This is a genomic window from Bartonella sp. AA16NXGY, assembly GCF_042197325.1.
Lineage (GTDB): Bacteria > Pseudomonadota > Alphaproteobacteria > Rhizobiales > Rhizobiaceae > Bartonella.
The window spans coordinates 1-57,671 of sequence record NZ_JBHIRR010000007.1 but is presented as its reverse complement, the minus strand read 5'-3'; the positions used below and the strand labels follow the sequence as shown (position 1 = coordinate 57,671).

Sequence of the window (57,671 nt, the reverse complement as noted above, 5' to 3'; positions counted from 1 at the left end):
CTTCTAACTCTGCAACCAAATCAGCATTTTTAGAAAGCTCTATATTTTCTAAGATTTTTACCAAAATATTTAAAGATTCACGTTGAGGATCACGCAACGATAAGCGAGCAGAAATCCTTTTTTCAACAGTGTTCATGAAAAACTCCGCTTTTTATATATTATTCAAATAGATCTAATTCTGCTTGCGCAATATCTTTATTTTTGCTGTTTTCTTTTACCACAATCACTGGTTCAAGATTGGCTACATTTAAACTGTAATCGTCCCTTCCCCATTCGCATTTTTCTAATATTGCACGGGGGATTTTAGTGAGTGTCAGATTTTCAAAGGATGCTGATTTTGTATCAAAGGCTGTACCACAAATCAGCAACGTGCGATGAGAGCCTACCTCTTCACTCATTATACAGAGTTGTTCATGGGTCATGGCGCTCGTTGTGACATAAATATAATCTGTTTCGGTTGAATACCCTTGCATCCAATAATGATTTTCATCAGGTGCGTAGGTAAATCCCATATGTTTGCACATGGCTTCTGATAGCATGGCAGCATTATATTCGCGACTAATAATCCATTGTCCCCATGGATCTTTTTGCAACAGGGAAGGTGCAAGGCGATAATAACGGAATCCACCGCCACCTTGCCAATTGACACTTTTGGAAATTCCCCCTTGATCAGTTCCATCAATGACTTGTTTTAAACGAGGGATAATGTGGGTGTGACAATGCTCACCAAGTTCAATCATAATCCACTTCCTTCCCATTTTATGGGCAACAGCACCGGTTGTGCCAGAACCAGCAAAAGAATCCAGTACAAGATCACCGGGATTAGTGGCAAGTTGAATAATGCGTTCCATTAAACGTTCCGGTTTAGGAGTTGTAAAGACACTATCAGAATTGAAGACTTTGGCTTCTTTTTTTGCATCTTGATTATGGCCAACTTCCTGATAAGGCCAAATGGTCATTGAAACCATACCATTTTTTACCTCTGATAAAAAACGTTTCATAGAAGGAACATTACTTCCTGTTGGACCAAACCAAACACGATTATCTTCTAATAGCTTAGCAAATTTTTGTTTACTAACGCGCCAACTCGTTCCAGCAGGAGGCATCACACTGCGCCCAGAAGGCGTAACAATTTCATAAACATCTTTTAAATTCATAGTCTTAACTGAAAGATTATCTGATTTCCAAGGACCGCGAGGATCATTATCAGGATTTTTATAGCGCGCATCCATATCGCTTGAACGAGGAAGCAATTGAGGGCGCCAAATCGTTTTATCTTTAGCATAAACCATTATAAAATCATGATTATCAGAAAGCCATTTTGTATCATTTTGTGGAGCATATTTCTTTTGCCAAATAATATTGTTGATGAAATTTTGGCGACCAAAAATTTCATCCATCATCACTTTAAGATAGGCTTGTTCATCATCATCAATTGATATCCAGATACTTCCATCATCCGCCAGTAAATGATGTAACAATTCTAGCCTATCTCTCATAAGACTTAGCCATATGGAATGCTCTAAACCATCTTCATAATGTTCAAAAGCATTACCTGTATTATAAGGCGGATCGATATAGATACATTTTACCTTCCCCATATATTCTTGTTCAAGCGCTTTGAGTGCGAGCAAATTGTCACCAAAAATAAGTTTATTATCAAAAATATCTTGGGATGATATTTGATGCGAAGCGTGATAAGATTTTTCAAGATCTTCTAATAAGATACGAGGCTCTAGTTTTGGGCGTTTTTCTTTTCCAATCCAAATGAGTTCTAGTTTTTGTTTATTATAACTCATGCGATCGTCCTTAAATTCAAATGCTTGTGAAAAGTAAACAGCTTATTCATGAATGGCTAAATTAGAGTCTCTTAACAATACTTTTAGTACCATCCGACAGCAATTTGAGCTTCTTCTGACATACAATCAGGTGTCCATGGTGGATCAAAAGTCATAGTGACTTCAACATACGAAACCCCTTCAACTGCACTGACTGCATTTTCTACCCACCCCGGCATTTCACCTGCAACAGGACATCCCGGTGCTGTAAGAGTCATTTCAATTTTTACTGAACGATCATCTTCAATATCAATACGATAAATCAGTCCTAGCTCATAAATATCAGCAGGAATCTCTGGGTCATAAACTGTTTTGAGAGCAGCAATAATATCATTTGTCATACGATCAATTTCGTCTGCTGGAATTGCTGATATGTAAGATTTTTTATTTTCGCTTACAGTTTCAACGGATTCTGTAGAATGACGCTCTTCAATTGATTCAGCCATTAAAAAATGTCCTTGTTTCTTGCAATGCTTCTACTAATTGATCTATATCCTCTTGAGTGTTATACATGGCTAACGATGCGCGGCAAATAGATGTTAGACCAAAGCGCTGTAATAAAGGCTGTGCACAATGAGTTCCCGCACGTATTGCAACCCCTTTTCTATCAATAAACATAGCGATATCATGGGCGTGAATCCCTTCAATTATAAATGATATAATAGCTCCTTTATTGGGAGAATGACCATAAATACGCAATGACTCAACCATTTTAAGTTTTTCCTGCGCATAAGCTAAAAGGGACCTCTCATGGGCATGAATCGTGTTACGACCTTTCTCTTGTATATAATCAATAGCCGCAGTTAATCCAATAGCTTCAACGATAGGAGGAGTGCCTGCTTCAAAACGGTAAGGAGGAGCATTATAAAAAACCTTATCGGTTGTTACCTCCTCGATCATTTCCCCTCCCCCTTGAAAAGGACGCATTTCTTCTAACCTATCTTCTTTACCATACAAAACACCAATACCAGTGGGTCCATAAAGCTTATGACCTGTAAAGACATACCAATCACAATTGAGATCTTGCACATCAACGGTTAAATGTACTGCTCCTTGAGAACCATCAACAAGAACCGGAATAGAATTTTGATGTGCTAGTTTAATAATCTCTTTAACAGGAGGCACAGTTCCTAATATATTGGACATATGCGTTATAGCAACAAGCCGCGTTTTTTCGCTTAAAGCCTTTTGGAAATCTTCAATGTGCAGAACACCATTTTCATCGACAGGAACAAAAATAAGTTTAACACCTTTTTGTTCACGGAGAAAATGCCAAGGAATAATATTTGAATGATGTTCCATGATCGTTAGAACAATCTCATCACCTTCCTTGAGTTTTGGCATCGCCCAACCATAAGCAACAGTATTAATAGCTTCTGTTGCATTTTTCGTAAAAACAATTTCTTCAGCTTTTTGAGCATTTAGAAAAACACGAACGGTTTCACGAGAATTTTCATAGGATTGTGTTGCTATATTGGCTAAAAAATACATTCCCCTATGCACATTAGCATAACTATAGTGATAATAATTATTCATTGCATTGAGTACTGACATTGGTTTTTGGGCAGAAGCACTACTATCAAGATATGCTAATCGCTTTCCATAAACTTGATGGTGCAAAATAGGAAAATCACGCCGAATTTCTTCGACATTATAAGTAAATGTTTGTACGTTATTTTCCATTTTTTCTACCTTAAACATTTTTTTCAAGCCATTTACTAATGATATTCTCCAAAACGATTTGAATATTATCTTGCTTGATGTCATCAATGAGCTCAGAGATAAATCCTTTAATCAAAAGTGCTCGCGCCGTTTTAAATGGGATACCACGTGTCATAAGATAAAAAAGATAATCATGATTAATATTAGCAACTGTTGCACCATGACCACATGCAACATCATCAGCAAAAATCTCCAGTTCAGGCTTTGCATTAAATTCTGCATCATCTGAAAGAATAAGGCTATTACAAGCCATGCGTGCATCTGTTTTTTGCGCTTTTTGAGAAACACGTATTATTCCTTGGAAAACACCAACAGCCTTATCTGTAACCACATTGCGTATAATTTCGGTTGATGTTGATTTTTCTTCCACGTGACGAACAGTCATTGTAAGATCACTATGTGTTTGTCCTGATAATAAATTTATGACGCGTAATTGAAAATCAGATTCTTCTCCCTGTAATTCAATATCGATTTCTTGGCGATTTAATTGACTCCCTATATTAATGACATAAAGTGATAACTTCGCTCTTTGATCAAGAACAGCACAAAATCGACCAAATTGTGTAGAATTAAAATCACGATTGCGAATGAGAATCCACGTAACATCACTATCAGCAGCAACATTTAATGAAAATATTGAACTGACAAAGGTATCTTTATCATTGCCAACCTGATGTTCAATAAACATAACTTGACTATTTTTATCAACTTTTATATCCGAAAAAATATGAGATTGTCCCCCCATTTGTATATTTTGTAATTCAATGGGGATATTTAACTTTGTATTTTCAGGGATGTGAAAAAGCCAACCATCTGTAACAAAAGCTGTATTTAACTGTCCAATAAAATCTTCATCAGAAATGTTTTGATTTATCTGTACAGAATTATCTTCTAATGCGTCTGAAAGGCGTTTTACTGCAATGTTGTCTACCTTTGACTCTATCGATGTTTTTCCATTGTTTATGGAGAAAACAGCACTTTCTGAAAGCAATGCATCAACCAATTGATTGTCTTGAACTTTTGAAAAATTGCTAATAGACTTCAGTAAGGTACGCAGATTGGTATAATGCCAACTTTCGATTTTACGGGAAGGAAGCCGTGTCGTTTGAAACTGCTCAATAGTTTTCTTGCGGATTTCCTGTACAGCTTTATCACCAGGTAAGTGGTTTACATACTGATTAAAATTACTGAGTATATTTTCTTCAACCGCTAACAAGTTTTGCTGTGCATTCATATTTAATAACCTCAAACCGCTTCCCTAATAAGATCAGCATACCCATTTTCCTCTAAATAAAGCGCTAAGGATTTATCACCGCTTTTGATAATTTGTCCTTTATAAAGAACATGTACCGTATCAGGAATAATATAATTAAGCAGCCGTTGATAATGGGTAATCACCAAAAATGAACGTTTTGAATCCCGAAGTTTATTAACACCATCTGCAACAATTTTTAGTGCATCAATATCTAAGCCAGAATCCGTTTCATCTAAAATGCAAAGTGTAGGTTCAAGAAGTGCCATTTGTAAAATTTCAGCGCGTTTTTTTTCTCCACCTGAAAAACCTACATTTAATGGACGCTTTAGCATATCCATATCTATTTCAAGTTTGGCTGAAACTTCTTTAACACATTTTATAAATTCAGGAATTTTAAGTTCTTCGTCACCTCGCGCTTTGCGTTGAGAATTCATCGCAACTTTTAAAAATTCCATTGTTGCTACCCCTGGTATTTCCATTGGATATTGAAATGCAAGAAAAACACCATATGCAGCACGTTCTGCTGGATCCATTTCTAAAAGTGATTGTCCATTATAGAGAATATCTCCTTCTGTTATTTCATAATCATCACGACCAGCAAGCAAATAAGATAAAGTTGATTTTCCGGCTCCATTTTGTCCCATGATAGCGGCAACTTCTCCATCTTGAACTGTCAAGTTTAAACCACGAATAATTTCTGTATCGGTTTCAGCAATACGGGCGTGCAAATTTTTGATCTCTAACATAATTTAATCCTGTTTTGGCTGTTTTTCAGATATCAATGCGTATTATTTTACCTTAGCATCCATCTACTTTTGTAATTACCATAGAGGTCATTTTTAGCATTATGTGCTACCGTTACAGCCTTTTTACATAAAGTCTTCTATTTATCTAATTAAATAAAATTATCCAACACTACCTTCAAGGCTAATACTAATAAGCTTTTGTGCTTCGACAGCAAATTCCATGGGAAGTTTTTGAATGACCTCTTTTACAAAACCATTTACAATTAATGCGATAGCTTCTTCTTCGGGAATTCCTCTTTGCATAACATAAAAAAGTTGGTCATCAGAAATTTTTGATGTTGTGGCTTCATGTTCAAACTGAGCTGTTGCATTTTTTGCTTCAATATAAGGAACTGTATGCGCACCACAATCATTCCCGATTAACAAACTATCACATTGCGTAAAGTTACGCGCATTTTGTGCTTTTCGATGCGCTGTGACTTGTCCTCGATACGTGTTATTTGAAAAACCTGCAGAAATACCTTTGGAAATAATGCGACTGGAAGTATTTTTTCCCAAATGAATCATTTTTGTACCGGAATCAATTTGTTGATAACCGTTTGCAACGGCAATAGAATAAAATTCTCCACGCGCATTATTACCACGGAGTAAGCAGGATGGATATTTCCAAGTAATCGCAGAACCAGTCTCAACTTGTGTCCATGAAATTTTAGAGCTATCACCTCGACAATCTCCACGCTTCGTCACAAAATTATAAATACCGCCCTTTCCATCTTTATCGCCAGGATACCAGTTTTGTACTGTAGAATATTTAATCTCTGCATTTTCAAGGGCAATAAGCTCAACAACAGCAGCATGAAGTTGGTTTTCATCACGTTGGGGTGCTGTACACCCTTCAAGATAAGAAACATAGGAATCTTCAGCGGCGATAATCAATGTTCGTTCAAATTGGCCAGTGTTGCGTTCATTAATCCTAAAATAAGTTGAAAGCTCCATAGGACAACGAACCCCTTTAGGAATATAAACAAATGAACCATCTGTAAAGACAGCTGCATTTAAGGCCGCATAATAATTATCACTTATAGGTACAACTGTTCCTAAATATTCTTTAATAAGCTCAGAATGTTCAATAATCGCCTCTGAAATAGAACAAAAAATCACACCAGCACGTGCCAGCTCTTTTTTGAATGTTGTTACAACAGAAACAGAATCAAAGACTGCATCAACAGCCACCTGCCCCGATACAGACATACTGTCATCAAAAGTGGAGGGATCAGACTGTTTTCTTACTCCTGCCAAAATCTCTTGTTCTTTAAGGGGAATGCCAAGTTTTTCGTACGTTGCTAATAACTCAGGATCCACTTCATCCAAAGATTTTGGTCCTGTATGATTTTTTGGAGCAGCATAATAATAAAGCTCCTGAAAATCAATTTTAGGATATTCAAGACGCGCCCAATGAGGCTCTTGCATTGTCAGCCAACGGCGGTAAGCTTTTAAGCGCCATGTTAGCATCCATTCAGGCTCATTTTTTTTAGCGGAAATAAATTTGATAATATCCTCATTTAAGCCTTTTGGAGCTTTATCGGTTTCAATATTGGTTTCAAAACCATATTTATATTGGTCAACATCTATTTCACGTACTTGGCGTATCGTTTCTTGTACTGCCGGCATAAATTTTCTCCATTTTTTGGCGTCAAAAACCGGTAACTAAAGTCTTGTTTTTTACAAGATTAAAGTAAGCAAGTTATCTCCTAGGCTATAGGTAAAGCGCAAAAATTTCAATCAAACTTATTTTATTTTTAAAATAATTCTAATTTTTATAACTTTCTGATGATAAATCTTCCCCTTTTTTCCTGCTTATAATTTGAGAAAAAAACGACAGAAAATCATCAATATCTTCAGAAGTTGTGCCACGCCCTAGCGAAATGCGAATGGCACCATTTGGAACATGATACCCCATTGCCTCCAACACTTTGCTTTGTTTTACTTTTCCCGAAGAACAGGCAGAGCCGGATGATAAAGAAAACCCTTCTAAATCAAAAGCAATTTGCATCGTTTCAGCTTTTATATTTTTCACGGTAAAGTAAGTTGTATTTGGCAAACGTTGAACTCTTTTGCCAAAAATCTCAACATTTTTACTTATTTTTTGTAGTCCAGCTTCTAATTTATTGCGTAAATATATTAACTGTTTTATTTCCTCCTGTGTGAAGCAATCAGTCATTGCTGCCCCAAAAGCAGCAATAAGGGGCAATGCTTCTGTTCCTCCACGGAGACCTTTTTCTTGTCCTCCTCCAATAATAAGAGGGTGTGGCATGAGAAGATTACCACATGAAACAAAAGCACCAATTCCTTTAGGACCGCCAATTTTATGGGCAGACAGTATAAAAAAGTCTCCTCCTAACTGATGAATATCCACAAAATTTTTATCTACATATTGTGTCAAATCAACTATAAGAGTGCCTCCTAAATCCCGAACAATAGCGGCGATTTCTGTTAACGGTTGAATAACACCCGTTTCACTATTTGCAGCTTGAATAGCAACAAGAGGTAAACCTTTTGTTTTATCGTGAACCGTTAAGAGTGATGTTAATTTATCTTGTTGTATGAGCCCATCTTGATCAACATCAATGACGCTTATCAATTCTTTAGAAAAACGTCCTCCCTCTGCAACAGAGGGATGTTCAGTCGCTCCAAGGTAAAGATGAGAAAATTTAACTTTTGCTTTCCCCATATTGTAAAAAGGTGTTAACAAAGTCATTGCGGCTTCACTCGCACCAGAGGTAAATACCACGTGATCTGGATCTGTTTTAAGATTTTCAGCGATTTGCCGACGGGACTTTTGCAACAAAGTTTTAGCGGCACGCCCTTCCTTATGAACCGATGATGGATTACCAAATATCTCTAAAGATTCCAGTAACGCTATCCGTGCCACTTTTTTGAGCGGTGTTGTTGCGTTATGATCAAAATATCGGCGTTTTATAACCATTTTACATCGCAATCATTAATCTTATGAATTGATTGAAAAAATAGCGCATTTTTCTTGAAAAGTGCACTAAAAAAAGAATATCTAATAATTATTTAAGAGATTCTATGGTAAAAGTCGACCAGGGTCAAAGAGAGCCTTTTATTGCATTAAGGAGCATTTTATGCCAGAAATTATTTTTAACGGTCCCGCGGGTCGGCTCGAAGGGCGTTATCAACCTTCACAACAAAAAAATGCACCCATTGCGATCATTTTGCATCCTCATCCCCAATTTGGTGGAACTATGAATCATAAAATTGTCTATGACCTCTTTTATATGTTCCAACAACGTGGCTTTACAACTTTACGTTTTAACTTTCGTGGTATTGGTCGTAGTCAGGGTGAATTTGATTATGGAATAGGAGAACTTTCAGATGCTGCTGCTGCTCTCGATTGGGTGCAGACACAACATCCAGACTCTAAAAATTGTTGGGTAGCAGGATACTCATTTGGAGCATGGATTGGTATGCAGCTTTTAATGCGCCGACCGGAAATTGAGGGATTTATCTCAGTTGCCCCTCAGCCTAATGTTTATGACTTTTCATTTCTTGCACCTTGTCCCTCTTCTGGACTTATCATTCATGGCGGTATCGATAAAGTTGCCCCTCCAAAAGATGTTCAAATACTTGTCGATAAATTAAAAACACAAAAAGGTATCATCATTACACAAGAAATATTGGAAGAGGCTAATCACTTTTTCAGTGGATGTCATGAAAAACTTATTGAACGATGTGCCCACTATTTGGATAACCATATCTCCAATGAACTTCTCGCTCCTCCTCCTGAAATACTTTCACTAACTTAGGAAAATACGATAGATTTATAAAAAATTAGCAAAAATCGTCTCTGATCATAACAAAGTAATTTTTTTAGTCTGCATTTAAAATTTTTCTAAATTTTATTTCAGGATAGAAATGAGAATAACAGAACACCTTTTTTCTATTACTAAGAAGTTTCTTTTTTAGCGTAAAAAGGAAATAATACCTGTATTATTATCTTTATACTACCAATATGTCTCTTTCTCTTGTGAGGTGTGCGTCAGTTATGATAGATAACGCATTAATAATTCGTTATATAATCGCCTATTATATACAATAAATGCACTCTTAAATTAGGAAATTAAATCTGTGTTTGCCTTTAAATCTGATTTTTTACACATTATGAGCGAACGTGGTTTTATCCACCAAATTTCAGATGAAAAAGGCTTAGATGATCTTTTTTCAAAAGAAACTGTAAGCGCTTATACTGGATTTGACCCAACAGCATCGAGTTTACATGCTGGAAGTCTTCTTCAGATTATGATGCTTTATTGGTTACAAAAAACGGGTCATCGCCCCATTGCTTTAATGGGTGGAGGAACCGGATTGATTGGTGATCCTTCTTTCAAAGACGAAGCGCGACGCCTTCTGACACAAGATGATATTGCTGCAAATATTGATGGTATTAAAAAGGTATTTGCTAACTATTTGACATTCGGTGACCGAGAAACCGATGCTTGTATTGTGAATAATGCTGAATGGTTATGCAATTTAAACTACTTAGAATTTTTGCGTGATGTAGGAAAGCATTTTTCTGTCAACCGTATGTTGTCATTTGATTCTGTCAGACTCAGACTTGAGCGTGAGCACTCTTTGTCATTCTTAGAGTTTAATTATATGATTCTGCAAGCTTATGACTTTGTTGAACTTTATAAACGTTATGGGTTGCGTATGCAAATGGGGGGCTCTGATCAGTGGGGCAACATTATTAACGGAATCGAATTAGGACATCGTTTAGGAACACCGCAATTATATGCGTTAACATCACCATTGCTGACAACCTCTTCCGGTGCCAAAATGGGTAAATCATTGAATGGGGCTGTATGGCTAAATGCGGATAAACTTTCACCTTATCAATTTTGGCAATACTGGCGCAATACAGAAGATGCTGATGTAACACGATTTCTAAAGCTCTATACTCCATTGCCGATGGATGAGATTCTTAAACTTTCTCTATTACAAGGAACTGAAATTAACGAAGCAAAAAAAATTCTTGCAACAGAAATTACAGCAATGTTGCATGGACGTGTTCTTGCTGATGCAGCAGCAGAAACGGCTCGCAAGACGTTTGAAGAAAAAACTCTGGGAGAAAATCTTCCAACTGTTGAAATTAATGCCTCAGAATTAAAAAAAGGTGTTGGATTGCTCACTCTTTTAGTACAAGCAGGACTCGCTAGATCGAATAGTGAGGCACGCCGACACGTTCAAGGTGGAGGTGTCCGTGTAAATGATCAAATTATTGAGGATGAAACACATCTTATTATTGAAAGGGATGTCAGTGCAGAAGGAACCATTAAACTTTCTTTTGGTAAGAAAAAACATGTTGTGATGAAACCAGTATAATCTTTTGCTGTTTTGTTTATGTTGTTCACGTCGAGCTTGTTCTTTCAATTCAATCGTTGTGATAGGGCGAATTTTGTTAGGGAAATAAAAGTCTCTTCAAAACGATAAAATTCTAGAGAGTTGAATAGTTCTTTTCTTCTGTGTACTCTGATATTTTATACCTGTTACACAAAAAAGAAAGATGAAAACAATGACAAGACCAATGAAAGGTGCTCTTGCTCCTGATTTTACTTTGCCGCGCGATGGAGGAGAGACAGTGTGTCTTTCTGACTTTAAAGGAAAGCCTGTTGTTTTATATTTTTATCCAAAAGATGACACCAGTGGTTGCACAAGTGAAGCACTTGATTTCACAAAATTAAAGATGAAATTTGATGAAATCGGTGTTGCTGTTATTGGAATCTCTCCAGATAATGTAAAAAAACATGATAAATTTAAAATAAAACATGAACTTGATGTCATCTTGGTTTCTGATGAAGAAAAAACGACCCTCGAAGCTTATGGTGTTTGGGTTGAGAAAAGCATGTATGGACGCAAATATATGGGAGTTGAACGGAGCACTTTTTTAATTGATGCAAATGGAATAATAGTAGAAGAATGGCGCAAAGTAAGCGTATCTGGGCATGCTGAAAATGTTTTAGCTACTGCAACACTTTTATATCATAATGGTAACTTGTAAATTGAGTGTTTGATTTACCTTCAAAAGCAAAAGTTATTCTCCCTAATTGATTTTAGTTTTTCAACGGATTCAATTTTTACAATATATTGATTTATAAGGATAATGAATTGTTTTACATTTATATTAGTCCCCCGAATATCGCAAAATTTTCTGATTTCAGATTCTTCCTATCACTTGCAATATCATAAGCAGAATTAGCGTGTGAGAAAAAGTTGAAGAAAGGAACAAGAAAATCCCCCTTTAAACCTTTAAAGTATCAAAGGCTATATAACATCACAGCATCCATAAAACGAACAGCTTAAGAAAAAATCTACATGGCTTGAAGGAAGGATATGTAATTAACGAATATCCTCAGTTTTTTTGTCTTGTCCATAAATGCGCCGTGCGAGTGCTGCCTCTATAAATGCATCTAAATTACCATTAAGTACGGATTGTGGATCCGTATTTTCAATTCCTGTACGCAAATCTTTGACAAGCTGATAGGGTTGAAGAACATAAGATCTAATTTGATGTCCCCATCCGATTTCTGTTTTAGAAGATTCAGCAGCATTGGTTTCTTCTTCTCTTTTTTTAAGCTCTTCTTCATAAAGCCGTGCACGCAACATCGACCAAGCCGTAGCGCGATTTTTATGTTGAGAACGCTCTGTTTGACATTGAACAACAATACCCGTTTTTATATGTGTGATGCGAACAGCAGAATCTGTTGTGTTAACATGTTGTCCTCCTGCTCCAGATGCACGATATGTATCAATACGCACATCTGCCTCTGAAACATCAACTTCAATATTGTCATCAATAACTGGATAGACCCAAATGCTCGCAAAAGAAGTATGGCGCTTTGCATTCGAATCAAATGGAGAAATCCGTACTAAGCGATGAACGCCTGATTCTGTTTTTAACATTCCATAAGCATTATGCCCTTTTACAAGAATAGTCGCTGACTTTATTCCTGCTTCTTCTCCATCATGAATTTCTAAAATTTCAACCTTCATTTCATGCTGTTCAGCCCATCGCATATACATACGTAAGAGCATAGAAGCCCAATCTTGGCTTTCTGTTCCCCCTGCTCCAGCATGAACTTCTAAATAGGTATCATTCGGATCTGCCTCTCCTGAAAGAAGTACGTCAATTTGCCTTTTATCTATCTCATTTTTAAGATTACGTATTGATCTTTCTGCATCAGCGATAATTTCCACATCACTTTCTTCTTCGCCCATCGCAATAAGCTCAATGCATTCTTCAAGTGTTTTTGTAAATGATAAAAGACCATTGATTGAATCATCAAGACGTTGACGCTCACGCATCATATCCTGTGCTCGTTGTGCATCATCCCATAATGATGGATCTTCCGCTTTTTGATTAAGATATTCAAGACGCTTTAGTGATTGATCCCAGTCAAAGATGCCCCCTTAGCAATTGTATTGCTTTCTGGATTTCATCAACTAATGTTTCTATTTCTGCTCGCATAATTTAACACCGTATTTTTAAAAACTCTTTTTGGTTGTGTCTCTTAGCATTTTATACAAATTTAATAGCTGCTATCAGAAAATGGTACAGTTCTATCACTCTATTTATAGAACCGACATTGTAAAAAAGAGATAAAAACCATGACTCATGGCAAAAGGAGATTTTGTCGATTAATACAGCCCACCTGTCCCACTTTCAAGTGCTTTGTTGACTTGTGGAGAAGTCGTTACTGCAGGAACACCTTCTTGAAAAGAATTTGTACTCCCAATAACTTGATATATATCAGCAGGCCCAGTCCCTGGTTTAAATGCTTCTATAATGACATCTTGATCTCCTCTTTCGGCAAGCATTCCTGTTTTCCGATTAATTGGCATTAAAATCATACCTTTTGGCATCTTAAAGGGAACATCTGGCTTCCCTTTAAGAGCATCTGCCATAAAATCACCAAAAATAGGTGCAGCTAATGAACTTCCTGTTCCATTATATCCTAACGGAGCTGGTTGATCATAACCGACAAAAATACCAACGACAATGTCAGGAGTAAATCCCATAAACCAGACATCCTTAGAGTCATTGGTTGTTCCTGTTTTAGCGGCAATATGTCGATTAAGATAACGTAAACGTGCCGCAGTACCACGCTGAACAACCCCTTCCATCATCGATGTAATTTGATAAGCCGTCATAGGGTCAAGAACTTGATCTCGCTCATCAATCAATGTGGGTTCACTTTGATTATTCCATGAATTCGTATTACAATTTTCGCAAATACGATCATCATGACGATAAATTGTCTTCCCATAACGATCTTGAATTCTGTCTATCAGAGAAGGTTTAATAGAGCGTCCGCCATTGGCAATAACGGAATAAGCTGTAACCATTCGTAATACTGTTGTTTCGCCAGCCCCTAAAGCCATGGGAAGATAAGGCTGCAATTTATCTACGATCCCAAAGCGTTCTGCATATTCAGCGACAAGAGGCATTCCCATATCATTGGCAAGCCGTATTGTCATAAGATTACGAGAACGCTCAATACCATAACGCAACGTTGAAGGTCCTGCAAAGGTACCCCCATAATTTTTGGGTTGCCAAACTTCACCATTATATTGACGAACTTCAATGGGGCCATCTAAAACAACGGATGCTGGTGTATATCCGTTATCAAGAGCTGCTGCATAAACAAAAGGCTTAAAAGCAGACCCCGGTTGGCGATAAGCTTGGGTTGCACGATTGAATTCAGATGCGGCAAAAGAAAATCCTCCCACCATAGCAAGAACGCGCCCTGTATGAGGTTCCATAGCAACAATTGCACCTTCAACCTTTGGAATTTGTTGTAAACGATAAGTGTTGTTTGTATTAGATAGTTTTTCAACAAAAATGACATCCCCAACTTGCAGAACATGAGATAAGCTCTGAACAGTTTTTCGATAACCATTTTCTTTTACAACATGGAGTGCCCATTTTGAATCAGCTTCAGATAAAACAGCAATTTCCCGTTTTTTTGATAATATACCTGAAGCTTCGCGCTGTGGCTGTAAACCAATCTCTACTTTATTGAGATTAGTAGAAAGAACAACAGCTAAACGCCATTCAGGAACATCACTTAGCCCTGTGATATCTGCAAGTTCTGTCCCCCAATCACCTTTCTCATCAATATGCGCATAAGCTCCACGCCATCCTTGCGCATGATCAAATCTAATTAATCCATCGTGCAAAGCACGTCGCGCAATAAGTTGTAAATGCGGATCAAGCGTTGTACGAATGGAAAGCCCACCTTCATAAAGTGTTTTAGCCCCATAGCGATGTATTAAACGACGCCGTACTTCTTCAGTAAAATAATCAGCCGCAAAAACATAGCTATCACTCCCACGTATTGTCGCTCCTAAAGGTTTAGCTTTCGCTTTTTCACCTTGTTCACGCGTTACATATCCATTTGCAATCATCCGGTCTATAACCCAATTACGCCGATCAATAGCACGTTGTGTATTCTTAAATGGATCATAATTTGCTGGTCCTTTTGGAAGAGCAGCCAAATAAGCACATTGTTCTAGCGTCAGGTCATTGACGGATTTATTGAAATAGGTCAATGAAGCAGCAGCTATGCCATAAGTGCCACGACCCAGATAAATTTCATTGAGATAAAGTTCGAGAATATGATCTTTTGAATAAGTTTTCTCAATACGCATTGCTAAAATAGCTTCCTTAAATTTACGTTCTAACGTTGTTTCTGAACTTAAAAGGAAGTTTTTAGCGACTTGTTGCGTTATAGTTGATGCACCCTCTGGACGTCTTCCAGAACCAATATTACGAATATTATTGATCAAAGCTCGAGAAAGTCCTTCAGGATCTAAACCAAAATGATGATAAAAGTTTTTGTCTTCAGCCGAAATGAAAGCATTTATAACAAGCTTTGGTATTGATTGAATCGGTAAATAGAGGCGATGTTTTGTTGCAAACTCTGCCATAAGACGGCCATCAGAAGCATGGACACGGGTCATTACCGGCGGCTCATAAAGTGAAAGAACTTCATAATCAGGGAGTGCATTTGCTTGACCACTGGTCATAACACCCCACGTTATTGCACCATAAAGTCCAATAGCAATAAAAAAACGAAGAAGATATCTTAAAAAAATCATCATAAAAACGGCTATCGCTTTCTTAAGAATTAATTAAAGAAAAAATACGTTACTTCAAACACACCAAGTGGATATCACCACAAGATTGAGATCAAGAGAAATTGTTTTCTATCTTTTATTTATACTAGGGTACACTAGAAGCCCATATTGATACTCTATTTTCTCATAAATTTAAAGAGGCTGTATCATTTTCTGCCTATAATCAGCAAATTGACGAATAGAATGAGCAATAGAGGCTGCCATTTGTTTTCTCCAATGAGGATCATTTAATAACTTTTCATCCTCTTTATTGGATAAATAACCTATCTCTATCAAGACTGAGGGTATATCTGAAGCTCTTAAAACTTGAAAATTAGCATACCGATGTGGGTTATTAATCAAGTTAATATGATTCTTTGATAAACTTGAAATAACACTATTTGCAAAATTAACCGAAAATGTATGTGTTTCACGTCGTGTAAGATCCATCAAAATATCTGTAACTTCGAGCGTTTCATCTGCAGGCAAACCATCAAGCAAATCAACTTTATTTTCATTTTCAGCTAAAGATTTTGCAATGGCATCAGAGGCTTTATCTGATATGGTATACACTGTGGCACCGCGAAGAGAATGTAGATCAATCGTATCTGCGTGAATAGATATAAAAAGATCAGCATCAAACTCTTGCGCTTTTTTAACTCTTTCACTTAGTCTTAAAAAAATATTGGAATCTCGTGTTAAAGCAACGGTAATATGAGAATCCTTTTGTAATTCGTCTTGCAATGCACGCGCAAAGTCTAAAGTCACATCTTTTTCTAAAATTCCAGTAACACCCCGTGCACCGCCATCAATACCACCATGACCAGGATCAAGAACAACACGGAAATTATATGCTGGCATTAACTGTGTTTTTGTATCAAAATTGCTTCTTTGCTGTTTTTTTAATATCTCATCAAATTTTTCTTGTGTACTTTTACGAATATCAATCAGCAACTGCCATAAACCATTATTTAATTTTTTTACGACATTTTTTTCAACCACAAAAGCCGTTTTACTTGTCAAAATAATGCGTGAAGTCTGTATGTCAGAGAAAGCATAACGCACATCTGAAAGCATAACGGATAATGTATTCCGTTTCTTTAAAGGCGTATTTTGCATCGAAAAGTCAATTGTAGGTAAATTGATAACCAAACGTGCGGGCCTGTCAAAAATCTGTAAACGAACATTTGGTTTTGAATTAAAAACCGCAATAATACGCGTATGAATACTATCACCAATGGTTCGAAAATTAATAAGTCTCAGAGGATCTGCGGCTTGAACACTAGTTTGGAGTAGCAAAAAAGATAATAAAAAGTATGTGACGAGCACAATAACATCCCCATAAGCTGTTTTCAGCTTTTTGGTAAAAAAAACTCTTATCATAAGCAAAATACTCTACATTACCTTTGTAATAATTTATCTTGGTTACATAAAACGATACACCAATTTATTATCTATTTTTCAATAAAAGCTAAATAAACACCTCAAAACGAAATTAAGGTCATAAAGATATTATAATTATACATGATTTACATTGTTACTTGCCAAACGCATGATATCAACATAAAAGAATATTTATGCTTCCTAGCTGATAATAGTCATCTAAATTATCTGTAACTCATATTAAGTTGTCTTTAGAAGTTTTTTGTCTATTATGCGTTGAGACTTTTTTATGGATGAAAAATTTCTATGTTGTAACATTAGGATTGCATTACTTAAGATTCGTTGGTTCGGATATCCGAACTGTTTTAAAGATTATTTTACCGGAGACTTTTAAGAAAATATGAGTCATAAAAAACAGATGGAAATAATGATGAGAAATGGTGTAAATGCAGTCATGCCTTTGCACGTGGTGTTTCGTCCTGTTTTTCTGGTACCTCCCTTTTATGGCAGACAGCCTTTTATGTTTACGAATAGTTATGGCATTCGTTTGAATAAAATTGTGCATGTCGCCTTCAGGATATTAACTTATGTCAAACAAAATGCTTATAGATGCCTCCCATCCGGAGGAAACACGTGTTGTTGTTGTTCACGGCAACAAAATTGAAGAACTTGATTTTGAATCAGAACATAGAAAACAGCTCAAGGGGAATATTTATCTCGCACGTATTACGCGTGTAGAACCGTCTCTCCAAGCGGCTTTTGTTGAATATGGTGGAAACCGACATGGTTTTTTAACATTTTCTGAAATTCATCCTGATTATTATCAAATTCCTATTGCTGATCGCCTTGCTCTTCTTGAAGAAGAAGAAAAAGAAGCTGTAGGAGAAAATTCTGTAGATACCTTTACGGAAGAAGCAACTAAAAATAAAAAACGCTCCAGAAGAACAAAAAAAAGTGAAAAAAACAATGTTATAGCAGCCGATATTGAAAATGATATCACATCTGAAGCGATAATAATTGATAATACAGAAGAAGCATTAAATGCCAATATCTCTTATGATGAGATTGAAATGGTCGGTGCTGAGGACATCCGTGAAGAGCTCCCGATTTATCAAAGAAAACAAGGGCGCCAGTATAAAATTCAAGAAGTCATTAAACGACGTCAAATTTTGTTGGTACAAGTTATCAAAGAAGAGCGTGGTAATAAAGGTGCTGCCCTTACAACATATCTATCTCTAGCTGGTCGTTACTCTGTTCTAATGCCCAACACAGCACGTGGTGGTGGTATTTCACGAAAAATTACGAACGTACAAGACCGTAAGCGTCTTAAAGAAATCGTAAAAGAATTAGCCGTTCCAAAAGGTATGGGCGTTATCTTACGAACCGCTGGTGCCAATAGAACAAAAGCTGAAATTAAACGTGATTATGAATATCTTATGCGGTTATGGGATACTATTCGCACTTTGACACTCGAGTCAACGGCGCCATGCCTTGTCCATGAAGAAAGCAATCTCATCAAGCGTTCTATACGAGATCTTTATAATAAGAACATTAGTGAAATTCTTGTCTCTGGAGACCAAGGATATCGTGAAGCGAAAGACTTTATGCGTATGCTCATGCCAAGTCATGCAAAAGTTGTGCAACCTTACCGTGATCCTACGCCCATTTTTGCAAGAAATAATATTGAAATTCAACTTGATAAAATGTTGCAACCACAGGTTTCTTTAAAATCTGGTGGTTATCTTGTTATTAATCAAACAGAAGCACTTGTTGCTATTGACGTAAATTCTGGCCGCTCTACGAAAGAATTCTCTGTCGAAAAGACAGCCTTACAAACTAACCTTGAAGCTGCTGAAGAAGTAGCGCGGCAATTACGCTTGCGTGACCTTGCTGGTTTAATTGTGATTGATTTTATTGATATGCTTGAAGAACGCAATGTGAAGCTGGTCGAAAAAAAATTAAAAGATTGTTTAAAAAACGATCGTGCTCGTATTCAAGTAGGTCATATTTCACACTTCGGCCTTTTAGAAATGAGTCGTCAACGTATTCGCATATCGGTTTTAGAAAGTACGACACAGCCCTGCCCACATTGCGCAGGAACAGGAAATATACGTTCTGAATCATCAATTGCGTTACATGTCATGCGCTCAATTGAAGAATATCTTCTTCATAATTCGCAACATAATATTATCGTGCGCACCCCCGTAGCAACAGCGCTTTATGTATTAAATCATAAACGCAATATTCTTGTTAATTTAGAAGCTCGCTTTAAACTTAATATTAGTATTGAAGCAGATGATAGTATTGGAACACAACATCTTGTTATTTCTAAAGGCTCAATAGCAGAGAGAATTTCTCAATCTTCATTGGAAGATGACAATAAGCAAGAAATTGAAGATTCTGTTTTCATAAAAAGTGAATCTATTGAAAATCCTTCTCCCATTGAAACAAACCAAAAGCGTCGGCGCAAAAATCGTCACGGTGAAATTACTGATCATTCTCTCTCCAACGTTCATAAAAAAGAAGATACCTTAAATGATGATTCTTATCGTCGAGGACGTCGTCGAGGACGTCGTGGTGGTCGACGCAATCAAGATAATAATTTTCATCAGATTCGCGTTCCTTATGCAGAACCAGTAGGAGATTTTGCTAAGCAAGCTTTAGCAGAAATTAAAGCAGCGCATCGCAAACGTCGTGTTTCACCTGTTAAATCTTTTGAACTTGAAGAAACAAAAAATAATACACAAGCTCTAGATATACAACAACAGAGTGAATCTGAAAAAAATGATACAAGTATTAAACCTAAAAAACGTAAAACACGTTCTTCAAAAGTAGTAGAAAATCAACTTTCTTTAGAGAATGATCAAAATATTGCAGAACAAAAATCTCTTGAAAAAAAACCTACAACCAGTCCGGTGCGTAAAACTAAAACAAAAAAAGCAGACAAAGCTATTCATGAGGTAGAAGATAAAGCTCTTGAAAAGAGTAAAAAATCAACACGTGGAACACGTAAAAAATCATCTTCTAAAGAGACAACGCAAATACAAAAAATATTAGAGCAAGAAACTGTAATCGAGATGGAGAAAGTTATCGAAACCTCTCCTTCCCAAATTGAAGAAACAATTAATCAACCCGTTGTTATTTCATCAACGCCTAATGATTCTTCCAAAACTGAACGTATTGGTTGGTGGAAACGCAGAATTCTTTCGAAAAATTAAGGATTAAAAAAAACCGCCACAGAAAACTGTGGCGGTTCAAATAAACAATTATAGAAAACGTTTTGACCAACTTTTATGGTGTGGTTTTATTACTTTTGTTTCGCTTTTTCTTGCTCAGCCCGCATACGCTCTTCAATTTCTTTTTGCTTTGATTGAATAGCTTGCTGCAGCTTTATTTGTTCTTGTTGGAAATCTTTTTCCTCCATACCAGGACCGGTATAGGCTGCTGTAAACCCATTAAGAGAAAATTCAATAGGATTAGCTGAACCACGGAAATTAACTGTGGTTACAACCATTTTTGTACCACTTTTCATAGCTGCTATAAGCTTATCATCTAAGACATCATTAGCAATACAACTTGGTCCATTACAAATAATATAAGGAATTTTTTTAGAGAACTCGTCACCAATTTTAATGTGAACACCTTCTGGCAAAAAACGACCTGTCGGCACTTGAATACCTATACGTTTCTCATTTTGCTTCCCTTTTATTTCAACAAGATTAAAAGCCGTTAAAGGTTGTCCCGTATTCGATAATACAGTATTCATTGTATTACAAATATCAACATCATGCTGCTTACTGCAAACTTTGTACCAACCTTGTGATAAAGTTTGCGCATTTGCAGAAATACCAGCTATAAGAAAAAGGGCAGCGGCTCCAACTAATACTGAAACAGCAGAATAAACATTTTTATGCGACATGATTAAGTTAATCCTTTCAACGCGCTCTTAAGTAACTTCAAAAAAATATTAAATATAATTCCAACTTAATTTATTAAATTATAATGAAATAACAATTAATTTTACTATTTTTACTTCAATATAAAAAAAAAAGTCAAATTTAGAGAAAAAATACGACGAGCCATTCTAATTTTTATACACTCATATCATTTCCCCTCTTCATCACATTGGTATTTGATGCAATCTATCCATAAAACACCTCTGTGCATTTAAACTAAGATTACACAAACGAATCAATATTGCAATATTAATTAAAATAAACTCTGATACTACTCTAAAAAACTTACTAATTAAAATTTTTACATTTATTACTCTTCATGTTAAGCTTATAGAACCTTTGCAACAGGTGTTGCAATGCATGAAGCTCTAAAATATCAGATAAATTTTACTGTTTTCCTTGTGTGATACACAAAAACAAAATCATCTACGATATTATTGAAACATTTAATGAATTAAAACCACTGATTGTCTAAAATTTCTGCATAATTGTTAAGAGAGCTTTTTGCTAATGAACAATTTTCTGCCCTTGTTTACAAAATAATAGTGATACGCTTTTGTAATAAAAATTTTATATTCCATAGCGTTTAACTAAACAGTTTAGTTTAAAAATACGCTACTAAAGAAGTGCTTTTTTCTTAATTAAACAACACATTTTCTTAGAGAGAAAATCTATAACTGCTGAAAATATTTTATTTATAAAAAACTTTCTTAAAATATAATAACATATTAATTTATAATAATAATTTATCTTTTTTCTATTTCTATATTGTATGAAAGATCCTAATAGCGCAAACCTCTCTTATGTTGAATCAATAAAATTTATCCACTTGTACATCACAAGCGGAGTTAGTTTTATAGATAAACTACTGAACAAAGGAAACCCTCCCTATGAATCATCTCACGTGCCTAAAGCCATAATAAATTTATGCTCATATATTAAACATCTATTATTGCACTTCTGTACAAATATCATCTCTCAGTTTTATAACGTGAATAAAAAATATAGCTTTTATCAATTTCTTTTAAGTTATTTCTTAAATAAAAGAATCTACTAAAATGATAAATTCTTTTCATCTTTCACAATATCAAAGATATAAATCGTTAATGATTTAAGTTTTAAGAAAAAAATGAATTAAAATATCATTTTGTTTCTCTATATAACACAACTTAGAGCTATAAAATATCTCTCTTATCATATTAATGAAACAAGATTTATGATATGAGATGTATCGTCATTAAAATAATTAAACAGATAAAAATAAAAAACTACAAGCACAAAAAATTATGCATAAAAAGAAAACATAAAAAAGATATATGATTTTATTATTTAATATATATATTAAATCTTATATGATAAGAACAATAGATAATATCTTATGTGCATAAAATTACTTTATTATAAATAATAATTAAAAACAAAAAATTAAAATATATTTTAACTATTATTTAGTATATAATCTTAATTTCTCTGTATTTATATGAGTAAATTTTTAATTGAATAATTCTTCAACATGAAAACGTATACGATCTATAATATTCTTTTTCTTGTTTGGAAGCATTATATTATGTACTTCTTTAATGGTATTACAAAGCTTAGGTGCACTTTTTACAAACCAATTATCTTCTGTAAGACTATTTTTTATATCGTCAAATATTTGTTTTTCATAACTATAAGAGCCATCTGTTAATAATTCTTTAATATCCCTGACTAAACTAGGACTTATTGAATTATTTGCGCCTTTAGCCCAACTAAAATCTTTATCTTTCCAATCAAAATCTTTGCGCAAAATAGCACCTATATCACTTTGCAATATATCCGCTAACGTATTGCAAGCAATAATAAATATGAGATAATTTTTCATTATCTCATCATCACCTCCACTTTTCTCATTCATTCCCCATTCATTAAACGTTTGAGTTTTTTTTAAATAATCTTTTGCTTTAATCAACTTTTCTTCATACTCCCCTACTTCATACTCTCTCGCTATATGTATTCTAGAGATAATTTTTTGTTTTTTTTCAGCTAGATCCTGTAATTTCGAACCAAGATTATAATATTCATCCTTCAGAGTTTTCAGTTTTTTATATAACTTATTCCGTTCCTGTAAACGCTCATAGTATTCTGCTTTAGAAATATTTTTTTCCCAAATATCCAAATGAGATATACTTTCTTCAATAAATTGTATGCTCTCTTTAATATTCTTTCTTTTGTTTTTTAAATGTTGGTATTGTTCATCAGAAGATAACTCAGCATAAGCGTTTTTTACGCCATATATTAAAGTGAGTAACAAAAAAACGATAGTTAGACACTTTTGTAATGAAGAAAGCATGCTATCTTTACCTAAATTTTTTTTCTAAAAAATTTACAGGAGCTTATTAGCTTATTATATTGAAAGTGCTATTTATTGCAGTTAAACCGTCTAATCTATTTCCTTCATTATATCAATACGTATATAATAAAAACCAAATAAATATATAAGGGCTCTTTATTATAAACTTAAATTTTATTCTTATACAAAATCAATAACTGTTTGTTTTTATAGAATGATTTTATAAAAATGAGTAATAATTCTAAAATAATAAAGATATTTTTTAAACAGAATGTTGTTCTGCCATTTCGACAAGCTGTGTTATAATATTCGCTGCTCCAACAAGCCTTTCATCCGCTGTGGACCAATCACGAATAAGAGCAATACTTTGATCTGGTCGGATTTTTGCCATTGAACCTTGTTTTCCCACCCACTGAACAAGAGCAACACTATTTGCGAAATAGTTATTACGAAACTGTATGACAATCCCCTTTGGTCCTGTATCTAATTTTTCTACATGCGCTTTTCGACACAATGTTTTGATATAAAAGACTTTAAGAAGGTGTTGAACCTCAAGGGGTAAAGGACCAAAGCGATCAATTAACTCCGCTGCAAATTCATCAATTTGTTCTAAATCATCAAGTTCTGTTAAACGACGATAAAGTCCCATACGTAACGATAAGTCAGGCACGAAACTTTCTGGTATCATCACTGTTGTACCAAGGGAAATTTGAGGTGACCATTGCTTATCTTCATTTAGCTCTCCATCTTTTAATTCAGCAACAGCTTCTTCAAGCATTTTTTGATAGAGTTCAAATCCAACTTCTTTGATATGCCCCGATTGCTCTTCACCTAAAAAATTGCCTGAACCGCGGATATCCATGTCATGGCTTGCCAATTGAAAACCGGCCCCTAAGGTGTCAAGAGATTGTAACACTTTAAGACGGCGATCAGCAGCAATTGTTAAAACTTTACCAGCAGGAAATGTAAAGAGAGCATACGCACGTTGTTTTGAACGTCCTACCCTACCACGTAACTGATAAAGGGCAGAAAGACCAAACATCTCAGCACGATGCACAATTAGGGTATTGGCTGTTGGAATATCAAGACCTGATTCAATAATGGTTGTTGAGAGCAGCACATCATATTGTCCATCATAAAATGCATTCATGATATCATCAAGTTGTCCAGCCGGCATTTGTCCATGAGCCACAACGAATTTCAGTTCTGGCACATGTGTTTTGAGATATTCTTCTACAAAAGCCAGATCAGAAATACGAGGACAAACATAGAAACTTTGTCCACCACGATAATATTCTCGAAGCAGGGTCTCTCGTATAACAAGTGCATCAAAGGGTGAAATAAAAGTACGAACCGCCATTCTATCAATGGGGGGGGTTGTTATCAATGAAAGTTCACGTACACCCGATAAAGCTAACCCTAAAGTGCGTGGTATGGGAGTTGCTGAAAGTGTGAGAACATGAATATCACTTTTAAGCTCTTTTAAACGCTCTTTGTGTTTGACACCAAAATGCTGTTCCTCATCAATGATAAGAAGACCTAACCGTAAAAAATTAACTGCATCACTTAATAATGCATGGGTTCCAATGACAATATCGATTGTACCATCTGAAACACCTTTTTTTACTCGTGCAAGTTCTTTCGCTTTTACAAGCCTCGAAGCATGTCCAATTTTAACCGGTAATCCTTGAAAACGCGAAATAAATGTTTTGTAATGTTGACGTGAAAGCAAAGTTGTCGGTACAACAACAGCAACCTGATATCCATTTAATGCTGCAACAAAAGCACTTCGAATGGCTACTTCAGTTTTTCCAAAACCAACATCACCGCATATCAAGCGATCCATCGGCTTGCCTGAGGCTAGATCGTCCAAAACAGCATCAATTGCATTCATTTGATCTTCCGTTTCTTCATAGGGAAAGCAAGCAACAAACTCATCAAATGGTCCAATTGGTGGAAGTAAAGCAGGCGCAGCACGAGTCATACGCTCTGCAGCTATACGGATTAATTGCCCTGCCATTTCCAATAAATGTTTTTTAAGCCGAGCTTTACGTGCCTGCCAAGCAACACCTCCTAATTTATCTAAAGTTACCTCTGTTCCTTCTGAGCCATAACGTGAGAGAAGCTCAATATTTTCAACAGGTAAAAAGAGTAAATCACCTCCAGCATATCTAATTTCAAGGCAGTCTCGTAAAATTCCAGTGGTTCTGATGGTTTTAAGACCAACAAATTGGCCAATACCGTGGTCGATATGCACAATAATATCACCAGAATTTAAAGCAGAAATTTCAGAAATAAAATTTGTATTATTCTTACGCCGCTTTGGCGATCTTATAAAACGATCGCCAAGGATATCTTGCTCTGCTATAATAGCCAAATCTTCAGCCACAAAACCATGTTCTATCATGATAACAGCTGCTAATATGCGATCCCGAGGTGTTGCTTTGACAGTTTGCAAAGATTTTGCAACATCTATTTTTTTCAATCCATGCTCATCGAGAACTTGTAACAAACGATTGAGAGATCCTTCACTCCAACACGCTAAAAGCACTTTTTTACCAGCAGCGCGTAAAGATGCGATATGATCAATAACACTTGAAAAAACATTTTTTTCCTGCGCATTACGCTCTTTTACAAAATCATATCCCTGTTTAACATGTGCGTGAATAATAGTTTGTTCCAAACTTTGTGGAACATTAAAAGGAGAAAAATCAATACGCTGTGAAGATTGTTGCGCACCTTCCAAAACACGCTCTGGCGTTAAATAAAAAAGACTAGGATCTATTGGATGATAAGAAGTAGAATTTTTTTCATCACTTTCGCGCTCTTTGCGCGCATTATAATAGTCTTCAATAAGACGATAGCGCTCAATGAAGACTTCTTCTATGAGATGCTCAAAAACTATCGGTAAGTTGCCACAATGATCAAAAAAGCTATCAAGGTTTTCATAAAAAAATGGAAGCCAATGTTCCATACCGGCAAAACGCCGACCTTGAGAAATTGCTTCATAAAGCATGTTATTTTTTTGTGATACACCAAATGTACGGGTATAATTGCTTTTAAAACGACTGATGCGTTCTGGTGTAAGAACAACCTCACTCATTGCCTGTAATAAAAGTTCAGTTTTTTGGCCTGTTGTCCTTTGACTTTCTGGATCAAATACGCGGATACTTTCTAGGGTATCTCCAAAAAAATCAAGGCGTAAAGGTTCAACATCCATCGGAGAAAAGATATCAAGTATTCCTCCTCTTACAGCAAACTCACCAACATCACGGACAACCGTAACGCGTTCAAAACCATTGGTTTCTAGAAATTGAATAAGATTTCCCATGTTATTGCGCTGGCCAACACGTGCGTGAATAAGCTGAGCTTCTATCATTTCACGAGGAGGCAACTTTTGCATAATTGCATTTGCTGTTGTTAATATAATTGCAGAATATGGATCTTTCCGTAAATTTGCTATGTGTGCCAATGTTGATAGTCGACGTGCCATAACAGCAATTCCTGGTGATACGCGATCATAAGGCAAACAATCCCATGCAGGAAATTGAAGTACGGGTAAATTGGGTTCAATAAAATTTAAAACTTGTTGTAAATGCGCAATTTTTGTTCCGTCACGGACAACATAGATGAGCGGTTTACCTTGTGCAATTTCTGAACTTAATTTAGCAAGCGCAAAGGCTTCAAATCCATCAGTAACGCCATCTAAAATCATACGAACAGAATTATTTTTGGGAATAACAATTTTTTTAAATATAGGCATCGGGATTAATAACTTAAGCAAGTACGATAATTGGCAATATCACGGAAAAGTGGACTATCAACTTCAGAGGGGGGCAAAATTTCTCCAGTAATCCATGTGAGTAAATCACGATCATCAAAAGACATAATATACTCAAGCTCAGAGAGCGTTTTATCATTCATCCCAGTAATATGAGCATCGACATAATGTCCAAAAATGAGATCCATTTCACGAATACCGCGATGCCATGCACGAAAAATCAATCGACGACGACGAGCATCTAATTGATTTTTGTCAACGACAAAAACTGTCATAAAAAATCTCCTTTAATAAAGTAATATAAACTATTCAATTAGTCGTATAAAATTTTTACCTTGCTTTAAGGAAGTTCTATAATCTTTTGTTCTTTAAGTGTAATTCGACGATGCATTTGCTTAGCCAAAGCGTAATTATGTGTTGCAATAAGAGCAGAAAGACCAGACTGACGAACAAGGATAGATAAAGCTTGAAAGACATAAGTTGAAGTTACTGGATCAAGATTTCCTGTAGGTTCATCAGCCAAAAGAACCGAAGGGCCATTTGCTACTGCACGTGCAATAGCAACACGTTGTTGTTCTCCTCCCGATAACTCTGAGGGACGATGGTTCGCACGATGAGAAATACGCAGATACGTCAATAATTTGCGTGCACGATCTTCTGCTATGGATTTTTTTAATCCTGCTATCATTTGCGGTATCATGACATTTTCTAACGCCGTAAACTCTGGAAGTAAATGATGAAATTGATAAACAAAACCAATATCATTTCGTCTTATAGCTGTTCGCTCACTATCAGAGCGCTTTGCACAAGAAACACCTCGTAACATCACATCACCAGCGGTTGGTTTTTCTAATAATCCAGCAATATGAAGAAGTGTTGATTTTCCAGCACCAGATGGTGCAACAAGTGCGACAAGCTCTCCACGATTAAGAATAAAATTCGCTTTATCTAAAACAATGAGTGGCTTATGACTCTCGAAAAAGTGTCTTTCAATCTCTACAAGCTCTAAAATAGCTGTCATTATTCATACCTCAAAGCTTGTACGGGATCTAGCTTAGCAGCACGCCATGCCGGAATGAGAGCAGCAAGAAACGACAAGAATAAAGCCATCATAGCAACCAAGATGGTCTGTTTCCACTCAATTTGTGCAGGCAATTTTGTTAAAAAATAAAGTTGAGGATTAAAAACGTCGACATTAAATAACCAAGATATAAAATCTTGGATATGATTAATATTCGCGGTCGCGATAACACCTAAAACTAAACCCAATATAGTTCCAATAAAACCAATCATCATTCCTGTAATGATAAATATACGCAAAATCGCACTCTGTTGAGCCCCCATCGTGCGTAAAATTGCAATATCATGACTTTTATCTTTTACAAGCATAATCAGCCCTGAAATAATATTTAAAGCAGCAACAAGAACGATCAGAGAAAGAATGAAAAACATAACATTTCGTTCAATCTGTAAGGCTGAAAAAAAAGCCTGATTGCGTGTACGCCAATCAATTAAATAGACCTGTTGTTCAACTACTTTTTCTACAACAGGTTTTATTTGATCAACAGCATCAGGATCATTTAGAAATAATTCCAAAGACTGAACCTTATCTCCCAAATTAAAAAACATTTGTGCTTCATGGAGAGGCATAAAGATAAATATTGAATCATATTCAGACATACCAACTTCAAAAATAGCAACGACTTTATAAGCTTTCACACGTGGGGTAACGCCAAAAGGAGTCTCATCACCATCTGGAGTAATAATACGAATATCTCTTCCAACTGTCAGTCCTAATTTTTCTGCTAAGCCACTTCCAATTGCAACACCTTCTTCTTGATCAAACCGAGAAATCGATCCTAATTTAATGTTTTGAGAGACTGTTTTAAGCTTTTCTAGATCTTGTTTGCGCATACCACGAACTAACGCGCCAGAGCCACCTTGAACTTCACCTTGAACAAGCGCTTGACCTTCAATAACAGGTAAAGCAAACTTCACACCATTTGTAGTTTCTAAAGAAGAAATAAGAGTCTTATAATCAGAGAAACCAGAATCAACTGTTTGAATAATAAGATGCCCATTCATACCAAGAATACGATTGAGAAGTTCTGTACGAAAGCCATTCATCACCGCCATAACAACAACCAGAGCAAATACGCCCAACATAATCCCAATAAGAGAAATAATTGAAATAACAGATGCAACGACATGTTTTTTATTGGGAATCATATAACGAAAAGCGATCATCCACTCATAAGATGAAAAGCATTTTTTTTTCAGCCTCTTCATAATATTTCCTATTAAATTATAGAAAGTTGGCTGAGCACATCTTCAACCTTTAGAGATTTTTTTATTCCTGTTTTTCGATCTTTAATTTCAACTTCATTTTGTGCAATACTGTTAGGACCAACAATGATTTGCGTTGGCAAACCAATCAAATCCATTGTTGCAAATTTTGATCCAGGGCGTTCATTTCTATCATCTAATAACGGATCAAAACCAACCTTCTTTAATCCCTGATAGAGAAACTCACATGCCTGTGTGCATTTTTCATCATCGGGCTTCATATTGATAATCCCAAAATCAAACGGTGCCATAAACTTTGGCCAAATAATACCATTTTCATCATGAGAAGCCTCAATAGCGGCCGCAACAAGACGCGAAGGCCCAATACCATAAGATCCCATAGAGACCACATGCTCTTTTCCATCTTGTCCCATAACTTTTGCTCCCATTGGAGCAGAATATTTAGTACCAAAGTGGAAAATATGCCCTACTTCAATACCACGCGCTGAAAGACGATTATGATCAGAAACTTTAGCCCACTCCTCTTCATTATGCATTTCTTCCGTTGCTGCATAAAAAGATGTCCATTGCTTAACAATATCATCTAAAACAGCTTTATCACTAAAATCGATTGAACTATCAGGAACGGTAAGTTCAAGAAATTGTTTATCACAGAAGATAGCACTCTCTCCTGTTTCAGCCAAAATGATAAATTCATGACTGAGTTCCCCCCCTATTGGACCTGTATCTGCACGCATAGGAATTGCTTTTAAGCCAAGGCGAGAAAAAGTGCGTAAATAAGCAACAAACATACGATTATAAGATGTTTCAGAGCCTTCATAATCAAGATCAAAAGAATAAGCATCTTTCATTAAAAATTCTCGTGCTCGCATCACACCAAAACGTGGACGAATTTCATCACGAAATTTCCATTGAATATGGTATAAATTAAGCGGAAGATCTTTATAAGAACGAACATAAGAGCGAAAAATATCTGTTACCATCTCTTCATTGGTTGGACCATAAAGTAAATCACGCTTTTGACGATCTTTAATGCGGAGCATTTCCAAACCATAATCATCATAACGACCGCTTTCACGCCAAAGATCAGCAGACTGAATTGTAGGCATCAATATTTCTATTGCACCCGCACGTTCTTGCTCTTCACGAATAATTTTACAAACTTTATCAAGCACTTTTTTTCCCAAAGGAAGCCAAGAATAAATCCCTGATGTTTGTTGTCGAATCATTCCAGCGCGCAACATGAAGCGATGAGAAACAATTTCTGCTTCTTTAGGATTCTCTTTTAAAAGTGGAAGGAAATATTGAGAAAGACGCATTGAAATAATTAACTCCTAATCAGATCTATCATATCGGAACAATTTATCACACCCTCTATTCATCTATAGCCGCATTCTGAATACTTGCAAATATAACGATCTTATCATTTAAAAATTTATTGTGCTTTATTCTCTATTTTTCTTATTTAGCAATAAAATAAAAATGCTCTTCTCTTTTTAAATAACGTAATAGGAAAGTTCTTTTATTTTGACCGATGTAAAAAAACTGTACAGATAGGTTTTTTTTGCCAAATTTCATGAACAGCCGCTCTTACTGCACGTCGTGTTGCCTCTCGAATAAGTTCATTATTTTTCTGTTTCATGCGTGGGATATTATAAACTGTATTTTCTACGATATCTAAAAGAATATCTTTTAAACTTTCCCCCTTTCCATTACTTTCAGGTAACCCGAATGTTGTTAGACCTATATCCCCTAATAATTCATGCTTACTATTTATATGGAGAGAAATAGTAACATGACCAGCATAACTTAGTTTACGGCGTTCACGAATCCCTAATTCATCTTCATCTCCAATTAAGCAACCATCCTTATAGATGCGGCCAACAGGAACTTGATCAATAACTTCTACAGGCTCTGGTGCAAGACGTAACATATAGCCATTTCTGATATCCATAACAGTTTTAATACCCGCTTGACGTGCTAAAGTTGCCTGAGCCTTAAGATGCATTGCTTCCCCATGTACAGGGACAAGTATTTGTGGCTTTATCCAATCATACATCTGTAAAAGTTCTGAACGACGGGGATGACCTGAAACATGAACAAGTGCATCTTCATTCGTAATAATTTTAATACCCAAATCAATGAAACGATTTTGTACCTCAATAATCGCTTTTTCGTTTCCTGGAATACTTCGTGATGAATAAATAACGGTATCACCAGCGGAAAGTGCAATATTTTTCATTCCATCACGTGACAGTTTAGCCAAAGCAGCACATGGCTCACCTTGGCTCCCTGTGACAATTAAAACAAGATCTTTTCGCGAGATGTACCCATAATCATCTTCCGTTACAAATGGTGCTAAACCATTCATATAACCAAGCTCTTGTGCAACCATAATACTTCGCTTAAGGGAACGCCCAATGACAAGCACCTTACGTCCAGCAGCTTCAGCTGCAAGAGCAATAGAACGTATCCGACCAATATTAGAAGAAAAAGTTGCTATCGCAACGCGCCCTTCAGCTTTAGAAATAATCTCTGAAAGACTGGCTTGAACTTGCTGTTCTGAAGGAGAGATACCATCCCGACATGCATTTGTGGAATCACAAAGTAATGCTAAAACACCTTTTTTGCCTAAAGCACGAAATCTTTTTTCATCGGTTACAGCCCCGAGTGAAGGGGTATGATCAATTTTCCAATCACCAGTATGAATCACAGTCCCCAAAGAGGTTGTAATTGCTAAAGATACAGATTCTGGTATTGAATGGTTAACGGCTATAGCCTCTACAGCAAAGGAACCTACCTGAAAACAATCACCAGCTTGAAAAATATTGAGTAAAATTTTTTGAGATTCAAAATCTAATTGTTTTTTAGTTTCCAATAATCCTGCCGTAAAAGGCGTACAGTAAATCGGCACTTGTAACTTTGGACATAAATCAAGAACGGCCCCATAATGATCTTCATGTGCATGTGTTAAAACAAGACCCCGTATATTGTGTTTTTCACTTTCTAGAAAACGAATATCAGGCAAAACAAGATCGACACCTGGTAATTCAGAACCAGCAAAACTAATCCCCATATCAACCAGCAGCCATTCACGAAGATATTGGGGACCAAATCCGTAAGCAGCTAAATTCATCCCTATTTCACCTACACCTCCCAGAGGTAAAAAAACAAATTCACATCTATTGGCTGCAACCATAAACATCTCCCAAATCATTAAGGTATCTGATGATAAAATAATTTTTCAATAACGGCCTGCATTAACAGAATCAGCCAAACCAAAATGAACATCCCCAGCTGTTATAATGGCTGTCTGACCGTCTTTTCGCTTTATGATGCAGTTAAAATCACTATCAAGACCATCAAAAATACCCTCAATGACTTTTTCATCATTCACCACTTTGACATGTTTCCCAAGATGAGCGGAATATAAAAGCCATTTTTTTCGGATTATTTCACATCCTTTTGGTTGTTTCCAAAGAAGGTAATTTTTAGAAAAACACTCCGTCAAAACCGTAAATAATTGTTCTGCATCAATACGCAACCCGATATTCTTTAAGCTTGAAGTGGAATAGGGCGCATCTTCATAATTATATTTCACATTTATTCCAATCCCAATAACCAAGGCATATTGTTGTGATGACAATTTTAAAATCTCAAGCAAAACTCCAGAGCTTTTTTCTCCTCTGAGCAAAATATCGTTTGGCCATTTTAAGCTCACAATATTGTTTGTCTGCTTTTCCTCTTTTATCAATTGTTTTATTGCCTCTGCCACACTTACTCCAGCAACAAAACCAAGTTGAGCCGCAGTTTGATGAACAATATCATCAATTAATAAAAGACTAGAATAAAGGTTCCCTTTTGGACTAGACCAAGTCCTCCCTCTTCTTGCTCTTCCCTGTGATTGTTCTTGTGCAACAATCCAAAGATTACCTTGATGACCAGTTTGCGCTTTTCGTTGCGCAATAAGATTTGTTGAATCAACACTATCGTACGCTTCAACAGTGTATCCCTGTTTTTGTGCAAAATCTGATAAAGTATAAACCATATTCATTAAAACAATGCTGTTGCTGCTTTTTCTGCTAGCTCAGCGAACCAAACTCCAAAAAGCGCGTAAAATAAAATAAAGAATACAGAAAGACCAAGACAAAATTGAAGCTCTTTCGATAAAGCAACAAAATGCGCTTTTGCATCATCAAACCACATAATTTTAATGACTCGCAAATAGTAAAAAGCCCCAACTACAGACGCTATCATCCCAACGACAGCAAGTGGCGTAAGTCCAGCGTGGACAGCAGCAGAAAATGTATACCACTTTCCAAAAAAACCAGCCATAGGAGGTATGCTTGCTAAAGAAAAAAGCTGTATTGTCATCACAACAGCCATAAACGGATTCGTCTTTGCTAACCCTGAAAGATCATAAATATTTTCAACATTTCCATTCTGAGAGCGCATTCCAAGAATAAAGGCAAATGAACCAAGCGTCATTCCAAGATAAATAGTCATATAAAGGATAACGCTTTTTATCCCAAGCATATCTCCAGCAGATAAACCAACAAGTGCATAACCCATATGACTGATCGACGAATAAGCCATTAAGCGCTTAATATTATTCTGACCGATTGCAGCAAAAGCACCCAGTATCATTGATGTAATCGCCATGAACACCAAAATTTGTTGCCATGCAGGCATCACGTTATCAACACGCCCTAGGGGAATAAAGGTCACCACAATAATACGGATGATTAAAGCCATTGCAGCAACTTTAGGGGCACCAGCAAAAAATGCTGTAATCGGTGTGGGCGCTCCTTCATAAACATCAGGTGTCCACATATGAAACGGAACAGCAGAAATTTTGAAAGCCAAACCAGCTAAAATAAAGACAATTCCAAAAATGACCCCCAATTGTACATTTTTGCCCTTTAAAGCAAGAGCAATTTCGTGAAAACCAATTTGACCGGTAAAACCATAAAGCAAAGAAATACCATAAAGAAGCAACCCTGAAGATAATGCTCCTAAAACAAAGTATTTTATACCGGCTTCAGAAGATTTTACATTATTACGATTAATCGCTGCTAAAACATATAAAGCTAAAGATTGCAGCTCTAACCCCATATAAAGCGACAGCATATTACCCGCTGAAATCATAAACATCATTCCAAGGGTTGCTAAAAGAACAAGTACTGGAAACTCAAATATATTAAACTTTTGTGCATTGGCAAAACCAACAGACATGATAAGAGAAAAGAGTGCACCAATAAGCATTAAAATTTTCATATAACGACTAAAGGAATCGATAACGAGCGCATTGGTTTGAAATGAACCATTTTTCGGAAAAACTATAAGAATAATAATGGTTGCCACAAGAAGTGCCATAGCTAAACCTGTCACTGTTAAAGAAGCACGTGTATTGGAATAAACACCAATCATAAGCAGCACGACAGCTCCTAATGCAATTAAAAGCTCTGGAAGAATTAAGACTAATTGCGCTATTATTTCAGTTTGCATGTGCATTCTTCCCTTATCTAGTGCAGTTTATTGATGAGGGTTTCTACGGAAAACGCCGTTGCCTTAAGAATAGGCGTTGGATAGATACCAAAGAATATTGTAAGAATAACCATTGGATAAAGGAGGAGTTTTTCTCTTAAAGAAAGATCTATTAATACTTTTAAATTCTCTTTATCCAAGGAACCAAAAATCACACGCCGATAAAGATAAAGGGCATAGGCTGCCGATAAGATAACACCTGTTGTTGCTAAAACAACAACCAATTTATTTACTTGAAAAACACCTATTAAGGTTAAAAATTCACCCAAAAATCCTGAGCTTCCAGGCAAACCAACATTTGCCATGGTAAAAATTAAGAAAACAACAGCATATTTAGGCATATTATTCACTAAACCACCAAACGCTGAAATTTCACGTGTATGCAAGCGATCATAGATAACCCCAACACAAAGAAACAATGCTGCTGAAACAATTCCATGGGATAGCATCTGATAAATAGCCCCTTGTATCCCCTGTTCATTCACAGCAAAAATACCCATCGTTACATATCCCATATGCGCTATTGAGGAATATGCAATAAGTTTTTTGATGTCACTTTGAACAAGTGCAACCAGTGATGTATAAATAATAGCGATAAGCGATAATGTGAAAACAAAAGGCGCAAAATCTGCTGAAGCGATAGGAAACATAGGTAAAGAAAAACGAAGAAAACCATACCCACCTAATTTAAGTAAGACACCAGCTAAAATAACAGAACCCGCTGTCGGTGCTTCTACGTGAGCATCAGGGAGCCATGTATGAACTGGCCACATTGGCATTTTAACTGCGAAAGAAGCAAAAAATGCAAGCCATAGCCATATTTGCATATGAGCAGGAAACTGATAATTGAGTAAAGTTGGTATATCAAGTGTCCCAGCCTCCCAATACATAACCATAAGAGCAACCAGCATAAGCACTGAACCAAGTAAAGTATATAAGAAAAACTTTATACTTGCATAAACACGACGTGCTCCTCCCCATACACCTATAATGATAAACATTGGAATGAGGCTGCCTTCAAAAAAAACATAGAATAGCATTGCATCAAGAGCACAAAAAACACCAATAATCGCAACTTCTAGAAGAAGAAACGCAATCATATAGGCTTTTAATCTCTCTTTAACATTCTCCCAACTTGCTAAAATACAGAAAGGCAAAAGAAAAGCCGAGAGAACAACAAAAAGAATAGAAATACCATCGACCCCCATATGATAGCTAATACCACCCCCTAACCAACTGGATTTTTCAACCATTTGAAAATTTTGGTTGCTAGAATCAAATCCTATCCAAATAATTAAAGAAATAATAAAAACAAATAGAGTCGTAAAAAATGCGACATTACGTATATTATGGCGTGCTACTTCACTATCATCTTTGATAAACAAAATCAGAAGAACACCAACAAGCGGCAAAAATGTAACCGTAGAAAGAATAGGCCAATCGGTCATTAGTTTACGCCCCCGATCATCATCCATGTAATGAGCAATGCAACGCCGATAAGCATTGCAAATGCATAGTGGTAAAGATAGCCTGTTTGCATTCGAACAACTCTATTTGTAATATCAACAACACGCGCTGCAATACCATTGGGACCTAGACCATCAATAATCTTACCGTCTCCCACTTTCCAAAGAAAAGAACCAATTCTAAAGGTAGGACGAACAAATAAAAAGTTATATAATTGATCGAAATACCACTTTTGGTAAAGAAAGTGATACACTCCTGGCATAATACGCGCCATTTTCTTGGGAAGAGAGGGAGCCACAATATAAAATAAATAAGCCAACATAAACCCAAGAATCATTGCTATAAAAGGCGACCATTTTACCCAATTAAAAACATGGTGAGCATCATGAAGAATATGATTATGGCTGCTTGTAAACAATGCTCCCTTCCAAAAAGCATTATACAAGTCACCAAAAAAGTAAGGTTGGAAAACGACACCAGAAAATATTGCTCCAATAGATAAAAGAAAGAGTGGAATCAACATAACTGGAGGCGATTCATGAACATGATGCATCACATCAACTGTTGCCCGTGGTTTACCATGGAATGTCATAAAGATAAGTCGCCATGAATAGAAACTTGTTAAAAAGGCAGCAAAAACAAGAAGATAAAAAGCATATCCTGAAGCAATATTATGAGATGCAAAAGCAGACTCTATAATCGCATCTTTTGAGAAGAAACCTGCAGTCCCGAAAAGTGTTCCTGGAATTCCAACTCCGGTCAAGGCAATGGTCCCGACCATCATCATCCAATAGGTGATCTTTATATGTTTGCGTAACCCACCCATTTTTCGCATATCTTGTTCATCAGACACAGAATGAATCACAGAACCTGCACCAAGAAACAATAAGGCTTTAAAAAAAGCATGCGTAAAAAGATGAAAGACAGCAGCGCCATAAGCTCCAACACCTAATGCCACAAACATATAACCAAGTTGAGAGCATGTAGAATAAGCAATAACACGCTTAATATCATTCTGCACCAACCCCACAGTTGCTGCAAAAAACGCTGTTGTTGCACCAACAATAATAATCACGGTCAAAGCAGTTGAAGAAAGTTCAAAAATTGGCGACATACGCGCAATCATAAAAACACCAGCCGTTACCATTGTAGCGGCATGAATAAGCGCTGATACAGGGGTTGGCCCTTCCATTGCATCAGGCAGCCAAGTATGTAAAAGAAATTGTGCGGATTTTCCCATCGCACCAATAAATAATAAAAGACATGTAATGGTAATTGCCGTCTGCCCATCAAATTGCCAATCTAAAAATGTCATATTTTGTATAAAGCTCTTGTCGGCAGCTTTTGCAAAAATAGAGGCAAAATCAACCGATTGGAACAAAACAAAAATACTAAAGATTCCTAAGAGAAAACCAAAGTCTCCAACACGGTTAACTACAAAAGCTTTCATTGCGGCCTTATTAGCAGAATCGCGCTGAAACCAAAAACCAATGAGTAAATAAGAAGCAAGTCCGACACCTTCCCATCCAAAAAACATCTGAATCAAATTATTGGATGTGACCAACATAAGCATCATAAATGTAAACAAAGAAAGATAAGAAAAAAAACGAGACCTTGAAGGGTCATGGTGCATATAACCAATTGAATAAATATGCACTAATGCCGAAACACTATTCACAACAATAAGCATGACAGCTGTTAATGCATCAACATGTAAAGCCCAATTAAAGCTTAAGTCACCAACAGTCATCCAATGTAATACCAATACATCAATCGCTGGAATATGACCAAGTGCAGTACTGAAAAATGCTATCCACGATAATATGGCAACAACAACCATAAAGCTACATGTTATCAATTCACTCGCACGATCTCCTATCGTTTTTCCACCTAGTGCAGCAATTAAAAAACCCAAAAGCGGAAGAAAGACAATCGTATAATACATCACTGGTTAGCCTTTCATTACATTAACATCTTCAACCGCAATGGAACCACGATTACGGAAAAAAACGACCAGAATTGCTAAACCAATGGCAGCTTCAGCAGCTGCTACGGTTAAGACAAATAAAGCGAATACCTGACCAACGAGATCATGAAGAAATGCTGAAAATGCAACAAAATTGAGATTAACTGAAAGCAATATAAGCTCAATGGACATCAAGATAATAATCACATTTTTTCTGTTGAGAAAAATTCCAGCAATACCAATTGTAAACATCAAAGCAGAAACAGTGAGATAATGTGTAATATCAATATACATCTGCATAGCCCCCCTTACATACCTTTGCCTGATTCAACTTGTTTGATTTCAATGGCACTTTCTACCGTTCTAGAAACTTGCTCCGCAATAGATTGCCGCTTTACTCCTAATTTATGACGAAGTGTTAAAACAATAGCTCCAATCATTGCAACCAATAAAATCATTCCAGCAATTTGAAAATAGAAAACATAATCCGTATAGAGAATATCACCTAATGCTTGTGTATTTGTTCGCTGCGCTAAATCTGGCATTGGTTGCGTAACATGCGTTCTCAAGACTGGAGAAAAATAGCTACTCATAAAAACAACAATCAATTCTACAGCGATAATAACACCAATAAGAGCTCCAATAGGAGCATACCGAAGAGTTCCACTCTTTAACTCAGCAAAATCAACGTCAAGCATCATAACGACAAATAAAAATAAAACAGCGACAGCTCCAACATACACAACAAGCAGAATAAGCCCTAAAAACTCTGCTCCTGCAAGTAAAAACAAAGCTGCTGCATTAAAAAATGCGAGGATTAAAAACAAAACAGAATGCACTGGATTGCGTGCTGTAATAACAATAACTGCACTTGTTAGCATAATAAAAGCAAACAAATAGAAAAATGCCGCCGCTAGATCTGTTAGCATAGGCTTCTCCTTAATTATTCAAACAATTGGTATAAACTTCATACCAGATTACAATTTATCGGAAAAATATCCGACACCTCATTTAACGATACACTTAACGATAAGGCGCATCCATCAATATATTTCGAGCAATTTCTCGCTCCCAGCGATCTCCATTCAATAAAAGTTTTTCTTTATCATAATAAAGTTCTTCACGTGTTTCCGTCGCAAACTCAAAATTTGGACCTTCGACAATAGCCTCAACCGGACAGGCTTCTTGACAAAAACCACAGTAGATACATTTAACCATGTCTATATCATAACGGACAGTTCTACGTGTACCATCATTGCGCCGTGGACCAGCTTCAATTGTAATCGCTTGAGCAGGACAAATCGCTTCACATAATTTACAAGCAATACACCGTTCTTCACCATTTGGATAGCGACGCAATGCATGCTCACCACGAAAACGCTGAGATACAAAACCTTTTTCATAAGGATAATTAATCGTGGGTTTTGGTGAAAAAAATTGACGCATAGCTAAGAAAAAAGCACTCACAAATTCCAATAGAAGAAGTGACTTTGCCGCCTGAATAAAACCTGACATCGTAAAATCTCCTCTTAAACGAAATCCGTAAACTTTAAAAAAGCAGCAGTTATCACAACCATTGCTAGTGAGAGAGGAAGAAAAACCTTCCAACCAAGCCGCATGAGCTGATCATAGCGATAACGTGGAACAAATGCTTTAACCATAGCAAACCAAAAAAATACAAAACAGACTTTTAAAACAAACCAAATGATACCAGGAACCCAATTAAGCCACCAAACATCTAAGGGAGGCAGCCAACCGCCTAAAAATAGAATGGTTGTTAATGCGCACATTAAAACAATCGCAACATATTCACCTAGAAAGAAGAGCATGTAAGGCGTTGAAGAATATTCTACCATATGACCAGCAACAAGTTCGGATTCTGCTTCCACCAAATCGAATGGAGGACGATTTGTCTCTGCAAGCGCAGAAATAAAAAATATAATAAACATTGGAAAAAGGACCAACCAATTCCAATCGAGAAAACTGTTAAAAGGAAGACCAAGAGTTGTACCAAGCCCGTGCGTTTGTTTAAAAACAATTGTTGTGAGATCTAACGAACCACTTATTAAAATGACAGTCACAAGCACAAAACCAATGGAAACTTCATAAGAAACCATTTGTGCCGCCGAACGAAGAGCTCCTAAGAAAGGATATTTTGAATTTGATGCCCATCCCCCCATAATAACACCATAAACTTCAAGAGATGAAATGGCTAAAATATAAAGCAAGCCAACATTAATCTTTGCAATCTCCCAACCCTCATTGACAGGAATAACAGCCCAAGTTGATAAAGCAAGTGTCGCTGAAACAAAAGGAGCCAAAAGAAAAACACCCTTATTTGCACCTGCAGGGATAATAGGCTCCTTAACAACAAATTTAATTAAATCTGCAAAAGACTGTAACAAACCCCATGGTCCAACAACGTTTGGTCCACGACGCAATTGTACCGCTGCCCAAATTTTTCTATCTGCATAAAGAAGATAAGCAACTAAGACCAAAAGAACGACCAAAAGAAGAAGTGTTTTTCCGATTATAATGAGTAATGGCAACAGCCAAGTCATAAAGAAATCATACATCATTATTCCTTTTCCTTTGCCTTACTTTACTGTTTGTGTAGCACGGTTTTTTGCAAGAGATGAACATTCAGCCATAACAGCAGAAGCACGTGCTATCGGATTTGTTAAATAAAAATCTTTAACCATAGAAGTAAATGCTTGACTCTCGAGAGAAACCATTTTTGAACCAAGCGCCTTAAGACCACTTATATCAGAAGGCACTATATCATCAACAGCACAAAGGTGTGGATAATCATTAAACAAGCATTGCCTTAATTGAGAAAGAGAATCAAAAGGGAGCTTTTGTCCTAAAATATCCGATAAAGCACGCAAAATAGCCCAATCTTCTTTTGCTTCACCTGGAGCAAAACCAGCCCGATTTGTCATTTGAACACGTCCTTCTGTATTCACATAAAGCCCTGATTTTTCAGTGTAAGCAGATGCAGGCAAAATAACGTCAGCAGCATGTGCACCATTATCACCATGGCTCCCAATATAAACTGTAAAAGCTTTTGTATTGGCTAATTCTACTTCATCAGCACCAAGCAAAAATAGAACTTCACAGGTTTTAAGTATATTTGCAACCCCAAGCTTAGAAGTAAAGCCTATGTCCAACCCTCCAACAATCGAAGCTGCATTATGAAGAACCCCAAACCCATTCCATGTCTCACTAAGAGCACCTATATTATCAGCTAATTTAGCAAGACTTTTTAAAACAGATAAACCTTCACTTCCTGAAACCGCTCCCTCTCCGATAAGAATAAGGGGCCTCTTCGCTTCTTTTAAGACATTAAAAAAAACATCCTCTCCACGAATAAGTGTCGTTAATGTATCACTCCCAGATCCAAGGTAAGAATAAGGATAACGTAAATCGACTTTCTCTCCAATTAATGCAATAGGAAAATTGCCCATCCGTTGGCGCTTTAAAATACGCGCATTTAAAACAGCTGCTTCATGACGTGGATTAGATCCCACAATAAGCAGTGCATCAGCCTGTTCAATACCTACAATTGTAGGATTAAAAATATAACTCGAGCGCCCAAACTCTGGCGATAAAGCCCCCCCTCTTTGACGACAATCAAAAAGCGTTGAGCCCAAAGAACTCAATAATGCTTTAAGGGCATACATTTCTTCAACAGAAGCAAGATCCCCCGCAATGGCTCCAATTTTTTCTGGAAAAATTTTAGAGATTACCATTTTAATTTTTGCAAAAGCTTCTGTCCAACTGACAGGTTGAAGCTTTCCATCTTTGCGTACATATGGCTTATCAAGCCGCTGAGTCCGTAATCCATCCCAAATAAAACGCGTTTTATCAGAGATCCATTCCTCATTTACATCTTCATTCGTACGCGGCATAATCCGCATAACTTCACGGCCGCGGCTATCAATACGGATAGCACTACCAAGCGCATCCATCACATCAATCGATTCCGTTTTTACCAATTCCCACGGACGGGCATGAAACGCATAAGGTTTTGAAGTTAGAGCTCCCACTGGACAAAGATCAATAACATTTCCCTGTAATTCAGATGTCATAGCTTTTTCAAGATACGTCGTAATTTCAGCATCTTCACCACGACCGATCAAACCAAGCTCAGAAATACCTGCAACTTCCGTTGTAAAACGAACACACCGTGTACAATGAATACACCGTGTCATAACAGTTTTGACAAGAGGTCCAATATATTTATCTTCTACAGCACGTTTATTTTCTGTATAACGAGAACAATCTCGTCCATAAAGCATTGCTTGATCTTGAAGATCACACTCTCCCCCTTGATCACACACTGGACAATCCAAAGGATGATTAATGAGAAGAAATTCCATAACACCTTCACGTGCTTTTTTTACCATCGGTGTATTGGTAAAAATCTCAGGTGCCTCACCGTTAGGCCCTAATCGTAAATCACGAACCCCCATAGCACAAGAAGCCTGAGGTTTTGGTGGACCACCCTTAACCTCAACTAAACACATACGACAATTTCCAGCAATTGACAAAGATTCATGAAAACAAAAACGTGGAATTTCTGCCCCAGCCGCCTCAGCAGCCTGAAGCAACGTGTAGTAATCAGGAACTTCAATCTCTTTGCCATCAACTTTGATATTTATCATCACCCATCCAACCTGCGGATAACCCACTTACAATTTGCATTCGGTCGTTCTTAAAACAAAATCCTTTATTAAACCGCTTCTAAAGCAATATTTTTGCTTTGGACTACATTTCGCGTGTATTCATCAATTCTACGCTCGATTTCTGGACGAAAATTACGTATCAACCCCTGTACAGGCCATGCGGCAGCATCACCAAGCGCACAAATAGTGTGTCCTTCAACCTGTTTAGACACTTCAAACAAAAGATCAATCTCGCGTTTTTGCGCTCTTCCCTCAACCATACGCCCTAAAAGACGCATCATCCATCCCGTCCCCTCACGACACGGTGTACACTGACCACAACTCTCGTGCTTGAAAAAAGCAGCTATACGCCAAATTGCCTTGATAATATCGGTTGATTTATCCATAACAATCATTCCCCCTGTGCCAAAAGAAGACCCGACATCTCGCATCCCATCAAAATCCATGATCGCATCGATCATATCCTCACCACGAACGACTGGACAAGAAGCCCCCCCTGGAATAACTGCTAAAAGATTATTCCATCCACCACGAACACCACCCGTATGTTTTTCAATTAATTCACGGAATGAAACACCAAGAGCGTCTTCAAATGTACAAGGTGCATTAACATGCCCTGAAACCATAAATAATTTCGTTCCAACATTATTTGCTCGTCCGATTGATGAAAACCACGAAGCACCCCGCCGCAAAATCGTTGGAACAACGGCAATAGACTCTACATTATTTACTGTTGTTGGACAGCCATAAATCCCCATATTGGCAGGAAATGGTGGTTTAAGCCGAGGTTGTCCCTTTTTTCCCTCAAGACTTTCAAGAAGAGCTGTTTCTTCACCACAAATATAAGCACCCGCTCCATGATGAATAACAATATCACAAGCATGCCCATATTTCGTTTTTTTGCCAAGTAAACCCGCATCATAGCATTCATCAACCGCAGCTTGAAGCGCTTCACGTTCACGAATATATTCACCACGAATATAAATAAAAGCAACATTGGCTCCCATAGCAAAAGTAGCGATTGCACATCCTTCAATCAAAGTGTGGGGGTCATGACGTAAAATATCACGGTCTTTACAAGTTCCAGGTTCAGATTCATCGGCATTGACAACCAAATAATGAGGACGTCCATCATTCTGCTTTGGCATAAAGGACCACTTCATTCCAGTAGGAAAACCAGCACCACCACGACCGCGTAAACCCGATGCCTTCACTTCATCAATGATCCAATCACGACCTTTGTCAATCATTTCTTTCAGACCATTCCAATGCCCACGCAACATCGCAGCCTTTAATGATTTGTCTTTTAAACCATAAATATTGGTGAAGATACGATCTTTATCAGCTAGCATACCCCACCTTTTTTTCTATCACCCATAGCATTTTCCGCTTTTCCTCAAATGCAATTTTTAAATATCTTTTCAAGATTTCTTACTTTTCGTTAAATGTTGCCATCATGGGTAGAATAATAAAATATTTTCTCAAGAAAAATACTTAATTATGTTCCCCATTCTTTCCTTATCCTTTTTTGGTGAAGACTTGAGAGATCTTTTTTTCTTTCTCATCATCAATAAGAGAAGTTAAACCACTAATCGGTTCCGACGATTTACGACTATTTTGCGGACCAACCTCTATCTCAGAACCCTTACCTGCTTCAAATGCATCAATAATTTCTTCAAGGCGTTCAGCTGTAAGATCTTCATAAGTATCTTTAAAAATCATAACCATCGGAGCATTCACACAAGCACCAAGACACTCCACCTCTTCCCATGATAAGGTTCCATCCTGATTGGTCGCAAAAGGTTCATGATGAATTTTTTTCTGACAAACTTTAATCAATTCATCAGAACCACGTAACATACAAGGCGTTGTACCACAAACTTGAATATGCGCTTTTGTTCCAACAGGCTTAAGCTGAAACTGAGTATAAAAAGTAGCAACTTCTAAGACACGGATATAAGCCATGGAAAGAATCTGAGCAATATGCTCAATCGCAGCACGTGTCACCCAACCATCTTGCTCTTGAGCACGCATTAATAATGGAATTACAGCAGACTGCTGACGCCCTGCAGGATATTTTTTTATGGTATTTTTTACCCATATCTGATTTTCTTTTGTAAAAGAAAACTCAGCGGGCTGATAAACATCATCTGCAAGACGGCGTACGGACATTAGCGATCAACCTCCCCAAAAACAATATCAATCGAACCCAAAATAGCTGTAGCATCTGCTAACATATGACCTCTGGTTAAAAAATCCATAGCTTGGAGATGAGCAAACCCAGGAGCACGCAACTTGACACGATAAGGCTTATTGGTTCCATCAGAAACAAGATAAACACCAAACTCACCCTTCGGAGCTTCCACAGCAACATATACTTCTCCAGGAGGTGTATGAAAACCTTCCGTATAGAGTTTAAAGTGATGAATAAGTGCTTCCATCGAGCTTTTCATTTCACTCCGCGTCGGTGGTACAATTTTGCGATCCAAGCTCGAAACTGGTCCATTTTTTTCAGTACTCAGTAAACGTTCCACACATTGGCGCATAATTTTCGCTGATTGACGCATTTCTTCCATACGAATAAGATAGCGATCATAACAATCGCTATTTTTACCTATAGGAATATCGAATTCCATTTCATCGTAACATTCATAAGGCTGACTTTTACGCAAATCCCATGGAACACCAGCTCCACGAATCATAACCCCAGAAAAACCGCGTGCCCAAGCTTCATCAATACTTACAACGCCAATATCCACATTACGCTGCTTAAAAATCCGATTTGGGGTCACAAGCGCGTCAAGTTTTCCGAGAGAAACAAGAAATGGATCAATAAAATCACCAATATCCTCAACTAAAGATTCTGGTAAATCTTGATGCACGCCACCAGGACGAAAATAATTTGCATGAAGACGAGCACCACAGGCACGCTCATAAAAAATCATCAATCTTTCACGTTGCTCAAATCCCCAAAGCGGTGGTGTTAAAGCACCAACATCCATTGCCTGTGTCGTTACATTAAGCAAATGATTAAGAATACGCCCAATTTCAGAAAACAAAACACGTATTAATTGCCCTCTTTTAGGAACTTTTATATCTAATAACTTTTCAATAGCAAGAACAAAAGCATGTTCCTGATTCATAGGAGCAACATAATCCAAACGATCTAGATAAGGACCAGCTTGGAGATAAGTCTTTGTTTCCATTAATTTTTCAGTACCGCGATGCAACAACCCAATATGTGGATCTACACGCTCAACAACTTCACCGTCCAGCTCCAGAACCATGCGCAAAACCCCATGCGCGGCAGGATGCTGCGGACCAAAATTGATATTAAAGTTTCGAACATTGACCTCAGCCACAATCAACCCCTTGCTTTTTAAAAAACTTCATATCAAATATCAAAAAAATCTATCACGCTAAAAAATATTTAATTATTTAAGAAATACAGTACCCTAATATAATGCCTTATCAAAACCAATATTATTTTTTTTCATCTGCTTTCCCATCACATGGCAAAGTATACTGTCCTCCTTCCCAAGGAGAAAGAAAATCAAAATTACGCATCTCTTGGCGCAAAACAACAGGCTCATAAATCACCCTCTTTGCTTCATTATCATAACGGCATTCAACAAATCCTGTCACAGGAAAGTCTTTGCGTAAAGGATATCCTTCAAACCCATAATCTGTTAAAATCCGTCTCAAATCCGGATGTCCTGAAAATAAAATCCCATACATATCATACGTTTCTCGTTCATACCACTCTGCACCAGGATAAACCGTACAAGCTGAAGCAACAGGAGTATTTTCATCAGTACGAACCTTTACACGTAAGCGTAAATTCTCACGAGGAGATAACAATTGGTAAGAAACATCAAAGCGCTTATCGCGAGAAGGATAATCCACACCACTAATGTCTGTAAGATTAATAAATTGACAGCGAGAATCATCACGAACAAACATTAAGACATCGATAATTGCATCAAGACGTGCCACAATGGTCAATTCACCAAAAGCAAGAACAGTCTCTTCAAGCTTATTTTTTAATTTGTTTTCCAAATAAGCAGCAAGCTCAACCAATGTTTCATCCACCATGACAAAAAAACTCTCTATCGCTCTATGGATCCGGTACGACGGATTTTTTTCTGTAGCAACAATATGCCGTATAATAATGCCTCTGCTGTAGGTGGACACCCTGGGACATATATATCGACAGGCACGATACGATCACATCCCCGCACTACTGAATAGGAATAATGATAATATCCCCCACCGTTTGCACATGATCCCATAGAAATCACATAACGTGGCTCTGGCATCTGATCGTACACTTTTCTTAAAGCAGGAGCCATCTTATTTGTCAGAGTACCTGCCACCACCATCACATCTGACTGGCGGGGTGAAGCTCGTGGTGCATATCCAAAACGCTCATTATCATAATGAGGCATTGAGCATTGCATCATTTCGATAGCACAACAAGCCAAACCAAAACTCATCCACATTAAAGAACCGGTACGTGCCCAAGTAATCAAAGCATCTGCCGAGGTAACTAAAAAACCCTTATCTGATAATTCAGCATTGATATCACGAAAAAACTTATTGTCAGATCCTATCAGCCCACCAGTATTTGGATCAATGATTCCTTTTGGTTTTGGAGCCTCAATCGTTGAATTATTAGATCTTAATTCCATTCAAGGGCTCCTTTTTTCCATTCATATATAAATCCAATAGTCAAAATCGCTAAAAACACAATCATCGACCAAAAGCCAAACATACCTATTGATTCGAATGAAACAGCCCAAGGAAAAAGAAATGCAACTTCAAGATCAAAAATAATAAATAAAATTGATACCAAATAGAAACGAATATCAAACTTCATGCGTGCATCACTAAATGAATTAAACCCACATTCATAAGCCGATAATTTTTCAGGATCGGGGGAACGATATGCTACAATGTAAGGTGTAATCAACAAAACTCCAGCAATAACCGCTGACACAATAATGAAAATCAAGACTGGCAAATAAGAGCTCAATAAATAAGCCATAACCCTCTTCCATCGTAACGAAATGCCTGAGTTTAACACAATGATTCAATATTGCGAGACCAAACAGACAAATTTAACAATCGCTCTATTAACTCTATTCATACTGCTTCTAAGGCATACAGAGCGATACTTTTCTTATCGGCATAGGTAACGCAGAGCAAAGAAAGACGCAAGCCCTATTCTTATAAACCATATAAAAAGAAAGAAAAAACATATTTATTCCCCGATCAAACACTCCACCACATTACTCATAGCATATGGATATTTTAAAAAGGAAATTTCATAAGGAATCACGAAATGGCGCGAGTGACGGGGCTCGAACCCGCGACCTCCGGCGTGACAGGCCAGCACTCTAACCAACTGAGCTACACCCGCGCATTTTTTTCGAACCAATTTAATTTGGTACAAGCGGTCGTGTAAGGGGTTCATGCGTTCATGTCAAGAAGGATTATGCATTTTTAAAAAAAATTATCAAATCCCATCTTTATTCTTGCGTTTAGAAAAATTCTTCCTTAAATAGTCTCCATTCAATTGCTGATCATTGCATTGGGCGATTAGCTCAGCTGGTAGAGCGCCTCGTTTACACCGAGGATGTCGGGAGTTCGAGTCTCTCATCGCCCACCATATAGCTTTATATTCCTATTAAGTTTTTGGAATTCATATCTTTTTTACTGCGAGGGATGCCTTAATAAAGTTAAGGGAATAGGATTTTTCAACCTATCTCTATAGGACGCCTCTTTTTTTGCAAACTTTCTCAAGAACGTCTTTTAATTCTGCTAAGTTTTGTTGTGAAAAATTCTCTAAATTTCTAACAAACTCACCAACAGCTTCATGCCTCAACGGATCAGAAGTCTTGATTGTAAAACTTTTGCGACAAACATAAGCTTCTTTTCTTAAGAGTAAAGCCTTCTCTTGATCTAAATCATAGAGTTCAATTATCTTTTCCTACAGTCCTACAGGAACAGATTTTTTGCCAATTTCTACAGAAGATAAAAATGATACAGATATGTCTAATTTCTTAGCCATATCTATAGAGGCGTTCTGAGCGAACAATACGAAGTTTGCGTAAAGTTTTACCAAAGGGGGTAACATTTGAAAAATCCTTTAGAAAGAATAAGTATTTTATTCTGATTCTAATAAAGTTTTTCAAATTTTGGTTAGTCTTTATTTTTAGTGTGTGGAGATCTTGTCCAATACCTCTATACAAAAACCGTTATCAAGCATATACAATATCTCTTATGGTGAGAAATTATTAACTTTTCATCAGGAATAGTGTGTTTAATATCATTATAAAATTTAAATATTACAACGAGATATATAAATAAAATATATTGGTGTACTTATGCTTGTCAATCTTAATGCTATAATCCGCGATCTTTCTTCAGAAACGAATATCGTTACAGTTCTTAAGGAATCTATCGTTAACTCTATACAAGCTCATGCAACAAAAATTGATATTTTATTCCAACTTTATGGCAATGCAGATTTGTGGGAGAATCAACCAATTTTTTCTATAAGTGTTTTTGATAATGGAGATGGATTTACAAAAGAGAATATCAAATCTTTCTCTTCTTATAAAAGTGATTATAAAATTCAAGAAGGATGTAAAGGGGTTGGACGTATTACTTACTTGAAAATATTCGAAGAAGTTAAAATCATTAGTTTTAGCAAAGATGAACATCATGCTCAAATTTCACTGAATTTCACCCCACAGTTTACACAAGATTCTTTTAAAAAAGAAAATGGCGAAAAAGATAAATGGTGGAATACACATTTATCTTTTGAAGGGCCTTATAAACAAAATGTGTTAGATATAAACTTAGTTCATAATGAAATTTACTATCATCTTCTTCCTTTACTTTTTTTAAAGAAAGATGAAAATATCCAAATTAACTTTTATGTACATAATGTAGAAAATTTAGAAAATGTAAATAACTTAAGGGATGTAAAAAATTTAGAAGATGTAGAAAGCTTAGAGAAAAGAACAATCAATACGCAAGGCTTTAGAAACTGTTATAAACATCTGTTTCAAACGTTTAAACAGTATTTAGAAAGGCTTTCATAAGTTTCTTTTAAACATAACTTTTTTGCAAATTAATCGCTCTATATTTGTGCTCTGTACTTTTAAATGGTAACTTTTAAAACGTTTTTTAGTACCATATCTAAGGTAAAATAGTATTTTACTGCTGTGGTATTAGCCGCCTCCATTTTTTTGTGGAAGCGAATAATTCCGTTCTTAAAAACTAGTCTGCAATCTATTCATTAAAAGGCTTTTCATTTCATAAGATATAAAATACCTCTTTATCGTTTTTTTAACTTTTAGTAAGCGTTTTAAAAGTGATCTTATCCTTAATCCTTTTATGCAATCTTTATAAATTAAACCTATAAGCTTATGACAGTTTCAAACGATTATTCCTTTTTAAGGTTTCGCTCAAAAAAGAGCAAAACTCATACCATTCTTTAAACGTATAATCGATAATTCCAAACGACTAAATTTTTAAACAATGTGATTTGTGCTGTGATAAAAACGTATCATAAAATTTATAAACTGTTATAAATGATATCTGCTTTTCATTTCATTTGAATGCACACATGCGTTATAACATTTACATCATGATTTGCTTTTTATGGTCTATTCATACATGGCAATCTTATATAAAAAATGATCAAATGAATCATGCATAAAAGTGTGGATTCTTAAGTGGATTCATATAAAATAATTTCACACAACATATTGACTTTATTGTGTTTTTGTTTATAATGTCCTTCACAAATGCGAACGGCTTTTGAAACAAGTAACAACACCACAAGTTGACTACTCTAAACCCGAGGCATTGCTTGGTGTTTTGAATCATCTACAAAGCCAAATCGAGCAAAAGGATAACACCATTGCTGAATTGACTCCAAAAGCAAAAGCTTTGGAAGGTTTAAAGCGTTCTGATGGTTTGTTTGGTCTTATTGAAGCAGCAAAGATGTTGGAAGTACGACCAAAGGATTTGACCGATTATTTGCGTAAACATGATTGGGTGTATCGACGGGCTCCAGGGGCGCCTCTGTTACCTTATCAGGACAAGATCAAGAAAGGATTCATGGATTGTCCCGCTATTACAATTCAAAGACCGGATGGTACAGAAAAGGTGCTGCCTTCAACGAAAATCACATCTAGAGGATTAGCTTGTTTGAGAGAACAAATCCATGGAGGTTTACAATGAACACCAGTATCGACTTCTTATGCGATTTATGGATAGCTTTATATCAGTTTTCTAATGATGAAAATATTAATGAAAAAGAGTGTACAGCTCTGATTAACATCATGAGTTTGGTAGAAAAAGCTTTGATTTTCAAACTTCAAGATGAGGTGCCAAATATACTTAAAATCTTAACAGTTCTAACAGATTTTGGCGATTCAGAGTTTCCTACAGTTATGTTACCTTTATTGCGAGCTTACGAAACAGATTTAGAGAGCCCCATTAAAAAGGTTGCTTAATTTAAAAAATAGAACTCCCCTTCCCGTTCTTAAAATGGGAGGGGGTTAATTCCGATGACTTTTTCGTAAATCCTGTTCAATCAGATGCCTAACATAGCGTGTATAAGGGATAGCTTGATTTTTAGCTTTTTCCTTTAAAGCCTTCATAAGCGCTTGAGGCAAGCGAATATTCATAGACGCTTCTTTAGGTAAAAACTCAAAATGAACGGGTTTAAAACCAGTTAAGTCATAATCTGTAAGGTCTGCAGTATCAACAAAGTTTTCTGCTTCTTCATCCGTCTTAAAAACGGGCATTTGTTTTAATTTAGAGGTTTTCATAAAAATTAAATTTCTTTTGATGTGTATAGAATTTTAAAAGATTCAAAGTTTAGAAGAAATGTATCTGTTTAAACTCACACCATTTTCAGCGGCTTGTATTGCAAGTTTTCTATGGAGTTCTGGTGGTATTCTTAATTGAAACTTACCACTGTATTTACCATGTGACAAAGGCACAGGAACTTCTTCTCCATTATGTTGCATGTCCTCCACAACTTCTGAAACAAGGTCCATAATGCCTTTTAAAGCTTTCTCTGCTTGAGCATCTAACCATGAAAGGGATGGGAATTCTGCACACAATCCGACATATTCCTCATCTTCTTGCGACCACAAAACACGATATGTATAATGATTATTGTTCATGTTTCATCCTTTCTATCGCTTGTAAGACTTGTTTGACTTGATAAGCTTTTGCTTTGTTACCAGAATCTTTTTGAATATTCACACGGGGGTCACCAAGCCACGGGGTTTTAAAAACAAAATGACTTGTACCATTGTTCCGTGGTTCTCCAAAGAAATAGACACATACAGCCAACAAATCTGAAAACTTAATGTTCTTTGGTGATGCTTTCATCAAGCTGATTATTTTTTCAACTTTATTACTCATAACCGATAATAGTATCATTATTAATCCTAGTCAATCATTTTATGCACTTAATTGAACAGGAGCCCCCATGCACCCCCGTGAGACGATAAGAGAAACATTTGTTGCGTTGATCAAAGCAGCAAAGACGGCAGCTGGTGACAATGTTTTCAATATGCGTGATTTCAATTTATTTATTGAAGCAATGCCAGCTATTAATATCTCAACGCAAAATGAAACCATTGAAGATGGACATGATTTTGGCTTAAGGCGGCGTGTTTTAACGCTAGATGTTGAATGCTATGCAACATGTGAAGATGGCGCACGTTTTGTTGACCAATTAGCATGGGAAGTTGAAGAGATTTTCCATGCCAACCCCAATCTTAACAACACCGTTGAGACATGCCGCCTGCAAAATATTGCTTTTGCCTTTGGTGATAATGGCGCTCTAGCACTCCACGGTGCAATTTTAACCTTTGACGTGACTTACGTCACCAATATCCCCTGCCCTTATGAAGGAAATGCAACCGAAAGAGTTGTTGAACCCCTTGTCGGTTTTAAACCAGAAACAGGTATGGGAAACCAAGACAAATACCATAAAATTGAAGGTGGACATGTTAGAGCGACGCGATAAAGAAATCACAGATCTAAAGAGACGTGTGGCAAATATGGTTGTGGTGGGTAAGATTAGCCATGTCGACCATAAAAACGCACGCTATCGGATAAAAAGTGGCAATCTTGTCAGTGACTGGATTCCAGATACACAAGCCCGCGCCGGTAAAACACGTTCTTATGAAGGACGTGATATTGGAGAGCAAGTAATTGTTGTTTCATCATCAGGGGATTTATCGCAAGGGATGATTGTGGGTTCCATTCATACAGATGCTAATCAAGCAGCCGATAAGGGCAGCATTCACCGAACGATATACCCTGATGGAACCAGCCTTGAATATGATGATGAACAAAATACTTATGGAATTCATATCAAATCAGGTGGAAAATTTCTTCTCACGATTGCTGATGGTGTGTCACTAAAAGGTGATGGTGGCAAGCTAGAGCTTACCGCACCGGAAGGCATAAAGATTGTTTCAGAAAGCGATATAAATTTAAACGCAAAAGGCAACATCTCTTTGAAGGCAGGTAGTAGCATTTCACTGAATTCGAATGATAGTCTCTCTCTTCATTCTGGAAATAATGTTTCCATTCATTCAAGTGGATTAAGACATAACGGCACCAATGTAGGAGCAACACATGTTCATGGCGGTGTTTCCCCTGGTGGTTCTATGACAGGAGGTCCCAATTGAACAGTGGAATGGACCGCACAACGGGAAAGCCATTAACCGGCATTGATCATTTGCGTCAATCAATCCTTGATATTTTGTTAACGCGGATTGGTTCGCGTGTAATGCGGCGTGATTATGGTTCACGTGTTGCTGAACTCATTGATGCACCGGTTAATAATGCTTTTGCTGTTGCTCTTTATGCTGCTGTTGCTGAGGCTTTAGACAAGTGGGAACCGCGTTTTAAATTGAAAAAAATTGATTTTAAAAGGGGTGAGAATGGACACGTTTCTTTATCCTTTGAAGGCATTTATTTGCCATCAGGCAAGCCCATTACCATGGAAGGATTATTGATAAAATGAATGGAGTGCTTGCAAAACCAGAAATCATCACGGAACTTTCTTTTGAGGAAATCCGCGCTGCTGTTCTGACCCATTTAAAAGAGCTTTTACCCGAATATACATTTTTGGAAAGTGATCCGGCAGTAAAAGTCATTGAGGCTTTTAGCTATCGAGAACTGCTTTTAAGGCAGCGTATTAACGAAGCAGCACGCAACAACATTCTTGACTTTGCAACCGGTGAATCTCTTGATGCTTTGGGAAACTGGCATGGTATTGCCCGCATGGAAGAGGAAAGTGACGAGAGATATCGTGAACGCATACAGCTTCATGCCCGTGGAGGAAACGGAAGTGGAACAGAACCCTATTACAAGCTTATAGCCTTAACAGCCGATAGCCGTGTGAAGGATGCGATTATTTATCGTAAAGGCAAAGACCCAACCATCTATGTTGCTGTTTTTGGCAATAATGAAGAAGGAACAGCCTCTGAAGATCTCTTACAAACAGTTTCACAAGCTCTTCACAGAAAAAATATCATCATGACCAATGATACCATTATTGTGCATGCTGCTGTTAAAAAAGTGCTGGACTTAGAAGCAGATGTTTGGCTGTTACCGGAAACATCCTTGAAAATTCTCACGACAATGGAGGAAAATTTAAGAGCAGCGTGGAGACAAGAACAAGCCATTGGTCGTGAATTAAGCCTCTCGTGGTGGATTTCAAAACTGATGATCCCTGGTGTTCAGAAAGTCATTGCCATTACCCCAACACAAGACAGTATGGTTTGTGATGAAGAAATCTTATCGATTGGCAAAATCACCTTAAACTTTAAAGGGCGGGCGCGCTAATGGTTGGCTCCCTCCTTCCCACAAACGCGACGGAATTTGAAAAGCGCCTTGCTGATGCTTGCGATTTTCATCAAGATATTGATGGTTCTGTTTTGGGGATTTCACGCGCAAAACTGATCACACGCCCTCCCCGTTTCTTGCCGTGGTTGATTGAAGAATACGGGCTTGGTGAACTGACACCTTATGTTCCAAACCTCTATGATTTGATTGATCAAGGGCTTCAATGGCAGCGGATACGTGGCTCACTTGCGGCAATAGAGATGGGGTTGAGATGGTTAGAGATTTCGGCACGCTTTATACCCGCTTGGACGGGGCGGGCATGGTGGAATTCCTTTCAACTTGATTTTGATCAGTTGCCTGAACGCAAAAGCCTTGAAGCCATTGAAGCAATCACAGATCTTTCCAAAAGTTTGCGCTCTGATTTTCGCCGTGGGACCTATGGTTATAATGTGCAAGCTGTTGAATGCAATATGTCACGCCTTGATGACAGCATGTTGGAGTATGAAAGCGGTGTTCGCTTAACAGCTGGGGGCACTTTGTTTTCCTTTGGGCGCACAACAGAGATCAATCACACGCTCACAAGAGAAGAAGGCAGGCTTATTGGTAATTGGATAGATGACTTTGACGAGGAGTTAAGCTGGAACCAAATTGATTATCCTTGGGATTTGGCAAATTTTCCGTGGTGTTCGGTCAAAAAACATGAACGCGATATGCTTATGGCAGAATGGTTTCATGGTCGCACGCTTTATCTCGTGTTAAGAGACAGCCAAAATAGCGTGATTGGGTATCGCAGATGCTATGCTGTAGCGCCTGTCGAACAGGCTTTGGATGGTGTGTATAGCCATTGTGGTAACAGATTCCAGCCCTCCTCGATGGGCACGGCGCTTCTTGTTGCAGCCCGCACAGATTTTCACGATGTTGATGGCAAACAAGCAGCATTTGTTTCTATTCTCGTTCACGGCATTCCCAAACAAGATATCCCCCTTGGAAAGCTTTGGTGTGACGTCAATGAACTGAATGGTGGTGTCGAGATACTCAAAACACCCATCAATATTTCTTTGCGTGCCGATGTTCGCGAACAATTCAAGATTTTATTGAGGTTTTAATATGAAGCATGAAAGTGGTTTACCCTTTGCAATTGACAGATCTCGCGGCAAAGAGGAACAACAAAGCGTGGTGTTTTATGGCACGCGTCCCTTTATTCAAAGTGGTGAACTCAATGAGGTTCAAACCATTATAAGGGGGCGGCATGACCGCTTGGGGCGCCTTGTGGCAAAAGAAGGAGACCGCGTTGAACGGGCTGATGCTTTTGTCAACAAAGACACAAGGACCGTCACTTTAACGGATGGCAAGATTTATATTGCCGGCGATATTTTCCCCGTTGCACCAGCTGTACTCAACAATGTTGCCATGATTGGGCGCTTGGAAATTGGTGTGAAGCTGCAAAAAAAATGGATAACACACGAAGATGATCCAGAGCTATTGGGGCAAGTCCCTGGTACCTTAGCAGAAGGAGAGCCCGGAGCGGCACGCGAAACAGCACAGCTTGTTTGGGCACTGAAAGAGGATGCGCAGAATGGCACTTTCTTTCCGGTTTATATTTTACAAGATGGTGTTCTGATTGATCAAAAATCGCCCTCACTGCTTGAACCCGCCATGCAAGCTATTGCGACGTACGACCGCGCCCATGGGCATTATATCGTGAGTGGCTGCCGTGTGAGCGCATTGGGAGCCAATAACGGTTGCCAAGTGTTTAGTATTCAAGAAGGAGAAGCCAATATCAATGGCTTTAAACGCAAACGCTTAGCGGCTTTGCGTCATGAAGAACTCGAGGACTTTTCGACAAGCGTTGTTCCTAGCGAAACGCATATTTTTGCGCCCCCAAAAGGGAAAACAAGTTTCACCTTTAAACCCTATTATTTTCCTATTGCCGATATTCAGTCTCTTTTGTTGACAAAAGAAAAAACCGTTAACGTCACCCGTGGTGCCGTTGCCGCTGGGCGTGATGGTGTTCCTGATAAAAGCATCACCGCGTTTATCAAAATCGTTCAAGGAAGCAAGGAATTTAAAGAAGGCACAGATTTTAAAAAAACAGGAGACACCATTGATTGGGCACCGGTGGGAGACGAACCTTTAGCAGGGAGCAGCTATAAGGTGACTTACCGCTATCGCGCAAAAATCACGGCTGATAAAGTAACAGCGCAGGAAATCACTGTCTCAGGTGGGGCGCAAGGTGGTGATATTATCGTCAGTTACACTTACAAACTCCCCCGCATTGACCGCATAGGACTGAACACAGGGGGCAATGTGGTTTACATCAAAGGTATCTCAGTAGATCATCCCATGGCACCCAGTGTCCCTGATGATGTGTTGTCCCTTGCAACCATTACCAACAATTGGCTTGAAACGCCGGTTGTGGTTAATGATGGCACCCGTGTTGCCCCCTATGATGAAATGTGGCGCTATTTTCAACGAGTGCTTTCGCTTGATCGATTGATGCAATTAGAGCGTATTAAAAGCAATGTTGACTCTAAAGAACCTGTTGCCAAAAAGGGCATGTTTGCAGACCCTTTTCTTGATGATAGTTA

The 57,671-nt window shown here is 37.2% G+C and carries 48 protein-coding genes, 2 tRNA genes and 3 pseudogenes (1 of these 53 running past the window's edge); 14 read left to right on the top strand and 39 right to left on the bottom strand.

Going from position 1 to position 57,671, the window contains the following annotated elements; genetic code table 11:
- From ACFINK_RS05570 to ACFINK_RS05535, 8 genes are all read right to left on the bottom strand, one after another.
- Positions 1-136: the 5' portion of a DEAD/DEAH box helicase gene (locus ACFINK_RS05570; RefSeq protein ID WP_375638397.1), read on the bottom strand. 2,618 nt of this gene lie to the left of the window's left edge; only the first 136 of its 2,754 coding nucleotides appear in the window; it begins with the start codon at positions 134-136; its stop codon lies beyond the left edge, outside the window.
- Positions 137-158: 22 nt separating this feature from the next.
- On the bottom strand, positions 159-1,799 hold the full coding sequence (locus ACFINK_RS05565) for a site-specific DNA-methyltransferase (protein WP_375638396.1): 1,641 nt from the start codon (positions 1,797-1,799) through the stop codon (positions 159-161).
- Positions 1,800-1,882: 83 nt separating this feature from the next.
- Entirely contained in the window at positions 1,883-2,284 is a 402-nt protein-coding gene (locus ACFINK_RS05560; RefSeq protein WP_273787976.1) for an SUF system Fe-S cluster assembly protein, read from the bottom strand.
- The gene (locus ACFINK_RS05555; RefSeq protein ID WP_375611900.1) at positions 2,277-3,521 is read right to left on the bottom strand and encodes a cysteine desulfurase; all 1,245 of its coding nucleotides are present in this window, start codon (positions 3,519-3,521) and stop codon (positions 2,277-2,279) included. Before ACFINK_RS05555 ends, ACFINK_RS05560 begins: the two co-directional genes overlap by 8 nt.
- Positions 3,522-3,531: 10 nt before the next feature.
- Positions 3,532-4,794 (bottom strand): Fe-S cluster assembly protein SufD, encoded by a 1,263-nt coding sequence (gene sufD, locus ACFINK_RS05550; protein WP_375611953.1) that lies wholly within the window; start codon positions 4,792-4,794, stop codon positions 3,532-3,534.
- An 11-nt stretch (positions 4,795-4,805) separates the two neighbouring features.
- Complete coding sequence (sufC, locus tag ACFINK_RS05545) at positions 4,806-5,561, bottom strand: Fe-S cluster assembly ATPase SufC (protein ID WP_375613438.1); 756 nt, start codon at positions 5,559-5,561, stop codon at positions 4,806-4,808.
- A 159-nt stretch (positions 5,562-5,720) separates the two neighbouring features.
- The gene (gene sufB / locus ACFINK_RS05540) at positions 5,721-7,232 is read right to left on the bottom strand and encodes a Fe-S cluster assembly protein SufB (RefSeq protein ID WP_375613439.1); all 1,512 of its coding nucleotides are present in this window, start codon (positions 7,230-7,232) and stop codon (positions 5,721-5,723) included.
- A gap of 139 nt (positions 7,233-7,371) precedes the next feature.
- Positions 7,372-8,547, bottom strand: a complete 1,176-nt coding sequence (locus ACFINK_RS05535; RefSeq protein WP_375628096.1) for a cysteine desulfurase family protein — start codon at positions 8,545-8,547, stop codon at positions 7,372-7,374.
- A 160-nt stretch (positions 8,548-8,707) separates the two neighbouring features.
- Between ACFINK_RS05535 and ACFINK_RS05530 the strand changes: the two genes are divergently transcribed.
- The 3 genes from ACFINK_RS05530 (at position 8,708) to ACFINK_RS05520 (ending at position 11,640) form a co-directional block, all read left to right on the top strand.
- On the top strand, positions 8,708-9,388 hold the full coding sequence (locus ACFINK_RS05530) for an alpha/beta hydrolase (protein WP_375613441.1): 681 nt from the start codon (positions 8,708-8,710) through the stop codon (positions 9,386-9,388).
- 322 nt (positions 9,389-9,710) lie between these two features.
- Positions 9,711-10,964, top strand: coding sequence for a tyrosine--tRNA ligase (gene tyrS / locus ACFINK_RS05525; RefSeq protein ID WP_375638395.1), 1,254 nt, complete (start codon positions 9,711-9,713; stop codon positions 10,962-10,964).
- 190 nt (positions 10,965-11,154) lie between these two features.
- On the top strand, positions 11,155-11,640 hold the full coding sequence (locus ACFINK_RS05520) for a peroxiredoxin (protein WP_375611894.1): 486 nt from the start codon (positions 11,155-11,157) through the stop codon (positions 11,638-11,640).
- 338 nt (positions 11,641-11,978) lie between these two features.
- On the opposite strand, the gene prfB is transcribed toward ACFINK_RS05520, so the two are convergent.
- The 3 genes from prfB to ACFINK_RS05505 form a co-directional block, all read right to left on the bottom strand.
- Positions 11,979-13,107, bottom strand: a protein-coding gene (prfB, locus tag ACFINK_RS05515; RefSeq protein WP_375611893.1) for a peptide chain release factor 2 whose coding sequence is annotated in 2 segments (ribosomal slippage) — positions 11,979-13,037 and positions 13,039-13,107 — 1,128 coding nt in all. Because the reading frame shifts where the segments join, the coding sequence is not laid out codon by codon here.
- A gap of 170 nt (positions 13,108-13,277) precedes the next feature.
- Entirely contained in the window at positions 13,278-15,743 is a 2,466-nt protein-coding gene (locus ACFINK_RS05510) for a penicillin-binding protein 1A (protein ID WP_375628088.1), read from the bottom strand.
- 168 nt (positions 15,744-15,911) lie between these two features.
- Positions 15,912-17,141 (bottom strand): N-acetylmuramoyl-L-alanine amidase family protein, encoded by a 1,230-nt coding sequence (locus tag ACFINK_RS05505; RefSeq protein WP_375638394.1) that lies wholly within the window; start codon positions 17,139-17,141, stop codon positions 15,912-15,914.
- Between the two features lie 587 nt (positions 17,142-17,728).
- On the opposite strand from ACFINK_RS05505, the gene ACFINK_RS05500 reads away from it, so the two are divergent.
- On the top strand, positions 17,729-20,359 hold the full coding sequence (locus tag ACFINK_RS05500; protein ID WP_375638393.1) for an Rne/Rng family ribonuclease: 2,631 nt from the start codon (positions 17,729-17,731) through the stop codon (positions 20,357-20,359).
- A gap of 89 nt (positions 20,360-20,448) precedes the next feature.
- Here ACFINK_RS05500 and ACFINK_RS05495 read toward each other — a convergent pair whose 3' ends face one another.
- From ACFINK_RS05495 to ACFINK_RS05380, 24 genes and pseudogenes are all read right to left on the bottom strand, one after another.
- Positions 20,449-21,060, bottom strand: a complete 612-nt coding sequence (locus tag ACFINK_RS05495; protein ID WP_273791265.1) for an invasion associated locus B family protein — start codon at positions 21,058-21,060, stop codon at positions 20,449-20,451.
- A 1,529-nt stretch (positions 21,061-22,589) separates the two neighbouring features.
- Positions 22,590-23,429, bottom strand: coding sequence for a hypothetical protein (locus ACFINK_RS05490; RefSeq protein WP_375613447.1), 840 nt, complete (start codon positions 23,427-23,429; stop codon positions 22,590-22,592).
- 262 nt (positions 23,430-23,691) lie between these two features.
- Positions 23,692-27,192: a transcription-repair coupling factor gene (gene mfd, locus ACFINK_RS05485; RefSeq protein ID WP_375638392.1), complete on the bottom strand. Its 3,501-nt coding sequence runs from the start codon at positions 27,190-27,192 to the stop codon at positions 23,692-23,694.
- Positions 27,193-27,197: 5 nt separating this feature from the next.
- Positions 27,198-27,485 (bottom strand): FAD assembly factor SdhE, encoded by a 288-nt coding sequence (locus tag ACFINK_RS05480; RefSeq protein WP_375611887.1) that lies wholly within the window; start codon positions 27,483-27,485, stop codon positions 27,198-27,200.
- 65 nt (positions 27,486-27,550) lie between these two features.
- A complete protein-coding gene (locus ACFINK_RS05475; protein ID WP_375638391.1) occupies positions 27,551-28,231 on the bottom strand; it encodes an ABC transporter ATP-binding protein in 681 nt (226 codons plus the stop codon).
- Positions 28,231-29,499 carry a lipoprotein-releasing ABC transporter permease subunit gene (locus ACFINK_RS05470; protein WP_375628078.1) on the bottom strand — a complete coding sequence of 423 codons (1,269 nt, stop codon included), beginning with the start codon at positions 29,497-29,499 and terminating at the stop codon, positions 28,231-28,233. Before ACFINK_RS05470 ends, ACFINK_RS05475 begins: the two co-directional genes overlap by 1 nt.
- Before the next feature lie 11 nt (positions 29,500-29,510).
- Positions 29,511-30,836, bottom strand: a complete 1,326-nt coding sequence (gene proS / locus ACFINK_RS05465) for a proline--tRNA ligase (protein WP_375628076.1) — start codon at positions 30,834-30,836, stop codon at positions 29,511-29,513.
- Between the two features lie 203 nt (positions 30,837-31,039).
- Positions 31,040-32,716, bottom strand: a complete 1,677-nt coding sequence (locus ACFINK_RS05460; RefSeq protein ID WP_375628074.1) for a ribonuclease J — start codon at positions 32,714-32,716, stop codon at positions 31,040-31,042.
- A 45-nt stretch (positions 32,717-32,761) separates the two neighbouring features.
- Entirely contained in the window at positions 32,762-33,571 is an 810-nt protein-coding gene (locus tag ACFINK_RS05455; RefSeq protein WP_375613451.1) for a biotin--[acetyl-CoA-carboxylase] ligase, read from the bottom strand.
- The gene (nuoN, locus tag ACFINK_RS05450) at positions 33,571-35,025 is read right to left on the bottom strand and encodes an NADH-quinone oxidoreductase subunit NuoN (RefSeq protein ID WP_375638390.1); all 1,455 of its coding nucleotides are present in this window, start codon (positions 35,023-35,025) and stop codon (positions 33,571-33,573) included. Before nuoN ends, ACFINK_RS05455 begins: the two co-directional genes overlap by 1 nt.
- A gap of 17 nt (positions 35,026-35,042) precedes the next feature.
- A complete protein-coding gene (locus ACFINK_RS05445) occupies positions 35,043-36,512 on the bottom strand; it encodes an NADH-quinone oxidoreductase subunit M (RefSeq protein ID WP_375628157.1) in 1,470 nt (489 codons plus the stop codon).
- Positions 36,512-38,476, bottom strand: coding sequence for an NADH-quinone oxidoreductase subunit L (nuoL, locus tag ACFINK_RS05440; protein ID WP_375638389.1), 1,965 nt, complete (start codon positions 38,474-38,476; stop codon positions 36,512-36,514). The genes ACFINK_RS05445 and nuoL overlap by 1 nt, the downstream gene beginning before the upstream one ends.
- A gap of 6 nt (positions 38,477-38,482) precedes the next feature.
- Complete coding sequence (nuoK, locus tag ACFINK_RS05435) at positions 38,483-38,791, bottom strand: NADH-quinone oxidoreductase subunit NuoK (protein ID WP_273791275.1); 309 nt, start codon at positions 38,789-38,791, stop codon at positions 38,483-38,485.
- 14 nt (positions 38,792-38,805) lie between these two features.
- Positions 38,806-39,426 (bottom strand): NADH-quinone oxidoreductase subunit J, encoded by a 621-nt coding sequence (locus ACFINK_RS05430; protein WP_375611880.1) that lies wholly within the window; start codon positions 39,424-39,426, stop codon positions 38,806-38,808.
- Positions 39,427-39,520: 94 nt separating this feature from the next.
- Positions 39,521-40,012, bottom strand: coding sequence for an NADH-quinone oxidoreductase subunit NuoI (gene nuoI, locus ACFINK_RS05425; protein ID WP_273723184.1), 492 nt, complete (start codon positions 40,010-40,012; stop codon positions 39,521-39,523).
- A gap of 14 nt (positions 40,013-40,026) precedes the next feature.
- A complete protein-coding gene (gene nuoH, locus ACFINK_RS05420) occupies positions 40,027-41,073 on the bottom strand; it encodes an NADH-quinone oxidoreductase subunit NuoH (RefSeq protein ID WP_375632259.1) in 1,047 nt (348 codons plus the stop codon).
- A gap of 21 nt (positions 41,074-41,094) precedes the next feature.
- Positions 41,095-43,164, bottom strand: a complete 2,070-nt coding sequence (gene nuoG / locus ACFINK_RS05415; protein ID WP_375613455.1) for an NADH-quinone oxidoreductase subunit NuoG — start codon at positions 43,162-43,164, stop codon at positions 41,095-41,097.
- A gap of 68 nt (positions 43,165-43,232) precedes the next feature.
- Entirely contained in the window at positions 43,233-44,537 is a 1,305-nt protein-coding gene (nuoF, locus tag ACFINK_RS05410; RefSeq protein WP_375613456.1) for an NADH-quinone oxidoreductase subunit NuoF, read from the bottom strand.
- A gap of 129 nt (positions 44,538-44,666) precedes the next feature.
- Positions 44,667-45,357: pseudogene (gene nuoE / locus ACFINK_RS05405) on the bottom strand (NADH-quinone oxidoreductase subunit NuoE).
- Complete coding sequence (locus ACFINK_RS05400) at positions 45,357-46,547, bottom strand: NADH-quinone oxidoreductase subunit D (RefSeq protein ID WP_375613457.1); 1,191 nt, start codon at positions 46,545-46,547, stop codon at positions 45,357-45,359. The pseudogene nuoE and the gene ACFINK_RS05400 overlap by 1 nt, the downstream one beginning before the upstream one ends.
- Positions 46,548-46,668: 121 nt before the next feature.
- On the bottom strand, positions 46,669-47,280 hold the full coding sequence (locus ACFINK_RS05395; RefSeq protein ID WP_375613458.1) for an NADH-quinone oxidoreductase subunit C: 612 nt from the start codon (positions 47,278-47,280) through the stop codon (positions 46,669-46,671).
- Positions 47,281-47,294: 14 nt separating this feature from the next.
- On the bottom strand, positions 47,295-47,876 hold the full coding sequence (locus tag ACFINK_RS05390; RefSeq protein ID WP_375638388.1) for a NuoB/complex I 20 kDa subunit family protein: 582 nt from the start codon (positions 47,874-47,876) through the stop codon (positions 47,295-47,297).
- Complete coding sequence (locus tag ACFINK_RS05385; RefSeq protein ID WP_005773599.1) at positions 47,867-48,232, bottom strand: NADH-quinone oxidoreductase subunit A; 366 nt, start codon at positions 48,230-48,232, stop codon at positions 47,867-47,869. Before ACFINK_RS05385 ends, ACFINK_RS05390 begins: the two co-directional genes overlap by 10 nt.
- A 298-nt stretch (positions 48,233-48,530) precedes the next feature.
- Positions 48,531-48,607, bottom strand: a tRNA-Asp gene (locus tag ACFINK_RS05380).
- Between the two features lie 173 nt (positions 48,608-48,780).
- Between ACFINK_RS05380 and ACFINK_RS05375 the strand changes: the two genes are divergently transcribed.
- Positions 48,781-48,856 (top strand) — tRNA-Val (locus tag ACFINK_RS05375).
- Between the two features lie 99 nt (positions 48,857-48,955).
- On the opposite strand, the pseudogene ACFINK_RS05370 reads toward ACFINK_RS05375, so the two are convergent.
- Positions 48,956-49,358 (bottom strand): annotated as a pseudogene (locus tag ACFINK_RS05370) (helix-turn-helix domain-containing protein).
- 216 nt (positions 49,359-49,574) lie between these two features.
- On the opposite strand from ACFINK_RS05370, the gene ACFINK_RS05365 reads away from it, so the two are divergent.
- The 3 genes and pseudogenes from ACFINK_RS05365 (at position 49,575) to ACFINK_RS05355 (ending at position 51,719) form a co-directional block, all read left to right on the top strand.
- Positions 49,575-50,297 (top strand): ATP-binding protein, encoded by a 723-nt coding sequence (locus tag ACFINK_RS05365; protein ID WP_375638387.1) that lies wholly within the window; start codon positions 49,575-49,577, stop codon positions 50,295-50,297.
- Between the two features lie 706 nt (positions 50,298-51,003).
- Positions 51,004-51,444: pseudogene (locus tag ACFINK_RS05360) on the top strand (phage antirepressor KilAC domain-containing protein); the annotation flags it as partial.
- The gene (locus tag ACFINK_RS05355; protein WP_375638386.1) at positions 51,441-51,719 is read left to right on the top strand and encodes a hypothetical protein; all 279 of its coding nucleotides are present in this window, start codon (positions 51,441-51,443) and stop codon (positions 51,717-51,719) included. The pseudogene ACFINK_RS05360 and the gene ACFINK_RS05355, both read left to right, overlap by 4 nt.
- A gap of 45 nt (positions 51,720-51,764) precedes the next feature.
- On the opposite strand, the gene ACFINK_RS05350 is transcribed toward ACFINK_RS05355, so the two are convergent.
- From ACFINK_RS05350 to ACFINK_RS05340, 3 genes are read right to left on the bottom strand one after another with little or no spacing between them, the layout of a single operon-like run.
- A complete protein-coding gene (locus tag ACFINK_RS05350; protein WP_375631758.1) occupies positions 51,765-52,037 on the bottom strand; it encodes a CopG family antitoxin in 273 nt (90 codons plus the stop codon).
- Positions 52,038-52,079: 42 nt separating this feature from the next.
- Positions 52,080-52,397, bottom strand: coding sequence for a type II toxin-antitoxin system HicB family antitoxin (locus ACFINK_RS05345; RefSeq protein ID WP_004856761.1), 318 nt, complete (start codon positions 52,395-52,397; stop codon positions 52,080-52,082).
- Positions 52,387-52,659, bottom strand: coding sequence for a toxin HicA (locus tag ACFINK_RS05340; RefSeq protein WP_375628353.1), 273 nt, complete (start codon positions 52,657-52,659; stop codon positions 52,387-52,389). Before ACFINK_RS05340 ends, ACFINK_RS05345 begins: the two co-directional genes overlap by 11 nt.
- A gap of 49 nt (positions 52,660-52,708) precedes the next feature.
- Here ACFINK_RS05340 and ACFINK_RS05335 point away from each other — a divergent pair, with 49 nt between their 5' ends.
- The 6 genes from ACFINK_RS05335 to ACFINK_RS05310 form a co-directional block, all read left to right on the top strand.
- Entirely contained in the window at positions 52,709-53,251 is a 543-nt protein-coding gene (locus tag ACFINK_RS05335; protein ID WP_375638385.1) for a hypothetical protein, read from the top strand.
- Positions 53,232-53,921, top strand: coding sequence for a phage baseplate assembly protein V (locus tag ACFINK_RS05330; RefSeq protein WP_375638384.1), 690 nt, complete (start codon positions 53,232-53,234; stop codon positions 53,919-53,921). Before ACFINK_RS05335 ends, ACFINK_RS05330 begins: the two co-directional genes overlap by 20 nt.
- On the top strand, positions 53,918-54,259 hold the full coding sequence (locus tag ACFINK_RS05325; RefSeq protein WP_375612353.1) for a GPW/gp25 family protein: 342 nt from the start codon (positions 53,918-53,920) through the stop codon (positions 54,257-54,259). The genes ACFINK_RS05330 and ACFINK_RS05325 overlap by 4 nt, the downstream gene beginning before the upstream one ends.
- Complete coding sequence (locus ACFINK_RS05320) at positions 54,256-55,083, top strand: baseplate J/gp47 family protein (protein ID WP_375638383.1); 828 nt, start codon at positions 54,256-54,258, stop codon at positions 55,081-55,083. The genes ACFINK_RS05325 and ACFINK_RS05320 overlap by 4 nt, the downstream gene beginning before the upstream one ends.
- The gene (locus tag ACFINK_RS05315) at positions 55,083-56,189 is read left to right on the top strand and encodes a phage tail protein (RefSeq protein ID WP_375638382.1); all 1,107 of its coding nucleotides are present in this window, start codon (positions 55,083-55,085) and stop codon (positions 56,187-56,189) included. Before ACFINK_RS05320 ends, ACFINK_RS05315 begins: the two co-directional genes overlap by 1 nt.
- Before the next feature lies 1 nt (position 56,190).
- Positions 56,191-57,671 (top strand): DUF4815 domain-containing protein (locus ACFINK_RS05310; protein ID WP_375638381.1); only part of this gene is annotated, 1,481 nt, incomplete at its 3' end.

Excerpts from the sequence above, each read along its gene's own strand:
- ACFINK_RS05565 (WP_375638396.1), bottom strand. The coding sequence starts at position 1,799 with ATGAGTTATAATAAACAAAAACTAGAACTCATTTGGATTGGAAAAGAA.
- ACFINK_RS05560 (WP_273787976.1), bottom strand. The coding sequence starts at position 2,284 with ATGGCTGAATCAATTGAAGAGCGTCATTCTACAGAATCCGTTGAAACT.
- ACFINK_RS05555 (WP_375611900.1), bottom strand. The coding sequence starts at position 3,521 with ATGGAAAATAACGTACAAACATTTACTTATAATGTCGAAGAAATTCGG.
- sufD (WP_375611953.1), bottom strand. The coding sequence starts at position 4,794 with ATGAATGCACAGCAAAACTTGTTAGCGGTTGAAGAAAATATACTCAGT.
- sufC (WP_375613438.1), bottom strand. The coding sequence starts at position 5,561 with ATGTTAGAGATCAAAAATTTGCACGCCCGTATTGCTGAAACCGATACA.
- sufB (WP_375613439.1), bottom strand. The coding sequence starts at position 7,232 with ATGCCGGCAGTACAAGAAACGATACGCCAAGTACGTGAAATAGATGTT.
- ACFINK_RS05535 (WP_375628096.1), bottom strand. The coding sequence starts at position 8,547 with ATGGTTATAAAACGCCGATATTTTGATCATAACGCAACAACACCGCTC.
- ACFINK_RS05530 (WP_375613441.1), top strand. The coding sequence starts at position 8,708 with ATGCCAGAAATTATTTTTAACGGTCCCGCGGGTCGGCTCGAAGGGCGT.
- ACFINK_RS05520 (WP_375611894.1), top strand. The coding sequence starts at position 11,155 with ATGACAAGACCAATGAAAGGTGCTCTTGCTCCTGATTTTACTTTGCCG.
- ACFINK_RS05510 (WP_375628088.1), bottom strand. The coding sequence starts at position 15,743 with ATGATGATTTTTTTAAGATATCTTCTTCGTTTTTTTATTGCTATTGGA.
- ACFINK_RS05505 (WP_375638394.1), bottom strand. The coding sequence starts at position 17,141 with ATGATAAGAGTTTTTTTTACCAAAAAGCTGAAAACAGCTTATGGGGAT.
- ACFINK_RS05500 (WP_375638393.1), top strand. The coding sequence starts at position 17,729 with ATGTCAAACAAAATGCTTATAGATGCCTCCCATCCGGAGGAAACACGT.
- ACFINK_RS05495 (WP_273791265.1), bottom strand. The coding sequence starts at position 21,060 with ATGTCGCATAAAAATGTTTATTCTGCTGTTTCAGTATTAGTTGGAGCC.
- ACFINK_RS05490 (WP_375613447.1), bottom strand. The coding sequence starts at position 23,429 with ATGCTTTCTTCATTACAAAAGTGTCTAACTATCGTTTTTTTGTTACTC.
- mfd (WP_375638392.1), bottom strand. The coding sequence starts at position 27,192 with ATGCCTATATTTAAAAAAATTGTTATTCCCAAAAATAATTCTGTTCGT.
- ACFINK_RS05480 (WP_375611887.1), bottom strand. The coding sequence starts at position 27,485 with ATGACAGTTTTTGTCGTTGACAAAAATCAATTAGATGCTCGTCGTCGT.
- ACFINK_RS05475 (WP_375638391.1), bottom strand. The coding sequence starts at position 28,231 with ATGACAGCTATTTTAGAGCTTGTAGAGATTGAAAGACACTTTTTCGAG.
- ACFINK_RS05470 (WP_375628078.1), bottom strand. The coding sequence starts at position 29,499 with ATGAAGAGGCTGAAAAAAAAATGCTTTTCATCTTATGAGTGGATGATC.
- proS (WP_375628076.1), bottom strand. The coding sequence starts at position 30,836 with ATGCGTCTTTCTCAATATTTCCTTCCACTTTTAAAAGAGAATCCTAAA.
- ACFINK_RS05460 (WP_375628074.1), bottom strand. The coding sequence starts at position 32,716 with ATGGTTGCAGCCAATAGATGTGAATTTGTTTTTTTACCTCTGGGAGGT.
- ACFINK_RS05455 (WP_375613451.1), bottom strand. The coding sequence starts at position 33,571 with ATGAATATGGTTTATACTTTATCAGATTTTGCACAAAAACAGGGATAC.
- nuoN (WP_375638390.1), bottom strand. The coding sequence starts at position 35,025 with ATGCAAACTGAAATAATAGCGCAATTAGTCTTAATTCTTCCAGAGCTT.
- ACFINK_RS05445 (WP_375628157.1), bottom strand. The coding sequence starts at position 36,512 with ATGACCGATTGGCCTATTCTTTCTACGGTTACATTTTTGCCGCTTGTT.
- nuoL (WP_375638389.1), bottom strand. The coding sequence starts at position 38,476 with ATGTATTATACGATTGTCTTTCTTCCGCTTTTGGGTTTTTTAATTGCT.
- nuoK (WP_273791275.1), bottom strand. The coding sequence starts at position 38,791 with ATGTATATTGATATTACACATTATCTCACTGTTTCTGCTTTGATGTTT.
- ACFINK_RS05430 (WP_375611880.1), bottom strand. The coding sequence starts at position 39,426 with ATGCTAACAGATCTAGCGGCGGCATTTTTCTATTTGTTTGCTTTTATT.
- nuoI (WP_273723184.1), bottom strand. The coding sequence starts at position 40,012 with ATGTCAGGTTTTATTCAGGCGGCAAAGTCACTTCTTCTATTGGAATTT.
- nuoH (WP_375632259.1), bottom strand. The coding sequence starts at position 41,073 with ATGTATGATTTCTTTATGACTTGGCTGTTGCCATTACTCATTATAATC.
- nuoG (WP_375613455.1), bottom strand. The coding sequence starts at position 43,164 with ATGATAAATATCAAAGTTGATGGCAAAGAGATTGAAGTTCCTGATTAC.
- nuoF (WP_375613456.1), bottom strand. The coding sequence starts at position 44,537 with ATGCTAGCTGATAAAGATCGTATCTTCACCAATATTTATGGTTTAAAA.
- ACFINK_RS05395 (WP_375613458.1), bottom strand. The coding sequence starts at position 47,280 with ATGGTGGATGAAACATTGGTTGAGCTTGCTGCTTATTTGGAAAACAAA.
- ACFINK_RS05390 (WP_375638388.1), bottom strand. The coding sequence starts at position 47,876 with ATGGAATTAAGATCTAATAATTCAACGATTGAGGCTCCAAAACCAAAA.
- ACFINK_RS05385 (WP_005773599.1), bottom strand. The coding sequence starts at position 48,232 with ATGGCTTATTTATTGAGCTCTTATTTGCCAGTCTTGATTTTCATTATT.
- ACFINK_RS05365 (WP_375638387.1), top strand. The coding sequence starts at position 49,575 with ATGCTTGTCAATCTTAATGCTATAATCCGCGATCTTTCTTCAGAAACG.
- ACFINK_RS05355 (WP_375638386.1), top strand. The coding sequence starts at position 51,441 with ATGAACACCAGTATCGACTTCTTATGCGATTTATGGATAGCTTTATAT.
- ACFINK_RS05350 (WP_375631758.1), bottom strand. The coding sequence starts at position 52,037 with ATGAAAACCTCTAAATTAAAACAAATGCCCGTTTTTAAGACGGATGAA.
- ACFINK_RS05345 (WP_004856761.1), bottom strand. The coding sequence starts at position 52,397 with ATGAACAATAATCATTATACATATCGTGTTTTGTGGTCGCAAGAAGAT.
- ACFINK_RS05340 (WP_375628353.1), bottom strand. The coding sequence starts at position 52,659 with ATGATACTATTATCGGTTATGAGTAATAAAGTTGAAAAAATAATCAGC.
- ACFINK_RS05335 (WP_375638385.1), top strand. The coding sequence starts at position 52,709 with ATGCACCCCCGTGAGACGATAAGAGAAACATTTGTTGCGTTGATCAAA.
- ACFINK_RS05330 (WP_375638384.1), top strand. The coding sequence starts at position 53,232 with ATGTTAGAGCGACGCGATAAAGAAATCACAGATCTAAAGAGACGTGTG.
- ACFINK_RS05320 (WP_375638383.1), top strand. The coding sequence starts at position 54,256 with ATGAATGGAGTGCTTGCAAAACCAGAAATCATCACGGAACTTTCTTTT.
- ACFINK_RS05315 (WP_375638382.1), top strand. The coding sequence starts at position 55,083 with ATGGTTGGCTCCCTCCTTCCCACAAACGCGACGGAATTTGAAAAGCGC.